Genomic DNA, 53398 nt, shown 5'->3' on the forward strand with positions numbered 1-53398 from the left:
ACTCCAAAGAACAGGGCAAAGAACTTGATGAAGCTTAATGTGCCAAGATGGGCGGCTTTTAAAATCGCTTACAATGGCGACAGATATGCTAGACTTGCACACAATGGCTGGGTACAGAAAGCTATAAGCACAAAGAGACTAACCTCATTTGGATTAGTCTCAATGTTAGATTACTACACCGATAGGTGCGTTACTTGTTAAGTTGATTGAACCGCCGTATACGGAACCGTACGTACGGTGGTGTGAGAGGTCGGGAGATTGATTAAATCTCCCTCCTACTCGATTTGTACTTCATTTGTAAGCAACCAACTAGAGGGCTTTATATTTACCGCTTACCGTTGAAATGCATTTATGGGACATTTTAGAGAATTCTGACAAAAACGAAAAAACGATCAATTTTCCATATGTCTAAATTAAATGAATTGAAATATAAAGCGATACAGGTATTTTTAAAACGGATTGATGTGCAAAAATATCAAACGAATAAACGATAGTTTCCACAAAAGGTATTGACGAAAAAGTATCAACAATATATCATATTTAAAGTATTTTAATAAGCAATTTATAGGCAAACGCTTTCCGGTGACGGGCGGACGCAAAGCTGTAAATCTTGGTAAGTAATCAGAGTTTTTTAGGATTTGGGATAGATCCACATTAGTAACGGGTATTACAAATATAATGCAAGATGGTTTAGCTGCAAAGATTATTCTTTGCAGCTTTTTTTGTGTCAAAAACACGTAGGGGTTACAACTTATAGGTGTAAGAACGGATGCTTATAGAAGAGGTTATTCAAGGAGGGACACAAGGTGTTTAGTAGTAAGAAAGGTAACTTGTTTATAAGAGTTACATCGCTTCTGACAGCATGCTTTTTGTTTATTGGCATGAGCGGTATTCAGACCTTGGCTGAAAGTGGAAACGGATCAGGTTCTGAACAGACAGAAGATCAGGCAACTGCAGGTAGTTCAGATAGCTCGGCAGGATATTCTGCGGACGATGACAGCGAAGGTGACGACGCTGCGATTGGAGGATCATCGGAAGCAAGTGATGAAGCGACAGATGCTGCATCTGCAGCTTCTATTGAAGAGGATGAAGATGATACATCAGATGATTCTGCGCAGGAAGGTTCATCAGATGCTTCAAGTGAGGGTTCATCAGATGCAGCTACAGAAGGAAGTTCTGACAGTGCAAGCGAAGCTTCTACATCTGATAAACCTATGGTACTTGGTGCCAGAAGAGGAAGAAGTGAAGAATTAAAAGCTGACGAAACAAAACCTGTCATCTCAGATGGAAAGATTATCTATAAAGATGGTGCGACAGAACAAGACGATTATATCTGGGAAGAAGGAAATATTCTAAGAACCAAGGATACAGTCACAATTTCTGTAAATGTAGTTGATCCCGATCCTAATGGCGATAGCAAATCCTCTGATTCGGCTGCAAATTCTACAAGTACTATCAAGGAACATGTTTCAGGGATCAAAGAAGTAAAAATCGAATATGAGATATTAAGCACCGGTAGCAGTGCCGGAACATCAGAAACAGTAACCAAGAAGATGAGCAATTCAGGAAATGATACATATACCTATACATTTCCTGACACTGTGGCTTCATACCATATTATCTCTATTACTGCTACTGACGGCAAAAATTCTATAAGTGGTGAAGAAGAAAATAAAGCTTCTTATAGCAGCACAACGAGCGAATCCGGTGATAATATTTTTGTATACATTTCTGTAGAAAAAGGATATTTCAATAACGGAAAAAGTGATGATGAAAAGATAGAAAAAGTCACTAATTTTGTAACTAACTATAATAGGGTTTTGACTGTAGGTGATTATTCATCATCCGCATACATAGATGATCCGTGGTTTTCACTTCAGGATGCAGAGAATACGGACATATCACTTAAGATGTCGTTCGGTGCATTTTTTACTTACAAAAAAGATATATCAGTATATCTTGTTCCTGTAGACAAGAATGGTAATGCGGTTGGGACGGACGCAGATAAGATAAAAGGTGATATCAGTGTAAGTTCAAGCACAAACTACATCTTTTTCGCGCTGCATTCATTGGTTGTTACATTCGATATCCCGAGCGACCAGAATACATACACAATATATAAACTTGAATCAAGCGGAAGTGGTTTTTTTGATAAAATCGTAAAGTGTATCAACAATGATAGCTTTATATATGTAAAAATTGATAGCACAAGCCCTGTAGCCCAGGACATAGCTGTTACCTATACAGAAGATGGTAATGGCGTATCAGGAACCTATAACCTTGGTCAGGGCGAAGAGAAAATTGTATATTCAAGGAATGATCTGACTCTTACAGTTGATACTTCCAAGAGCTATGATCCGCTTATATCCGGAAGTGATACTAAGGAGACAGAAGATGATGTTCCTGCATCCGGAATTGTTAAGCTTTCATATGTTCTTTACAATGATGATTATCCTACATCCGGCAAGGGTGAGTATCATGAGATAGAGATAGAGGATCTGGAAATCGACGAGTGCGGTGATATCAGGATCGAACTTCCCGATGTCAGCGAAGGCCAGGGTCCTGTATATATAGGTGATGTAAGACTTTATGATCTTGCAGGCAATGAGACTCTTATCTATGAAGGCAAAGTAGAGCCGGTAAGCTATGTTATTGATAGCGTAAGCCCTGTTATCGCATTTACAGATCTTAACGGAGAGGGACTTTCTGAAGGATATCCTACAGATCTTGCATCAACAACATATTTCTACAATCATGATGTTACAGGTAAGCTCTTAGTAACAGAGAGATATATCAAGGAAGTAAAGCTTTCAGAGAAGTCAGGTCTTATGAAAGCAGAACTATCTATTCCTGAAAGTACAAGTACTGAACTTGGAGCACAGACTGAATATACATTTAGTACAGTAGGTGACGGAGACTATTTCTTTGCAGCAGATGCTACAGATATGAGCGGCAATACAGCTGATACTGTAGATAGTCCGTATTTTGTAATAGATAGTATAGCTCCTGTTATCACAGTCACATATACATCAGGTGGAGAGACAGTAACTCCTGCAGGCAAGGATACAAGCTATTACAAAGACAGTGTAGTTGTAACTCTTGTGATCGAGGACAAGCACCTGCTTCAGGAAGGTATAGAAGCTGTTATTACAGGTACCAAGGCGGATGGCACTAGTGTCAATATTCCTGTATCAGAGTGGACTTACAACGAGGGATCATATACATGGACTGCCAAGGTAGAGCTTACAGATGATGGTGAGTATGCTCTAAGTGCCAAGGCAACAGATAGAGCACAGAATGTATCTGATACTTATACAGGCGCAGGATTCACTATAGACCGTACAGTTCCTGTTGTTACTATTACTTTTGATAATAATTCACCACAGAACGAGATCTATTACAACGCTTCAAGAACTGCTACTATTACTGTTAAGGATTATACTTTTGACAGCAGTAAGTCTGAGCTTGTTATAAATGCTCCTGACAATGCTCCTTCTCAGAGCGATTGGGCAGGTGTATCCGATCAGACATATAGTAAGACGGTTACATTCAATCTTGACGGAAGGTATGACTTCACCTTCAAGACAACTGACAAGGCTGGCAACGAGTCTGAGACTCAGACTATAAGTCTTTTTATCATAGATATGACAGCTCCTGTTGTTACAGTTAGTTATGATAACAACGATGTAAGGAACGGATTCTATTACAATGCTAAGAGGACAGCAACTGTTAAGGTTGATGAGAAGTCTTTTGACAATAGTCTTGTTGTTATAAACTCGCAGGCATCAGACGATGCAGAACCTATGGCTGCGCTTCCTAAGGCAGCAGCATTTAGCGGTAATGCTGATGTAGGTACATATACTACTACGATGTCTTTTAATGCAGATGGTAGATATGGATATACTATTAAGGTCACAGATCTTGCGGGTAACGAGTCTGAAGTTTATACAAGTGATATATTCGTTATAGATATGACAGCTCCTGATATTACATTCAGCGGAGTTGAGAACTACTCTGCCAACAATGGTCAGGTAGCTCCGGTCCTTATATACAAGGATCTTAACATTGATTTTGAGAACTCTAGTGTTACTATGACAGGAGCTAATCACGGCGAGGTAACTCCTGATTCTAAGACAACACAAGTTGTAGATACTGTGACTGTATCATATAGTGACTTCGCTCATACTAAGGAGACAGACGATCTGTATACTCTTAGAGTCAGCATTACAGATATGGCCGGCAATGTGACAGAGGATGAGCTGGTATTCTCTGTAAACAGATTCGGTTCTGTATATGTCGTTGGAGACAGCACCAAGGAGCTGACAGACAGATATTATACCAATGAGCCTGAAGATGTTACTATCACTGAGATCAATGTTGACAGTCTTACTTATAAAGAGGTATCTGTTGACAGAGACGGCGACAGTGAGGTTCTTAAAGAGGGCAGAGATTATACAGTATCTGTTCAGGGCGATGACAAGTCATGGAAGTCCATGACATATACTGTCAATGCTGACAATTTCAATAAGGACGGCAACTACTCTGTAATGGTATACTCCAGAGACAGAGCGACCAATACTCAGGACAACCGTTCAGAAGGCAAGGAGATCGAGTTCGCTGTTGATGGTACAGCTCCTTCTATTGTAACTTCTGAGATCAAGGAAAAAGGTGTTTATGAGGAAGATGGGCACGACTTCATCATAAATGTTACTGATAACATGGGATTTGAAAGTCTTGTGGTATATACAGGTCAGAATGAGCTTACAGAGCTGGTATCTTATACAGCAGAAGATATCGAAGCTGCCGGAGGTACACTAACTGTTACTATTCCTGAAATGGATGCTTATCAGAACGTTATGATACTGGCAACCGATGTTGCAGGCAATCAGTCTGAGCGTGATTACAACAATGTTCTTGTATCACGTAATGCCAAGAAGTTGATCGAAGATGATGAGATCGCGTTAAATGATGAGATCAAGCCTTTGGTCGATCCTGACAAGGATCCTTCTGCATTCTTCATCTGGGCAGCAGTTGCAGGTGGATTCGTAGTGGTATCAGGCGGCGCAGGCGCAGCTTATTATATCCTTCGTGTAAAGAAGCTTAAGGTTAATAAATAAAGCTTAAGGAATATAAAACTTATGATCTGGTGGGCTAACCATTAAATATGACTCAAGCGGTATGAAATAATAGATATAATAAAAGATCGCATGGATTTTCCGAAATGGATCCATGCGATCTTTTTTACTTACTGAATCTAAAGCTCTTCATGTCGAAGTTACTGCCGGGGAGGAATACGAAGGTTATAGTTCCGCTTCCTTCAATGTTACTGATATCAAAGGTGTGATCAGTGATATCATCTGTAGCTTCCACTTCCAGTATCTCTCTGACATTGCCCTTATCTGTATCGAAGAGTATGTGTATGGTGTTCTTCTCTCCTACTGCTCTTCCGCTTATAGTGACATGCGATGGCTTCTCATCTCCAAAATTCATGTCTTTATAAACAAGGGATACGTTATTGCCAATGCCTGATACCATGCCGTCTTTGATGGTATAGGTATCGCCATAGATCTCATCTGCGTCTACAGCAAGGCTTTCGGCATAGGCTCTTCTATTTCTCTTAAATACAAATCCCTTAAGGTGGAGCTTGTCCCAGGTTTCGAAGCTAAGGTTGCATACGCCTGTAAGAGGCTTATCAAGCTTCCAGGTAACTTCCTGATATACATTCCAGATAGGCGGCTTGTCATAGATCTTATCAAGGATCACTTCATCTCCCGACAGGATCCTGATCCTGTTAGCACCTCCGTCCAGTGAGAAAACAGGTATAGTGATCTCGTCAGAGGTATCTCTGCCAAAATCTAGTCTGTCGTAGGTTACAAGTGTCCTTTGGCCTCTTGCGGTTGCTACTCCCTTGTCATTGCCATTGCCAACTTCTCCTTCATATCCTGAGTAGAGGCTTCCTGCTACGAAGCTGTACGGATCGAAGAATGCTGCGCCCATACCCTGAACTTCAAAGTCCATATAGGAGATGATCCTTGGCTTATCTCCTCCGTTACAGGACAAGGCTCTAAGATAGAATCTTCCATCGCCCTTGGCAGTGATCATGGCAGTATTGCCTTCTGCACTAAGGTCAGCGATATTGGACTTAACACCAAACTCTGTGACAACCTGGAAGGTGATATCCTTGTAGGTTGCATTGGCCGGATAGACCTTGGCAGATACTCTTACTTCATTACAGCCTTTAGTTAATACGCTGTTTCCGCTTTCATTTACAAGCTCTATCTTCCTGATAGGGATCTCATCTTGTGATCCAAGCCTATTGGCATCATTATGACAGATATCTATAACTTCTAAAGGTTCGTAACAGTGGACTTCGTTATGAGCCGTATCTTTAGGATCTAATAACCTGATATCATCAGATGGCTCATGTGATTCACCTCTTACGATATAGTTGGCTGCGTCAGACTTATCTTTAATGCTCTTAAGAGTGTATGTGGCGCTTTCAAGTCCGTTACTTGTAGCAGTTACTACTATCTCGCCTTCTGCATCTGTTGTCTGAATGATCGCAAGGAGCTTACCGCCAAAAAGCCTTCTACTTGAAGCTTTATAGCTATCCAGATCTGAGCTGTCACCATTATCAAGACCTACAAGGCGGCCGGGGCCTGTGACAGTTACAGATACCCTGTTTTGTGCATTAGAAACTTCGGTTCCATCTGTATCAAGAGCAGATATCTCTATGAAGGCAAGGTCTCTGGTATTAGAACATAGTATGTCATTTGAATAGATACTATGATTATTGGTATCCATATCTACTGAATCATTATAATTACTATAAGTAGACTCAGATCCAAAGTTCTTACAATCCTTTGTATTGGTATACTCATCAAGAGCGTTACTAAGGACCAGTTTAACAGGATCTGTAAAGCTCCTTATAACATCAGTAGCTATTACTCTTCCATCTTCATCATAAGCTCTTGCTTCTACATATCCCTTAGAATATGGTACCTGAAGGTTCCATTCTATCTTGCTGCCGGATCCCGGCTTATTAGAGAAGTCGCAGCATCCCTTGTCCTTTCCATTTATAAACAGCTGCGCCCTTGGTGCATTGGTTACTATCTTAAGGTCTATGGTCTGACCTTCATTGAAGTCCCAGAATGAGGGGCATATATGAATCATTGGCGCTTTCTTATGATCAGTCCAGGCTGCCTTCCATTCATAATATGCATCCTTTGGGAAGCCTGCCGTATCTATCTGCCCGAAATAGGAGTTCTTGGTATGATAAGGCGTAGGCTCTCCGATATAGTCGAATCCTGTCCATAAGAACTGACCCATAGAGAATGGAGTATCTCTGTCAACTCGTATGCAGCTTTCTATGCTCTTTGCACCCCAGCTTGTCTGGCTGTTGCCAAGGCTTGAGCACTGTTCGTCATCATCTGACAATACGCTGGCTGATGCCGGGAAGTGGTAGATACCTCTACTTTGAACTATAGAGGATGTCTCGCTTCCATAGATGATCCAGTCAGGGTGCTCTTTGTGATGCTCTTCATAATACTTCTCTGCGTAGTTGTAGCCGGCAACTTTAAGTATATCGGCGCACTTTCTGGCATTCTCCCAGGGCATGTAGTTAGAGCCTATAGTAGGCCTTGCATTGCCGTTATAGTCGTATTTTCTCACAAGGTCTGACAGCTCTTTGGTGATCCGCTGTCCATCCTCATCTGCGTGGGTGTCGTAGATCTCATTCCCTATACTCCAGAAGGATACACACACATGGTTTCGATCCCGTCTAACCCAGCTTGCCACATCTCTTTCATGCCATGAGTCAAAAAATCTGGCGTAGTCATAGGTAGTCTTAGGCTTCCTCCACATATCGAAGGCTTCGGATATGAAGATAAAACCCATCTCATCCATAAGGTCAAGTACGCCCGGAGCTACCATGTTGTGGGTTCCTCTTATGGCATTGACGCCCATGGATTTAAGAGTGAGAAACTTCCTCTTCATGGCAGCTTTGTTAAAAGCACTTCCAAGAGCGCCAAGATCGTGATGTTCACAGACTCCGCTTAGCTTAATATTCTGACCATTAATGATAAATCCCTTGTCAGGGTCTAGTACTACATGCTTAAAACCAAGCCTTGTCCTATACTCATCTACTGCTCTTCCACCTGCAGTGAGAGTGACTGTAATATTGTAAAGGTTAGGATTAGAAGGATCCCACTTTAGAGGGGACTTCACAAGGTATTCCTGAATATATCTGTATCTGACCTGACCTGACTCAAGATCCTTGTAATCGCAGGCAGGTGCCGGAACCTTTGAAGGTCTGGGATGGTCTGTAACCGGTAGTTGTTCATAGGCAATATTCTCACAAGCGCTGATACCGGTACTAGTACGACTAATACTAGCACTAATACCTGCTTCACCTGCCATATCTCCGCAGACTTCTGCTTCTACCCTAAGGATATAGTCATCCCCTTGCTCTCTTGTAGACAGGTAGACACCGTCTATAGCAAGATATGTACTATCAGTTATCGTAAGCCACACATCTCTGTATATACCGGCTCCCGAGTACCATCTGGTATTAGGACTCTGATGTCTTATAAACACGGAGATATTGTTGATGCCCTGATGCAGATAATCTGTCATCTCGAAGGAAAAAGATGAATAGCCATATTTCCATTCAAAGGCGCGCTTGTCATTAACATAGATAGTGCAGTCCATATAGACACCTTCGAAAGTAATAAAGCATCTATGACCGGAAACCGGACTGTATTCGAAATCCTTGCTATACCATCCTGTAGCATCTTTATATAAGTTATCCGAGTCATGGATCAGGAAGTCATGGGGGATCTCAACCTTGTTAAAAGAGCCTTCGAATTCATCCTTTCTCCTTAGTAAGTCATCGTAGTGTACGTCAAGGCCTGTCTCTAAGAACCTCCAGCCTCCGTCAAATAAGTATCGCATGTGTGTGCCTTTCAAATAAGTGATTTTTTTAAAGTAAAAGTTTGAAAGTGTTCCATTTTCAAATCCAAATTGATGACACAAACTCCATCAATTTGAACCATAAGCCATTTGCTGTGCTCGCGACATCTGGGTTATATGATAATGATTTCTGATCATTTGACCGGTACGCAGTGTTTATCATTGATCTCTTTGACCTTCAGGACTCTGCGGCGGTATTTTTCCTCAGTAAGAGGATCTGTGTTAAGCCATGCCTTGACGATCTCCATGGCGATCATCTCACCGATTATCTTAGCTCCAAGACACAGTACGTTGGAATCAGTATGCCAGCGTGATAGCTGAGCGCAGAAGGTATCCTGACAGACAGCTGCATAGATGCCATTTATCTTATTGGCAATAAGCGCTGATCCGTAACCCACGCCATCTACAAATATCCCTTTGTCGCACTCGCCCTTGGCAACTGCAAGAGCAGCCGGATATACGAAATCCGAAAGATCGCAGGATTCCTCATCATAGGTTCCAAAATCCACTACTTCATATCCTTCTTTTTCCAGATAAGCTTTGATCTCATTCTTGAGCCTTGTTCCTGCATGATCATTGGCCATTGCAATCTTCATAATGCGCTCCTTTCAGAACAATCAAAAATATTTATGGGTTAAGTAAAACAAATACTATCTCAAATTTAGCAACAATTCGGGCATAAAGCAATGATTATATATATTTATTGTATTTTTTACTGGTTTGATATATAGAAAAAAGAATTATAAATGCATTTCGTCGGATGTAGTGTACGATATGACGTTATTGCATCACATTCCGAAAAAAGAACGAAAAATCATACACAGATAAAATAAGACACAGGAAATAAGCGGATTTGGGTGAAATAAGCAAAACAAGCGTTATTGCGTATCAGTAACGATATATCGTATTTTATGCATTTCGTCGGATGAAATGTGCATTCTGTCGGAAAATTGAGACAAGCTATTTTTTTCATTGTATAGTGAACGTGCAGTCGGCACTTAGAAGGATTGAAAACGTGCAGACTTACAACCTTAAATAATGTCAGATGAATTTATTTAAATCAGTAGGTATGGAAAAAGAGGGGATGAGCATTTGGGGAAATGCTCGAGTCAGAAGTTATGCTATAAAGATAGCAGCAGGGTCCCGGGTAGACATATCTTGGACTCTGTCCTTTTTAAGACAATTATCAATAGGAATAAGACATGTATATCACCTTATTATGAGGAATCCAAATGAAATCAGTACAGTATAGCGATCATGTCGCTTTTACTTTAAACAGTGATGAACACATAGTATATCTTGGCTTGAAAATATTAAAAGAGACCTATCATGCCAATCTGATCCCGATACTTGAGATCATCAAGAACGGGCAGACAAGACTTCTTTTTTCTACGGAAGGAATGACAAGCTTTACTGATGCAGCTGACAAACTGAGTATTACATATCGAGGGATGCTGCTAAGAGGCCTGGCGCAAAGCCTTAAGAAGATCAATGATCAGCCGTTTTGGAAAAAAGAATATCTGGATATCAGAGGACAGTACATCTTCATAGACATGGCCAATGGAACCCCGGGATTCATCCTGGCACCGGTTGATTCGCCGGCCACAGAAGACAAGGACGGCTGGGTCATAAAGTTTGAAAAACTTATTAAATTGCTCTCACGAATAGAAAGCGCAGAATCGTCTCCGGACTTTGAAGATCTGAATTCTAAACTGGAAAGATTATCCAAGGCTATAGAAACCAAGGAAACAGACATACAGCAGGAAGCTGAGATATTTATTTCATATCTTATAGATAAATGGGCATCAGATGATTCTGTTCCTGAGTGCCTTAGTAGAATCATAGACACAGACACCAGTGCGCAGCGCGTAGAGCTTAGATATAACGGCCCATACGGATCTTTTGGAATATATATAGGCAAGGACGAATTCATAATCGGCAAAGGCCTTGAATGCGATGGAGTGATATCAATTAATAGCGCAATAAGCAGAAAGCATGCCCGGATAACCATAAAGCGCGAGGGTTGTTTTGTAGAAGATCTGGGAAGCACCAATCATACATGGCTTAACGGACAGCTCCTTATTATGGGGAGTCCTGCAAGGCTCAAAGAGGATGACATGATAAGGTTTGCAAATATGGATTTTCAGGTACATATAGAGAAATATAACGTATTCGAAAAGAATGACAGCTGATCATCTAAATGAAAAGACTTTTATAAAAAGACAAAGGGTTGATTAAATAATGGATGATAAAGTAATCGTGATTTTTAAAAGAAGAGCTTCAGAACAGGGGATAGATATAGAGATTCCCAAAGATATTACAGCAGCAGAACTTATATATGGTCTTAATCAGGGACTTCACCTCGGGATTAACATAGATGATCCTATCCATGCATATATGCGGTCCGAGAACCCGATAGCTCTGATAAGAGGAGATGTAACGATAGAAAAATTAGGGATAAGAAACGGTTCAGTGATTATCATGGGGGAATGATGAAAAAAAGAAGGGTTATATCAGCATTACTACTATTTATCACTTGTATTCAGCTTTTTGCCATGAATACATATGCAACGGGAAGTACTACAGAAGATACCACTACAGGAACAGCACAAAGCAGCAGCCATATAAGTGATAGTGCTGCGGATAATGAAGCTTTAGATGCTGCTAGCACAGATACATCAGATGTTGTAGATGCTACAAGCAGTGCTCAGGAAGTTGAAGACATAATAAATCCCCCAAAACCTACTACTGAGTCGCCCAAAGATGCATGCGACTCAATTGTAGAAATAAATGTACTGTTTATAGATGACAATGAAGTCAGACACATGGTTACATGCGGAGTAGGATTTCTATTGGAAACAGATGGTGGAGATCAGTATGTTGTTTCTACCAAGGATATAGTCTCACCGACTAAGAGTACAAGAGAAGCTGTATACAAGCAACTTGGTATACCAAATGAAGACGACGCCTGGGACAAAATAGATCTGAAGATAGAGGTAGCATACGAAGGAGACGTAGCGACTACAGCATCTGTTGCATATTCATCCAAAGAGATGAATCTTGCGTTACTCAAACTTGATGATAAAGTTTATAACCGCACGCCACTGACAATTCTCATAGACGACGAGGAATCCAGTGACATAAGAGCCTTTAAGGAAGCGGATGATGTATATGCTCTGGGATTCCCAAATATGAGCAAGATACTGGATGATGCGATCAGCTATTTTACCACAGAAGATGTAGTTACTCTTTCGGGCAAGATAACCAATGTAACCCGCAAGAACAGTAGTGAAGTCATACTTCAAACAGTAGCCATGCAGAGTAGCATGTATGGAGGACCGCTTGTTAATGATCATGGTCTTCTGATAGGTATGAATACCCTTGATAAGGAAGGTAATTACTACATATCTATCAGTTCCAACAGCATCATGAAGGTTCTGAAGGCTGTAGGACTTGAAACCGTCGATTGCATGACGGCATCAGAATACGATGAATATCTTAATCCTCCGGAACAGGAAGAGACCAATACAGGTGATGAAAATACGGAAGAAGAAAAGGTAGTAGAGGTTATACCCAAGAAAGTATATCTCATAATATACGGACTTATCGGACTGATACTTATCACTTTGATAGTCCTGATAGTTATCGTAATAAGATCTTCTAAGCCTAGGAAAAAGAGTAAAAAGCAGCTTCAGAAAGAAAAAGAAGAAGCGATCATGTCAGGAAGCAGATTTGATGATGTACAAGGTGGTAGCGATATTGATAATCCGGCAGCATCAAGCGAATTTATATCAAAGACAAGATCACAGGATCTTAGATCATCTGCATCGATTTCTGGCGATATGTCTATGGCGCCTATGAAAGATAATAATCCATCTGCTAACATCGCTCCGGAAGTTGGAGAGACAACAGTTCTTAGTGCAGGAAGCGAGATAGCACCTAATTCTTATGCTATAGGAACTCTTATAAGTAAGCGTACAGGTGAGAACATAGTAATAGACAAACCAATATATAGAATTGGTAAAAATGAAAATTACAACGATTACTGCATACGTAATAATACAGCGGTAAGCCGCATGCATGCAGAGATACATGCAACTATGCAAGGGGCTGTGATCGTAGATGTCGGATCGACTAACGGAACATTTGTAAGTGGTAATCGTATACCTCAAGGTCAGCAGATACCACTGCATCCTGGTAATGTTATCAGTTTCGGAGATGAAGAATTCGAATTCCGTAATTAAAGAGTGATAGAAGCTTATGAACAAAAATACACTACTACTCATATCAACAGATGAAGAATACAACCTGAATATAGAAACAAGGCTTGCACTCCAATTATCTTCCAGTGTAGGACTGGAGATAATATCAGATCCTCTGTATCTGGAAGAATATCAAAAAAGGCCAAGAAAAGTGAGACTTCTGATCGTAGAAGAAAAAAGCAGCGGCCTGATAGGCCCAAATCTTCAGGCAGAAAAAGTACTGCTGCTCAGCGAAGAAACGATTCTTAAAAGCGATAATCGCATAAGTAAGTTTGGCGGTGCACAGGCAATCATCAGAAGTCTTCCTAATGACTTGATTAAAAGCGGAATGTTAAGTAGCCGCAAGACTCATATCATAGACGTCTGCTCGCTGTCAGGAGGAAGTGGCAAGACGGCAGCAGCGATATGCCTCGGGATCAGACTGGCTCAAGGTGGCAAAAAAGTCTTATATATAAACCTCGAGACATTCCAGAATTATTACAATCTGCTAGGTGATGATATAAAGCGAAGATACATGTCAGACAAACTCATGCATGCAATCGCGATCAATCCTCATATGGCAGCTGACCGTGCAATTGAAGAGATGATACATGGTCAGATTGATATGATCCCGCAGTTAAAAGGTCTGACAGGAACCTATCAGATAACATTTACATCTCTGCTAGCACTTATAGATGAGCTGGCAGGAAGACAGATATACGATTATATAATTGCTGAATTCCCGCAAGGACTTACAACAGATATACAGATGAGACTATTCTCCAGTGAAAGGATTCTGCTAACAGCCCTTCAGGATAAGGACAGCGCTGGAAGGATAGAAGCTTTTGGAGATATCATGAAACCCCTCTCAGGGCAGCTATATATAACATGTACAAGATATGACTGTTACAAGGAAAATTATATTAAAGATATATCAGGCAAACTAGGATATCCCATATGTGAGTATATACCGCATCTTGATATATATAATATTGATTCGCTTATAGGTAGAGGATGCTATAAATTTACAGCAGCAGCCCTTGGATAGTAGCAAAATGATTATGAATAACACCTAATATTGGTGGCTCCAGTACGATAACTTACCGGAAATTTTATGGCTTTTTATTCATCAGCTAAATATGCCATTAAAAAGAGAAGGTTAACATCGGACTGTTACCATAGAAACCAAAAACCAAAAAGTTAATGGAGGAAAAACAAATGTCAGAAACAAGAATTGGAATTGATCGAGACTTAGCAAGTCAGGGGTTAACTTCTCTTACCTCTGTAATGGAGATGCTTGAGAATGCAAAGCAGGCATACATCCCATACAGAGATAACTGCAACGAAGTATTCGGTGACGAGCTTGGTGCAGAGGTTCATGAAGCAGGAGAAAATCTTATCTTAGGACTTGACAAGATCAACGAAACAACAGATACCATCGTTAAATGGGGTAAGGATCTTTCAGATTCATATGTATCTGTTAAGGATGCATGTAAAGCAATGTTTGCAAAATTCAGGTAATTTAAAGTACTAACAATAAAAACGAAAGAAAATGGAGGAAAATCAAAATGGCATTATCATCAAGCGCAATATATATTGATACAGTAGGAGTAAATGAAACATCAACTGCAACTAACAAGATTATGGAGAGTCTCGAGCAGGGTTCTCAGGATACTTGGAAGGCTATTGAGTCTCTTGCAACAGATGCTATCTCAGGTGGGGCAGCTAACCAGCTGGGCATCACAGGAGAAGATTTCGTAAAGAATATTAAAACATTAGTGGAATATGCTTCCACATTAACATCTGCGATCAATAAGACAGGTTCTGAATACATAGCAGTTGATGAAGCTGGTACACATGCAGCTCAGGGTAACGCCTAAGCATAAATAGTTTTGAGCTTTTATACTGTCTGCGTCTAAATGGCGCAGACAGTTAATTTAATAATGACCTATAATCGGGGAGGAAAAGAGGCAATGGCAGTTTGTAGGTGTGCTGAAAAGGATATGTGCCAAAGAGACTTGACCCGCTTGTCAAAGGCAAGTGGATTTACAGGTGATGCAGCAAGTGATGATTCAGAAATGAATAATAATCTAAATGATGGAAAAGGAAACGTTCCTTCATCATTTACTTCAGATAAAGAGGGTGATCTGTTAAGCTCAGTGGATGATGTCCATAATGAAATGACAGACAAAATATCAGGATGCAGTTCAGAAATATCAGAAGCAGTAAGCAGAGTACAATCTGCATATAGAGCATATTGCTTTGAAGATGCTATATATCATGCAGAAGAGGCATTAAAAGGACATTAAAATTCCCAAATACTAACGAGGAGAAACGGTCATGAAAAATAGAATATTCATGCTTGTGCCACAAGTATTTAATATAGCTGATAAATTAGGTATTTATAGCGATGATCAGACCAATATGATAGAAGAATACTATCTTACATCTATGAAGATGGTAGCAGATATGGAAGGAGCGTCAAAAGATAGTCTTGAGGCAGCTGCCAACCAGATCAAAGAAGAATCATTTGATGCTATAGGAAGATTGGCTGGTTTTAATCTGGTATATCATCTTACAGGAAAAAACAGATTAAGTATAGATCAAGAAGGCGCAGAAACAGCACTTCCCGCAGCAGGAGTTGTTGCCGGAGCAGCGGCTGGAGCTGCAGCAGCTGCCGCTGCCAGTGGAGCGTCAGAAACAACAAGTGATAATAATGGTAATTCTGCATCTGGTGATTATAACGAAATGTATGATACTCTTTCTGATGATCAGAAGCAGTTTTTAGATAATATTGATAAGCTTGATTATTCCGAAGAAAAGAAAGAAGGAATGAGATATGCAGCAGCATGTTTAATGGCTCAAGGATATGAAAAGGAATTTGTTGCTGGTGTATTAGCTAATATAGCTTGTGAAGGTGAACCAGGTCGTTTTGAAAGTTCAGCTTATATATCACATCCAGAAAAAGAGCCGGCATATTTAAAGGCTTTAGATGAACATCATAATTATAGAGATACAATGTCAGGCAGATCTGTTTCTGAAGTTGGCATTGCTGAAACCAGAGCTTATCTTGATGAGATCAATGCTCATGATAATGAGTATGATACAACATACTATGTATATGATGAGGATTCAGGACAATATGTTGCAAAAAGTACAAAACCAGATCTTCGTTTTGGTATAGGAATGGCACAGTGGACTGATGATGGAAGAGCAGGTAGCTTAATAGATCTTTATGATCAGATGTGTGATACAAATCATCCGTCAACTTCAGAGTGTGCTAGAGTAGAAGGTACTTATATGGCATATGAACTTACAGGACACGATGGAGTACCTGATCATTCAAGTGTATATCAAGAATGGAAAGCAGCATATGATAAAGGACAGGCATCTGTATATGAGGCAGGATATAATGTATGTGCAAACTACGAAATCCCCAAAGATACAGCAACTGCTTCAACAAACAGAGGAAATATTGCTGTAGATATATATAACACTTTGACTAGCTAATGAAAGGACAATCATGAAAAAAAGAATCATATCAGTAATGTTAGGTGCAATGATATTATGTGCTGGATGTGGCGCGGCTATCAATATTGAAGAAGATGAAATAACGTCTGAAGATAAAGTAGAAGAATTTGAAGATGCCAAAAGTGAATCTTCAAATGAAGTTGCTACTATTTCTTCTGAAGAATCAAGTGTTGATACTTCAGAAGAAATAGATATCACTGATGAAGAAGATGATACAACCAAAGATACTGATACAAGTAAGGATGAAGATGATAGTACAAATGATGTATCTAGATATGAATCCTTTGTGTCAAATACTGAAGAAGTATTTTTTGATGAGTCAGGTAGTGATATCCTACCATATAGTTTGCAGAGAAATTTTGATCTTTCCAAGGGATACACAATTGATGAAATTGTAGAAGCATCATTGGATTCTTATACAAGCTATGATGATAGTAAGGACGATCCAAGTTTTGAAACAAAGTATATTGATTGTGGTAATGATGGTATTGACGAACTTCTTGTAGATATTCGTTTTCCTGGAATGGAAACTGCTGATTACACGGATTACGAAGAGAAATATGTTGATCGTTGGGTTATCAAAGAAATAGATGATAAGCTCATCGTTAAATATGTTGGAGCTTTAAGACATGAGAGCTACACCATTATAAACGATTATGGATATATCAAAAATGAGGTGATGGGAGCATATAACGGTGTCCTTTCAGAAAGCTATGGCTACTTGGATGCTGATGCAAATTGGGTTCTCTACTATAAGTATAATTATTATCTTGACATGGATGATTACGTAAGAGAAAAAGGTAATTACGGATATGATCTGGACTGCTCTTCAGATGGCTGGAGCAATATGCAGGTTGAAGAGTATATATTCGATGATGAAGCAAGAATTACTGATTCTAAGGATAGCGGCTTTATAACATATTATAAATATGATAGTGACGGAAGAATTGAAGATGACTCAATTTATGAAGACTCATCTATATACAAGAAGACGTTTGATGATGTAGATGTTAACATCTGTCCTTATAGCGAAGTAGAAAAGCGTCTTGAAGAGCGAAGAGAAGAAATTGGATTATCTGAAGATGTCATGGGATAAGTTAAAAGAGTAGGATTACTTAACTGCTTCTTCTTTATATATCGAAGAAGAAGTTAAGTAATATACAGAAAAAGATATAATTGGGAGATAATACATAAATTATGAACAGAACAAAATGGGATCTCAATCAACTTAAAGAAGTACAGAAACAACAGGAAGTGGCAATGACTTCCACAGAGCAGGTAATAAATAAGGCACGAAATGATCTGAATTCCATGACAGAGGAAGTCTGGGAAGGCGAAGACGGGGATATGGCAAGAGAACTTCTTGGAGATCTTGTCTATAAAGAAATGCCTCAGACCTGGAAAGAGATAGACGCAATAAATACAGCTATAAAGAAGGCTCAGAAGACAGCTAATGAATCCAAGAATTTCTGTAATGAATTTTCCCAGATATTTAAAGATGGATCACTACCTTCAGAAACAGATTCAGCAGAGTGTAGCGGAGAATTATTATGTGACACAGGAAGCTGCGATTTACTTAAAGCAGCTATGGGTGCAGCAGGAAAGAAAGCGGTTAACGTAAAAAGAAATATAGAAACCGTAGAAAATATCCTTTCAGAGCTTGAAACACCAGAAGCAAAATTTGATTATACATCATATACAGGACCTATCAAGGAGCAGGCACAGAATGTTACTGATCGAACAATGATGTTTAATAATGCAGTTAGTAGATATGAAAGCAAAGTAAAAGAGATGGATGAAACATTAGCCAGAGAACTGATGGAAGCAATTCCTGGGGCAGTACCGGTTAGATTTGATCCCTCAATACTTTTAAATAAAGATATAATTCACATGAAAGATGGTGATATTGTTAGCTGGCTAAAAGCGTATCAAAAGATCAATATAGCAGATAACATGGGTCTTGCGCATGCACAAAGCAATATAAAAACATCTTCAGAAAATCAGAAGCCTGATTTGTCCGATGTTACAAACAATCAGGCATCAAATGTTAAAGTAACAACAGTAAAAACAACAAACAATAACACGACTCCAACCACCCCAGATCAGAATATTGTAGATTTCTATAACAGCTTACCTAAGGAAATACAGGAAGTATTAGGTGATACTTATGAGGAATATTCTCAGTATATATCATATACAGATGATGGCTTTTATTTTATCAATAAGCCTTTGTCGGAGATTATGATGTCTTCTGAGGGAATAGACGCTACGGACGAATGTCCTTATTTAGACGCTAATGGAAATACACAGAATGATTTAGTTGGTAAGTATGATAATCAATATATTGTTGGATTAAAAAATAGTGATGGAACATATACATATTCGTTAGTAAAAATACGTCCTGAAAGAGATGTAGATGGTTCAAGTAATTTAAAGGGAAATGCAGGTACAGCTATACCTTTTGTTGAATTTGATATGGATAGTTTAGCTGAGTCTATGAGAGATGGAAATATTAGTAAAGAATTATCAATATCACTAATGGCATGTGTTCATGGTACAAGAGAGTATTATTCAGAAGAAGAAGGTAGAATGGTAACAATACCAGCAAAAGAGAATAAAAAGCTTTTGAAATATTTCATGAATAGTGACTGTCAGGCTAATTATTTAATTGCAAACATGGCAATAAAAAAAGATTTGGAAAATCCAAATTTATATAATGAAGAAACTGGAACATATACAACGGAGTGGACGTTTAATCAGTTTGATGAGTATTGTCAGAGGAGATTAGAAGAATTAGAAAGCGCAGGAATTGTAGTACGAGAAGAATTCATAAATGGAAAAGGTAAAACTGATTATAAAATTACATTAAATATAAATACAAAAGACGGATTATCTCAGGATGAAATCGATGCACTTATGTGTGTTACAACAGGAAATCCAACGCTTCTTAGTTTTGGCGCTGAGACACAAGCACATGCCTGTGTTTATTATTATGATGTACTAGGTTTTACAAGAAGTAGTACTATTAAAGCGGATGCTGGTGTAAATGAAAATGAAAGTAGTAGTAAAGCTCCAGAAGGACCATACAAGCAATATTATGTAGATTATTATTATGATGAATATGGCACTAAATATGAATATGGTCCGGGAGAATATATAGTTAATCAGCAAGAGGCTTTTGGAGATGATGCTTACGGATATATTGATGGATATTCTGCTCAATAATAATTCGCTATTAAATCATTTACATTTAAAGAGTATAGGATGGTAGAAATGAAAAATAAACTTATTACTATAGGTCGTTTTGTGGGAATAGTTTTATTTATTTCCCTAATTGCGTTTCTTAAGCTAGGAAGAAGAGAAGTAGATACCGTATATAATCCATTAGACGAAGATTATTATGTTACAACGACAAGAGAAATATCAAGAGAGTATCTTGATGCAATGTCCACAGATCAGCTTGTAAAGAGGCATATGGACAACAGGGTTTCTATTGAATGGAATGAAGATTACGTTTCTGTAAGTGTAAGAGATCCTAAATATGGAGGAATCAAAAGAAATTTTTATCTTGATGGAAGAATAACATCGGAAAATTGTGATTGGAAACCAGATTTTTAGTTTTGGGTGAGAAAATGTAACGGTTTTTAACTGAAATTGGTAATTAAGGGAGAACAGAAAATGTAAATCCTCCTATGCATACTTGTGCTAAATACTATAGATGCATAGGAGGAATGATTTTTTCAAAATATTCAGTTTTTAAGCGAGGAAATAATAAAGTTTTATCAGGAGAAGTTATGAAGAGAGTTAAATGGGATCTTGACCAGCTTAAGGGAGTACAAAAGCAACAGGAAATAGCAATGACATCCACAGAGCAGGTAATAAATAAGGCACGAAATGATCTGAATTCCATGACAGAGGAAGTCTGGGAGGGCGAAGACGGAGATATGGCAAGAGAACTTCTTGGAGAGCTTGTCTATAAAGAAATGCCCCAGACATGGAAAGAGATAGACGCAATAAATACAGCTATAAAGAAGGCTCAGAAGACAGCTAATGAATCCCAGAATTTCTGTAATGAGTTTTCTCAGATATTTAAAGATGGATCAATGCCATCGGAGACAGATTCAGCAGAATGTAGCGGAGAACTGCTATGCGACACGGGAAGCTGCGATTTACTTAAAGCAGCTATGGGTGCAGCAGGAAAGAATGCGGTTAACGTAAAAAGAAATATAGAAACCGTAGAAAATATTCTTTCAGAGCTTGAAACACCAGAAGCAAAATTTGATTATACATCATATACAGGACCGATCAAGGAGCAGGCACAGAATGTTGCTGATCGAACAATGATGTTTAATAATGCAGTTAGTAGATATGAAAGCAAAGTAAGAGAGATGGATGATACATTGGCCACAGAACTGATGGAAGCAATTCCATCAGCAGTACCTGTTCCATTTGATCCATTCTGTTTGCATAACGGAAAAACAATAAAAATGGGTGGCGGAGATATCGTAGAATTTATCGAAGCACTCAAAGCCATAGAACTTGGTGGAAAGTTCGGAATAAAAGAGATACAGGCTATTCTAAAGATCCTGTTTGGAAAAGAAAAGGTTGATATATCAGACTTAACAGAGACAGAACTTGTGATGGCCTTTATAAAATTGACCAAAGAACAGCAAAAGGCAATCCTTTTGGAAATGGGTCTTACAGCAGCACAGATAGCAGCAATATTGGCAGCAGGATTACCGTCAGGACTTGCAATACCCAAAGCAATCCTTGGAAAGAAACTGGCTAAAACAATCATAGAGGCAATAAAGAAGTACCTTAAAGAGCATGATCAGGGAGATGACCAGGCTGATAACAGCGGAACAGAAGAGGAAACCGCTGATGAAGATATTGAAAATATAGATAATAGCTATGAAGAAACATTAACTCCTGGTGACCCTATCTATAAGCGAGGAGATAGTGGAGAAGAAATACGACAAATACAACAGTGGCTTAAGGATAATGGATATTATACAGCTGGTAAAGTAGACGCGGATTATGGTGGAGGAATGGAACTTGCAATTGCCAGATACCAGCGTCAGCATGGACTACCTGTAACTGGATATATAGATCAAAACACATTAGACTCCTTGAATGAGACGATGGAAATCGGAGGAATAGACCAATATCAGCCATTTGTGGTGGATATGGATTATATTAGAGAGAACTACGATCTTACAGAAGATCAATATAAAACGTTAGAAAGAATATATAATGACACTTCTTTAGGATTAAGTACAGAGAAAAAGAATTCAATGTTGGTAATAGCTGCTGAATTGTATGCTAAAGGAATGAATGATTCATTTGTAGCTGGAGTATTAGCAAACGTTGAAGCAGAAGGATCAGCTGGTCAGTTCCAGAAGTGTAGTAAAGCATGCAGAAGGAAGATAGGCGAAAAGCAATATGAATATTATGATCCAGAAGGGATTAATTACTCAAGGGATTATAGCGGAGGAAATATTCAGGCAATAGGATTACAAAAGGCACTGGAGCTTGCCGAAAAAGTTGAAAGCAATGCTAATTATGGTATGGGATCTGCGCAGTGGACCTATCCATCAAGGAGAAATGCATTGTTGGAAGCCTATAAAGAAGCTCTTGGATATCCGGATGATGGAAATCCAACACAAGAACAGAATTATCCTACAGAAGAACAATGTATAAGAATAGAAGCGGCATTTGAAGCGGGCGAATTAGACTCCTGGACATGTACAATCAAAAATAAAACATACGATTTAACAGATTATTGGGAAGGTCAAATAGAAGATTTGGACTCCAAGGAGGCTGCTATATTAGCTGCGCAAGATGTTTGTAAGTATTATGAAATTCCAGAGGATACTGAAACGCAAGCATCAACCAGAGGCGATAGAGCTGGAGAAATATATGATGTACTAAAAGGAGAATAAACGTGAACATAAAAAAAATAGGAATATATTTCATGTGCACATTACTATTATCCGGTTGTAGTTCGTCATCTCTGATGCTGGATACAGAAGAAGAGGATAGTCGTACAGAAGATATCAAAAATGTTGATGAGTCTGGAGAAACAGATGATTCGAATTTGTTAAATAGTTCCGATGAAAAAACTAGCGAAGACGACTCTGAATCAAATAGTAGTGATCAAAGTGATAATGATGAGGCCGTATGGGATTCTCCAATGGCTGAATATGTTCCAGAGTCACCATATTCATACTATATAAAATTTGTAAATGAAGAAATCGCTACCAGATCTGATGATAAATACTTCTCGGATTATATAACAGGAGATTATAAATACGTATGCTGTGATCTTAGCGGTGATGGAATTGCAGAACTGGTTATTTTGTCTTTTGAAGATGATGAAGAGAGGCTGGTTGTATTTAGTTATGACAGCGATAAGGATGAAATCTATAATTCGATAAATCGCAAATATAATTCTGATTGTGATTACATTTCAAAGAATGGCTTTGCACTTATCAATTCATATGAAGATGAATCCGGCAACAGATATAGCGGTAAGACAGATGACGAATCCTATACCCAGAAGATCAGTATAATATTGTCAGACGACTCTTCAAAAATGGGTTATTCATTATTCCAGTGGAAGAGAGAGGCAGGAAGTAGCGAGTATGATGGACCTTCTGAAGATATTTATGATCAGATAATGGAAATGGCCTCAGATCAGGTAATATTCTCTGAAGGAAAGGATCCTGGAGATATGATCCCGTATCTAGAAGAATGTGAAGAGAGCTTTGAAGATTCAATTGAGGAATATAAGAAGTTTAAACAAAGCGGGAATGGTATTTTTAGAAATCTTAGTATTATAGATTTACCTGACAATGAATATAAAGAAGCAGATGCAGCATATGAAGCATTCTTGAATAATGAGACAACTGTAAGATGTGAATATGGAATTAAGGCATATAATACATCATTTTCATATATTTACGGGGAAAAGTATACCTTGTCCCAGTGGCTTGATCAGGATGATTCTGATACATTGGAAACCCGTTATATTGATTGTGGAAACGATGGTAGCAAAGAGCTTGTAGTAAGTGTTACGGAGGAATTAAATCAGGAGCCTTTCGAGTATATATATGTTATAAGCTTTTATGATGGTCACTTATATTTGCGCTTTCTTACGCAGAGTAGCTCAAGGTCAGATACTTCCATTGGAGATAACGGTTATATTTTAGATGGCGGTAGTTCAAGCGAATATGTTGAAATTATAAATGAAGCTTTTTTAGATTCAGATATTATATTTCATTACATTTATCAGTTAAAAAAGGTAAGTGGAGAAGGTTTAAGAGATTATTTTACAGATATAGACGAAGAAGCAGAAGAACTTTTAACAATATACATTTATAACATAGATGATGAAACATATTATGTTGCTTACTACGATTATGAAGAGGTAACAACTGAGGCAGATCATACTGATTTCATGAAATCTTGTGAAGAGCAGGGAATAGTTTTTTCTTCACAAGAAGATATAGATGAGCTTATAGAAGAGCAGAAATACAGTAATGGTTTCTGAAGATTATAGCGGATTAAGCGATCAGTAACGGGGAATGATCGGGCATAATCAAAATAATATAGGAAAAAGTTTTAATGGAGAATTAATATGAGTAGAGTAAAATGGAATCTAGACCAGCTCAAGGAAGTGCAGAAGCAGCAGGAAAATGCAATGACTGCCACAGAGCAGGTAATAAATGATGCAAGAAATGATCTGAATTCCATGACAGAAGAAGTCTGGGAAGGCGAAGACGGAGATATGGCAAGAGAACTCCTTGGAGAACTTGTATATAAGGAAATGCCACAGACATGGAAAGAGATAGATGCAATAAATACAGCCATAAAGAAAGCTCAGAATACAGCTTATGAATCCAAGAATTTCTGCAATGAATTTGCTCAGATATTCAAAGATGGATCACTGCCCTCAGAGACTGATTCAGCAGAGTGTAGCGGAGAGCTATTATGTGACAGAGGAAGCTGTGATGTACTTAAAGCAGCTATGGATGTGGCAGGAAAGAATGCGGCTAACGTAAAAAGAAATATAGAGACTGTAGAAAATATCCTTTCAGAGCTTGAAACACCTGAAGCAAAATTTGATTACACATCATATACAGAACCGATCAAGGAGCAGGCGCAGAATGTTGCTGATCGAACAAAGATGTTTAATAATGCAGTTAGTATATATGAAAGTAAAGTAAGAGAGATGGATGATACATTGGCCACAGAACTGATGGAAGCAATTCCATCAGCAGTACCTGTTCCATTTGATCCATTCTGTTTGCATAACGGAAAAACAATAAAAATGGGTGGCGGAGATATCGTAGAATTTATCGAAGCACTCAAAGCCATAGAACTTGGTGGAAAGTTCGGAATAAAAGAGATACAGGCTATTCTAAAGATCCTGTTTGGAAAAGAAAAGGTTGATATATCAGACTTAACAGAGGCAGAACTTGAGCTGGAATTTATAAAACTGACAAAAGAACAGCAAAAGGCAATCCTTTTGGAAATGGGTCTTACAGCAGCACAGATAGCAGCAATATTGGCAGCAGGATTACCGTCAGGACTTGCAATACCCAAAGCAATCCTTGGAAAGAAACTGGCTAAAACAATCATAGAGGCAATAAAGAAGTACCTTAAAGAGCATAATCAGGGAGATGACCAGACTGATAACAGCGGATCTCAGGGAACAGGAGATGGAACTGCTGCTGAAGATATAGAAGAAATTGAAGAAGTAGAAGAAACAGTTGAAGTCCCTGAAGGCGCTGTGGGATATGGTTCGGAAGATCATAATAAGGTAAAGCTTATTCAGAGACTACTTCAGCTTGCTGGAATGGACGTTGGCGGAGCTGATGGTTCATATGGCCCCAAAACAGCTCAGGCTGTAATGGATTTTATTAAGCAATATGGTGATGCTTATGGTCTTACCCTGTGTCCATTTGGCGAAAACGGAGAACAAACATACGTAGATGAAAAGACGATGGCGGCGCTTTTAGCTGTTGCTGCTAGTAAACTTCAAGAAAAATATGGAAATGAGGCGCACTTAGATTTAGATGGTTCAAGTGTAACAGAAAAAGACGACTGGGTTAGATGGGCTGTAGCACAGAATGGTTTTTACGAAGTAGAAGAAAACGGATTAACTAACGGAACACCATTTGGAATGTTCACTAATGTTGATAATGATGCTTGGTGTGCATCATTTGTGTCTTGGTGCTTAGCTATGGCTGGTGATACAACTTTACCATATACTGCTAGGACTAGTGAGATCAGGCAGAATGCTATTGACTTAGGAATCTATAATGATGTTAGAAATCCAGGATCAGAAAATTATAACCCAGATTATATTCCGAAAGCAGGCGATGTTTTCTATAGACCGAGATATGATAAGGATGGAAAACAGGTAGGAGGTCATGTTGGATTCATAGCAAGCATTGAAGATAATGGAGATGGTACATATACAATAAGAACTATCGAGGGAAACACGGGCGATAATACAGATCATGTTGGTGGCCGTACTTACAAACTTACAAAGGAAGAATTTGGAACCAAATTTGAAGGTTTTGTCGATATGGACAGAGATGAAAAGACTTCTTGTTCAGATAATGTTAATTATAAAACAGATGATGATTGAAAAGGGTAGAACAAAGTGAAAAAGAACTTATTAAAACACATAACTGGAGCTATGGTAATAGTCACATTTTTATCCGGATGTAATAGTGCACAGCTTATTCTTGATTCGGATGATGAAGTCGGTACGGAAGGTTCTGTGGAAAATACTTCAGAAGATGAGTATGGCAGAGCATTAGACAATTCCATAGAAGAAGTTTCAAAAGATGATGAAGATGTTATTACTGATGAGTCTACTACAGAATCTTCGGAAGATGAAAGCGAAGATGATTCAAACGAAACATCATCTAATAAATCTACTGAAGAGCTTTCAGATTATGATTCTGCAGAAATGATGGATGGAAATTCTCTTTCTCAAGATGAACTTGATGAGTTTGAACTGTTTCTAGATCAAAAAGATAATTATGGATTTACGCAGGCATCTTTCAAAGACGCAGAACACATTGACTGGGGATATGTACTTGCTTATGGTGCCGGTATAGCAAATTGTGAGTATTCACAGGATGCGGTAGATGCATATCTTGAAGCCGGTGATTATGATTCGGTTGAATATGATCTTATAGCTTTATCAGGAGATGATGTCAGAGCATTTGTAGAAAGCAAAACAGGCATAACAGATTTTGACGTTTCATCTGTATCTGGATTTATCTATGTCGAAGAATATGACATTTTGTTTTCACAAGTAAGTGATGCTTATGATAAAGATGTATTTTGCCAGGAAGGCGTAAGGAATGGAGATCTGATACAGGTAGTTATACATACTGGATGCCAGACCAATAACAGACGTATCACGCTTCAAGAAACAGGGGATTCTGATAATCCATATAGATTTGTTTCCAATCGTGAACTCTGGGAAGAGAATGCTGTAAAAATTATTGATGCCCCTATATATCAGAATTCAGGCACAGTTACCTGCGCAGTCATCAGTACAAGTAATGGTTTGTCTGTTGAGATAATAGATGATAATGAGGTTACCTGTGTTGCGTATCTTGGATTTAGAAAGTCTGAAGATGTTGATATAAAGCAGTATGGCGATGTTAAAGAGATAGAATTCTGGGATGTGGATAGCGATGGACTTGGAGATATGGTAGCTATCCTGTCAGATGGAGATAGTTCCATTGCCTTATTATGTATGGGCTATGTTAACGAATGGGATGAAGGCTATGCTGTATCTGAAGTCAAAGTAACCGATTGGCTTGGCGAGAACGTTGACGATATGACAGCAGACAACGTTATTGGTTATATCCTGGATCATCAGGACGAGTTTAAAGATTTATAAACACAACGGTAAGAGGTGATGTCAAAATTGGCATTACCTCTTTTTTACGTTTTGACTGACCAAATGCATTTCGTCGTATAAAAAATGCATTTGGTCGGATGTTAAACCAACAAAACGTAAAAAAATATATAATGATGTAAGCTTTAGCGTATTTTTAGAAAAAATCTGATTTATGTTCCATTACTAATAAACAATTCAGTCTACATATTATTGATGAGGATGAATATGAATATGAATTACAGCGTTATTATTTATAGCAATAAATTTTACAAAGAGATATCTCTCGAGAATAAGCCTTCGCTTTCAATAGGTAATACAAAAGAATGCCAGTTAAGATTTGGAAAGGGCAGATTCTTCGAAGACTTCCGTTTGGATATTTTGAAACAGGAAGATAAATATATTCTTACAGTATCTGGAAAGGTAGATCTTAGCACAGAAAAATCTGTTAAGGAGAAAGTTCATTTCCTTAACATTGGAGATCGTATATCAGTCAATTATGAAGACTCAGGCATTTCATTCCTTTATATTGAATTCGCATATGATTTTGGTATACATTCCAAAGATTACAATATGAAGATAAATATCCCGAAACAGGGGCAGTTCTTGATGGGATCAATGTCTGGATGTGAGATTACAATAAGTGATCCTATGATTGGCAAGAGTTATCTTTCAGTTTCAGCTGAAGAAACTGCGAAGGGATGCGCTTATAAGCTTGATATATCACATGCTCCTTTTGCTGTATCTGTGAATGGATTCCCGGTAAGAACGGATAATGCTATTTTTACTGAAAATAGTTTTCTATCAGTATATGGACATGATTTTTATTATAGGGATGGATCGTGGTATGTAAGTGATGATGGAAATGTTACCACTTCTTTTAACTGTGAGCATATTAAGCAGTCGAATAATGAGCTTAAATACCCGAGGTTTGTAAGAAACTTCAGACTTCAGTATAAAGTACCATCTGAAAAACTGGAAATTAAAGATCCCCAGGAGCAAACACCGGGAGATGAAAAAGAATTTTTTTGGACAATACTACCTATGCTGACCTCTCTTGTTATTATGGTCGGATTACGAAGCATGGTTTTCAAGGGCGGAGCCAAGTTCGCGTTATATATGGGAGCTATGATGGGCGTGAGCCTTATTATGACCATAATTAACTTCTTTAGAAGCAAGAAGAAGCAGCGTAAGAAAGAAGTTGAAAGATACGAAAAATACGAAGCTTACATGGACCGAAAGGAAAAGGAAGTTCAAGAGGCAAGAGATCAGGAAAAGGAAATTCTGACGATCATGAACCCTTCTGTAATCGAGGCTGTAGATCGTATTCGTGATTTTGATGCTCACCTTTTTGAAAAGGACCAGGATCAGGAAGATTATCTTAATATAAGAATTGGTGTTGGAAGAGTAGAATCTTTAAGACCGGTTGAATTCAAGGAACATGATTATATTGAAATTAATGATCCGCTTATGGATTATCCAGAGAAAGCACATGATAAATACAGATATATGGAAGATATTCCTGTTACGGTTAATTTTAAGGATATAAACGCACTTGGAATTGTTGGTCACAGAGAAGGGCTTCGTAATATTCTATACAATCTTATAATCAGTATTGCTGCACAGCACTTTTTCAATCAGGTCCATATGTTTTTGATCATTCAGGAAAAGGATGTTGCTGACTTTGGGTGGACCAGATGGATTCCGCATATGACAAATGATGAAAGTGGAATTCGTTTTATATCCTATGATGAGGATTCAAGGAAAAGGTTATTACAGTACCTTTATTCTGAACTTAATGCAAGGAAAAACGAAAAGAATAACAATGTACAGTTTTTACATTTTGTAGTTTTTGTTTATAGGTCAGAAGAAATAAATGGTCATCCTGTTACTGAATTCGCAGAAGAAGCAAAGAGTCTCGGATGCACATTCGTATTTCTTGATGAGTATTCCGAGCAGATACATTATGCAATAAATAAGGTAATATTTCTTAATTCCGAGAATAACAAAGGTACCCTGCAGGATGTAGAAGAAGCAGAAATAGTTCAGGAATTCTCATATCCTGTATTATCTTTAAGCCAGGTTTCAGAGGCTGCAATTAAACTGGCACCTGTATATGTTGAAGAGATCAATATTGACAGTTCTCTGCCCAAGAACATGTCACTATTTACGCTGCTCAATGTTATGAGTGCATATGATCTTAATCTGGATATGAGATGGAGTAGCTCGGATATAACACAAAGCATGGCTGCGCCTATTGGTGTTACAGCAGATGGAAGTGTACTTAGTCTTGATATACATGAAAAGGCACATGGTCCACATGGTCTCGTTGCGGGAACTACAGGTTCCGGTAAATCAGAGCTTTTGCAGACGTTTGTTCTTTCTTTGGCAACTCTTTTCCATCCATATGAGCTTAGTTTTGTAATCATCGACTTTAAAGGTGGTGGTATGGCCAACCAGTTCCGCGATCTTCCTCATCTGAACGGAGCTATTACTAATATTGATGGTAAGCAGATAGACAGATCGCTGAAGTCTATTAAGGCAGAGCTGATGAAGCGTCAGAGGCTTTTTGCCAAATATGATGTTAACCGAATCGATGATTATATCAAACTCTTTAAGGCAGGAACAGCTAAGATACCGCTCCCTCACCTTATTCTTATCGTCGATGAGTTTGCCGAACTTAAAACAGACCAGCCGGAATTCATGAAAGAGTTGATCAGTACAGCCAGAATTGGTCGATCACTGGGTGTTCATATGATTCTTGCGACACAGAAACCGGCAGGTGTCGTAAATGATCAGATTTGGAGTAACTCTAAATTTAAGCTCTGTCTTAAAGTTCAGGATGCATCAGACTCTAAAGAAGTACTTAAATCGCCGCTTGCAGCAGATATCAAGGAACCTGGACGTGCTTACCTTGAAGTAGGTAATAACGAATTATTCCTGCTATTTCAGTCAGCGTATAGCGGAGCGCCCGCAACTATGCTTGGCGTTGATGAACAAAAAGAGTTTGATTTAAAGGCGGTAGGTCTGGCAGGTCAGAGGCAGATAATCTACCATCAGGAAAAGAAGAAACAGGAAGAAGCTGAAACCCAGATGGATGCCATTGTCGCACACATTCACGAATACTGTGAAAGGAAGAAAATTGCGAAAATGCCACCAATCTGTCTTCCACCTATTGATAATAAAATACCATTTACTCTTGATGGATTTGTTAAGAGCGAAAGTGACATTCGTATTCCTTTGGGAATGTATGATGACCCGGATAATCAGGTACAAAAGCTAACTGAGCTTAATCTTACAATGAACAACGTTTTGGTTGCAGGATCATCAAGATCAGGAAAGACCAGCCTTCTTCAGCTGATAATAAGATCAGTATGTGAGCTGTATACTCCACAGGATGTAAACATTTATATCATTGATTTTGCATCCATGATTCTTAAGAAATTTGAGAAGCTCAAGTTTGTAGCTGGTGTCATTACTCCTCGAGACGATGACATGCTTAAGACCTTTATTAAGATGATCACAGAAGAAGTTGAGAAGCGTAAGAAGATTCTGGCTGAAAGTGGATATGGTTCATACAGTATATACAGACAAAGTGGATACAGAGATCTGCCGCAGATAATTCTGATGATCGATAACTTTGGTAATCTGAAAGAACTATATGAAAAATATGTAGATATTTTCCTGATGCTGTTCAGAGATGGAAATAGCGTTGGAATAACCGTAGTTACAACAATAACGCAGGCATCCAGAATGGGTTACAAGTATCTTGCCAACTTTGGTCAGATGTTGGCATACCACTGTGCTTCATCTCAGGAATATTCGACTCTATTTGAAAAGTGTAAGATGGAGCCTGATGATACACCGGGACGATTCCTTATATCAATTGATAGAACAATCTATGAAGGCCAGACATTTGAAGCATTTGATGCAGAAAATGACAGTCAGAGAATTGAGATCATTGATGAATACATAGAATCAGTGAATGAGAAATTCAAAGACTCTAAGATTAGTCGTATCCCTGTAATGCCGAATATAGTTGATGATGCATATTTCGAAGAAATTGGATACAGGAACAAGCTTCCATATGAGATTGCTGTTGGTATGGACTACCTTACAACGGATCTTAAGATATTAGATCTGATGACAAATGATTTCCTTGGAATGACTGGTTCAGAAGAGCACGGTCTTTACGACGTTGAGGACTATATTATTTCAACATTGCTTTCAAGAAGAAAAGAACATCCTGTTGAGATACGTATAGTAGACAGAATTGACAAGCACTTTGAATGGACCAAGAAATATGAAGACAATGTATTGTATACATTGAATCCAGGAAATGCTCCATACTTTGTCAAAGATATAGAAATGGTTATGGCAGAAAGATATAAGAACAAACTTGCAGGTAAGGATATTGAAGACGAGCATGGTCTTATGGTTCTGTTTATTAACAATCAGGATTCATACAATGCAATTGATAACAACCAAGAAGCATTGCAGATGTTTACAAGGCTTACAAGTAATTATAGACAGTTGGGAATGTGCATAATCATGGGCCAGATTCCAAATGTCAGTCTTGGATATGGTGCTGCACAATGTATTAAAACTGCAAGAGATGCTCTTCGTTTCATGATGTTCTGCAATTTGGACGAACAGAGGAATGTAGATGTATCAATGACGGTATCAAGAGAATTTTCAAAGCCGCTTACAACTAATGAAGGATACTTCGTTGAAGGAAGCCATATTACTAAGTTGCGTACAGTAAAAATGGATAATATCAAAGTGGAAGAAGAGAATGAAATAACGGCTTGAAAAAGCAAAAAAGAAATAGATAGTAGTAGGAGAAAATGCTCGAATATGTAAAAAAGAGTACAGCTATTTATGGATTCATTAACTTATATAGTGATCAGGAAATAGAAGATGCTTTTAATGCAATTGTTTATGGGTGCAACAATAGCGAGCATGATTCAGGTAAGTATAAATCTGTAGCAGACATCCCAGAAAGATTATTCAGAAACTGTTATTTACAGATGCTTTTTCCAAATCAAATGGGTAAAAGTATCAAGGAAGTTTACGAGATATATCTGAGTGACTTGAAAAAATTATAATCAATCGCGTATTCCATCAAAATGATGATATTAATTGCTGTTTTATTCATCATTTTGATGGATAAATCTATTTTTTAAATAGATATGAATATTTTCTCTTTTGCTCTATGATAATATCCTTAACTCTTTTCTTGATATCGTCAGAGTATATATCTGCTTTGATAAGGATATTATCAATATCTTTATCAGTAAAATTAAAATACAGATTATTGCCGTATAGAGTTTCGGACAATTCTAATTGCTCATCAAAACTATCAGAAAAAGTTTTGGGCTTAACATTTTTTATCTCATCATATATGTCTGTGTTAAGAGGATAATCCATTTTTATATCAGATAATAGCGATGCTCCATTGTCATATATAGGGCACAAACTATATCTCCCATCCCTTATCACAACTGAGATATTGTGCGTATGCCTGTCTTCATTCAGAAACAGGGCATCTATAGTCAGTAATTTATTCATGTATATACCAAAGTCTTTGATTCCGGTAACTCTTTCAACTTGGTCTACTATGAATTCAAGTCTATTTTTGTGATCAGCAATTGAATAAATTCCTTTATTCAGTCCATCGCCAAATTGGTTTTTGAAAAGCCTTTCTAATGTAGTGATCTGACATCCATTTGTAAAGTCCTTGCTTTTACATCCGGTATATGCTATCGATTTATATTTTATGTTTATAGGTTCATAGATAACGTATTCATCAGGCCTTAATGTTGATTTTATCAATAAGTTTGACACAACATATTCAGCTAGACCTTCATATCCAAGATAATCTGCTTTATACCAGATGCCATTATTTTTCCATTTTAATTGATTTCCTTTGGATGAATTTCTGCCATCATCTTGCAGATCATATTCAAATAATTCCACTGAGTTATTTACCTGTCTATCTTTATCCAAAACTCATCCTCCGCCATCCGGCCTTCTGTCTTTTCGATGATTAAAATAGGATCATAAAATGGGATATCCAAGCGCTTTAGTTCTAGTTTCATTTTGTCTCTGCTTCTTGGAAAACACCTGGATTCAATGAATTCCTCATATTCCTCAAAATTCGGCTCGGTATTTACTCCAAACGCTCGCATCTGCGGATTATCAATGTAATTTTTTATTTTTACTTTACGGTTAGTTTCATCAATGTCGATGATAGTGCAAACCGTTGATCTGTACATGTAATACAGGCGCAGTTTCAACCTGTCCTCTGGAATTTCCAGTTTCTTTGGAATTGTAAGATCTCTTTTAATAAGCTCCAGTAATGTTATCACCGGACCTGAGATTTTAGACTTTCCTTCCTCCCACCTTTCAATGGTAGGTCTGGAGCATCCCAAAAAAGAAGCAAACTCTGCCTGGGTCATAGATAGCTTGAGTCTGATATCTTTAAATTCTTCCGGGGCTAAATTGGTAGGAGTAATATATTCTCTCTTCATATCAATACCTCCTACTGGAATAATATCATCAAAATGATGGATAATCAATCATATTTATCAATCATTATGATGGATATTTCTGCTTTTTTTATCATATCACGAAGGCTGGCTCTTTTTTGATTTATTACTCCCCAAATGCATTTCGTCGGATGAAATGTGCATTCTGTCGGAAAATTGAGACAGGTTATTTTTTTCATTGTATAGTGAACGTGCAGTCGGCACTTGGATGGACCGAAAAGTAATGACATTATAGTTTTGTGCCTGCTGCAAGTAAGTGAAACGTAATAGTAAATCACCCAAGAAATTTATTATTAGCGGTTCATAGGAGTAGCCTTCATAAGAGGCTACTCCGAAAACTGACAGACTTACTACCTTAAGTAAAGTCAGATGAATTAGATTACATCCGTTGGTATGGAAAAAGAGGGGATGAGCATTTGGGGAAATGCTCGAGTCAGAAGTTTTGCTATAAAGATAGCAGCAGGGTCCCGGGTAAATATATTCTGGGACCCTGTCCTTTTTTAAGACATTTTTTACAGGAATAACACCGAATATTGGTGGCTCCAGTATACCGTAGTGCTCAGAAGGATATGATCAATAAGTATTATGCTACTGTAATGAGAATGGTAGATGATATGGAAAGTGAGTCCAAGTCAAGCCTTGAGACGGCAGCGACTTATATTAAGCTGGAAACAGAAGATGCTATAGGAAGCCTGACTGAAGATAGCATGGGATAAATGAAAATGCACTATCACAATTTTGAAAAAATATTAGGTTCTGGGAACCGAGAATGGAAGTATAAAGAAATGAAGAATAAGTTTTTTAAAACTATAGCAGGAGCTATGGTAGCAACTATTGTTTTATCTGGATGCGACAGCTCTCAGATAAGTCTTGAAGCGGATGAAGCAGCAACGGAAGTTTCAAAAGAGGATGTTTCCGTGGAGAAAGATGAAGCTGGCACAGAAGAATCAGTGGAAGATGCTTCTACCAAGGACGCTTCTGTAGAGGAAAATACAGACGATGCTACATTGGATGAAAGTAGTGACGATGAAGACAGTGATGAGAGTGCAAGTTTAGATAACAGTGAGCTGTATGAAGCTTTCATCGATGGTTCTGAAAAGGTATATTTCAATGAAGAAGATGATATATTACCTTATCATTATCAACAGAATTTGAATTATGGCGAAGGCTATACCGTTGATGAACTGATTGAAGGGTCATTAGCTTCTTGTTACAAGTATGATGATAGTAAAGGTGATCCAACTTTTGAATCTAAGTACATTGACTGTGGTAATGATGGTATAAAAGAACTTGTTGTGGAAGTTCGCTTTCCTGGACTTGAAAACGATGAATATGAGGAATCAGAAGAATACTTGGATGAATGGGTTATCAAGGATATAGATGGAAAACTGGTTGCAAAGTATTATGGATATACAGCACATTACTGGTACACAAGTATTAATGAGTATGGATATGTTAGTGTAAATACTGTAGGAGCGTATCTCGGAGTACTTACAGAACAATTTGGATTTTTGGATGAGAATGCGGATTGGGTTCTGTACTATAACTATTATTACTACCTGGATATGGATGATTACGTAAGAGAAAAAGGTAATAAGGGTTTGATACTTGACTGCTCATCTGATGACTGGAACGAAATGCAGGTTGAGGAATATGTATTCGATGAAAAAGCACCCTATACTGACTCCGAAAAAACAGGCTTTATGACATATTATAAGTATGATAATGACGGAATAATAGATGATGATTCAATATATGAAGATTCATCCATATACAAGCAGACTTTTGACGAAGCAGGGGTTAATACCTGCCCTCGTAGCGAAGTTGAAGAGCGCCTTGAAAAGCGCAGAGAAGAAATCGGATTATCCGAAGAAATAATGTGACATATAAAATCCAAATAAATCCAAAAAGTGGGAAGTATGCAAAAAGCCGTAAAATAAGCTGTTTGATAAAATCGCATAAGAAGTCGGATTATGAGAAAAAAAGGGGTAATACTGGTAGCCTTATCAACAATAGGCTGTCTTCTTGCAGGCTGCGGCATGCTTTTAGGAATTTTGTTCTATGCCTATATGTGAAAGACCAGATGGATACTTTTGGAGATGATGCTTACGGATATATTGATGGATATTCTGCTCAATAATAATTCGCTATTAAATCATTTACATTTAAAGAGTATAGGATGGTAGAAATGAAAAATAAACTTATTACTATAGGTTGTTTTGTGGGAATAGTTTTATTTATTTCCCTAATTGCGTTTCTTAAGCTAGGAAGAAGAGAAGTAAAAATCGTACACAATCCATTGGATAAAGATTATTATGTATCGTTTTATCAGATAGGATATTTAAAAGATTATGAATATCATTGCATATGTATTCTGTATGGACCCAATGGAGAAATATCAAGAGAGTATCTTGATGCAATGTCCACAGATCAGCTTGTAAAGAGGCATATGGACAACAGAGTCTCTATCGAATGGAATGAAGAATATGTTTCAGTAAGTGTAAGAGACCCTGAATATGGAGGAATCAAAAGGAATTTTTATCTTGATGGAAGAATAACATCAGAAAAGTGTCATTGGGGAGCAGATTTTTAGTTTTTTGGTGAGAAAGTGAAAATACTATAGAAGAAGCAGTTAAAGATCAGGAAGATGGCGCTATAGCAGATTCTGAAGAAGATATTACGGAAGATGAAAGTAATAATGATTCTAAAAAGGCTCAGGATAATGTGTCTGACTATGATTCTGCAGAGATGATGGATGGAGACGCGCTTTACCAAAGTGAGCTTGACGAGTTTAAAGATTTATAAACACAACGGTAAGAGGTGATGTCAAAATTGGCATTACCTCTTTTTGGCGTTTTGACTGACCAAATACATTGTTGATTTACACTTAAAATTGACCCCCAAATGCATTTCGTCGGGTGAAATGTGCATTCTGTCGGAAAATTGAGACAGGCTATTTTTTTCATTGTATAGTGAACGTGCAGTCGGCACTTAGATGGACCGAAAAGTAATGACATTATAGCTTTGTGCCTGCTGCAAGTAAGTGAAACGTAATAGTAAATCACCCAAGAAATTTATTATTAGCGGTTCATAGGAGTAGCCTTCATAAGAGGCTACTCCGAAAACTGACAGACTTACTACCTTAAGTAATGTCAGATGAATTAGGTTACATCCGTTGGTATGGAAAAAGAGGGGATGAGCATTTGGGGAAATGCTCGAGTCAGAAGTTTTGCTATAAAGATAGCAGCAGGGTCCCGGGTAGACATATCTGGGACTCTGTCCTTTTTTAAGACATTTTTTACAGGAATAACACCTAATATTGGTGGTTCCAGTATACAGTAGTACTCAGAAGGATAACGATATAGAAGAGATTGATACTTCTGATAACTCAGATGAAAAAGAGAAGAAAACAAATACGGAGACCCGATAGCTATGAATAAGAAAAAAATAATATTTATATGCCTTTTCTTGACGAGTATTGTCAGCGTAATCATCTATTATTCAGTAAAATCATACTTATATCAGAAGGAGCAAGAAACAATACAACAACAACTAATGTTAAACTGGTTTGGTTATGGTTCTCAAGAAGACAATACTGATAATACAATAAATCCTTTATATACTGATACTATTATAAGATGGGAGGAAGAAGGTCTGCTTATAATAATGAGAGAAACAGGAGTTTGGACTGATGCAACATGTAAACATGTTTCGGATTCATTTACAAACAAGGATTCACTAGAATATCAAATATTATATGGTGGAATATTATTTGACAACATAGATTATGTGGATTTTACTGATGCTATGTTGAGTATAGGGTGGGTTGTAAAAAGTGGAACATATGATCCAAGGGATATGCATGATTATTGGGAGGAAGCTGCACTTAAGGAAGCAACGAATGACTATGAGTAAAAGAAAAAAATATATTATTATAAGATAAAGCCTTCGAAGGCAGGTGTTGAAGAAGATATAGATGATATAGAAAAGGATGAAAGTGAGATAACAGCTTAGCATGTATATTCATATTGTTAACTTGAATTAATCGCACAGGAATGACATAATATCATATCTAAATCATTGTTTTTTAGGAATAAATCTTTTCTGGCAGTTAACAGTTTAGATATTAATAATTCAAACCTTCCACTTGGACGACGCAGTATCACCAAAGGATTTACGGTGACGGGCAGTATATAGATCATTGCCATGCTTTTTAATCGTTTTATTAAATTCATGAGCATGATAGATGGAGATTTCCATTCTGCCCGGGGTCCACCTGTCTGAGCGAAGCGAGTTTGGACCCCAGAATGGAAAGCGCCAGATATTATGCCATGAATTATAAAACGATTAACAGCATGGCAATGATCTATATACTGCCCGTCACCGTAAATCCTTTGGTGATACTGCGTCGTCCAAGTGGTGCTTGAATAAATAATCGTTAACTGCTTTAGAAAAGATAAGAGGTTTTTATGTTACAGATCGGATCACTTATTGATGGAAAATACAAGATACTGAGTATAATCGGACAGGGAGGTATGAGCACTGTCTATCTTGCGATCAATGAAAGAGCCAATAAACCCTGGGCTATCAAGGAAGTCAGGAAAAACGGAGTCAAAAATTATGAAGTAGTCAAACAGAGCCTTGTCATGGAGACTGATATGCTCAAACAGCTCTCACACCCGTATCTTCCCAGTATTGTCGATGTTATAGACACAGATGAATGCTTCCTTATAGTTATGGACTATATAGAAGGCAACACCCTTTACAGAACCCTTGCCGAGTACGGTGCTCAGCCACAGGACAAGGTAATAGAGTGGGCCAAGGAGCTGTGCAATGTTCTGTCTTATCTACATACAAGGACGCAGCCGATCATCTACAGAGATTTAAAACCCGCCAACATAATGTTAAAACCTGACGGAACCATCACCCTGATCGACTTTGGAACAGCCAGAACCTACAAACAGGACAGCATAGAAGATACTACATGCCTTGGTACAAGAGGCTACGCCGCACCGGAGCAGTTTGGCGGAAGAGGCCAGACTGACGAAAGGACGGATATCTATAACCTTGGAGCAACATTGTATCATCTGGTCACAGGTCATAATCCCTGTGAAGCGCCCTATGAGATGTATCCCATAAGACAGTGGAATCCGTCCCTTTCGGCAGGTCTTGAGAAGATCATACTTAAATGCACCCAGCTCAATCCCAAAGACAGATACCAGTCAAGTGCCGAGGTTATGTATGATCTCGAACACTATAGTGAGCTTGATAAGAATTATAGAAAAAGAGCCAGGCTAAGAGTTGCAATGTTTGGCATCACATCTTTTATTACAGTTTTCAGCGCTACTGCAGCGGCATATTTTATGACATCTGCAGGCAAGATCAGAAATGAAAGCTACGATTCATATCTTGAAGAAGCAAGAAGCAGGCCTGAAGTCTCCCAGCAGATCGAGAAATACGAAGAAGCTATCTCATTAGATCCTACCGATGGTACTGCATTTATAGAGCTTCTGAATCAGTCTTATCTTATGGATGATGTATTTACTCCTGAGGAAGAAGAGCAGCTAAGAAAGCTTCTTATTACCAAGTACGATGATAAGAGAACCTATGAGGAGATGCTCTCTACCAATTCGGAAGCATATGATGAGTTTGCATACAGGCTTGCGCTTGCGTATTTTTACTGCTATGACGGAGCCGGCAACAAGCCTATGTCAACCAAGTGGTTCAATATAGCCATGGCATCTGAGACACTTGACGAGGTCAAGGTAGGAAGGGCTCAAAGACTAGGCAAGATAGCTTCATACTATTCGGATATCGGAAGGACACGTCCAAGCGGCGATGAAGTTGTAAGTTATGCCCAGTACTGGGAAGATATGGTGGAGATAACTACGGGAGATATAGCAACGCAGGACAATACCACAACAGCGCTCATGGTCTATAAAGAGATGGTAGCCCAGATCAACAAGCATGCTACCAAATTCAAAAAGGCCGGTATCACATATGAAGAGATGATGGCTCAGCTTGATAATATAAGTGACAGACTCGAAACAGATATTATAGCTACAGCTGAGGATGAAGACAGGATCAATCCTCTCAAACAGAATCTGTACAAGAATCTTGATCTTGCATATAAAGCTGTTGAAGGAGCTTTTAGTAAAGAGTGAAAATAGATAAAGGATTAAGTTTGTTATGAATATCAATAATTTATATGTTCTGTTTGCCGGCGATGCGAGCGTTGAGACGATTAGTAAAACCTCCATGATGTATCACAGGACAGCCTATATTTTACTGGGCGTGGCAGCAGTGTTTTTCGTAATTTCGGTTTTCCTGTGGTTCAAAATGCACATAAGGCACGAAATAATAGTTCTTACAGGAATCGGTGTCAAAAAAGAAGTGGCCAGAATAGAGAAAATGGCCAAAAGAGAAACAGAAGAAGGCCTGTCTGATGGATCCAATGTCGCTCCCGGAGCGCGAGTATTGCAAAATGCCGGCTTTATGGATTCCAACATAACTCAGAATATAGGACAGATGCAGACAATGCCCATGAAGCAATCAGACTATAATGCAGATCCTTCTCAAAACGAAAGAAAACATGAAACAATGCCAATCGGTCTTATGGACAGCGAAGAAACTGTACTTCTTGAAGCGGAAGGTTCTAAGTCTTTTGATAATAATGGTTCATTCGTTGTTGAGAAGGACGAGGTGTATATTACTAACAATAAATAAAGAAAGAGCTAATAAATGTTTTTTACAACCGGACTAGTAACAGATAAAGGGACAGTAAAAGAAATAAATCAGGACGCGATGATGCTAAAAGTAGCCATGACCAAAGAACATGGACGTATCGCTTTTGGCCTTATATGCGATGGCTGCGGTGGTCTGTCTTTTGGAGAGATCGCCAGTGCTTCATATGTCAGGAGGATGGAAGACTGGTTCTATAATGAGCTTCCCGGTATCCTTACCAATGAAGATGATACCAGAAAACTGGATGAATCCAGTGATAACAGATATGATCCCATCGAGCTTATCAAAGGCAACTGGACCTATATCTCTACCCAGATGAATGAAAGGCTCATGGAATACGGAATCCAGAAGCGCGCCAGTGTAGGAACCACTGTATGTATGATCATCATCATCGGAAGAGAATACCTTGCCATGAACATAGGTGATTCCAGAATATATAAGTATACCAATAAAAAGGTTTCCTGTATCACTCATGACCATTCCTATGTCCAGAAACAGATGGACGAAGGGCGTATGACACTTAAAGAAGCACAGATAAGCCCTATGAAAAGTGTCCTCCTCCAGTGCATAGGAGCTGTAGGGGCGCTTGATCCATATTTTTCCAGAGGGATCATAGGAAGGGACGAGTCATTCCTTCTGTGCTGCGACGGATTCTGGCGCAAGACTTCTCCAAATGATATGGTCAGGATCATGAACGTATCAGGTTATGATAAGAATTCCGATTTAAGCTCTGGTAAAGATTTGGACAATAAAATAGAAAGCGTATTAAAGGACCATATTGAAAAGCTCAAATACGAAGGTGAAAAAGATAATATATCCGCAATTCTAATAAGAGCCCGGGATGCAATTTGACAGTAAATAAGATATACTGATGATTATAGAGAAAACTTCATGATTCGTAATGAATAATACTTAAGGAAGAGGATATATATGAGTAAAAAGACAGGTTTCGTACTTCTTAGTGTAATATCAGGTATTTTATTTGGGGGTGCTTTTGCAGGCAATAAACTCTATGACTATGCTATAAAGCCAAGGCAGCGTACAGATGAAGATCCCGATTCATCAGAACTTGTAACAAGAGGTCGTAGATGGGTCAGGAATCATGAATCCAAAAGAGACATATATATCAGTTCTATAGATTCTCTTCGTCTTCATGCAAGCTATATTCCGGGCAATGATGGCGAGCACCACTATGTAGTCCTTATCCACGGCATCTGGGACAGTTCAGAAGGAATGGGAATTTATGCCCAGGAATATGCAGGGAAAGGCTGGAACATACTCCTTCCTGACCTTAGAGGTTTCGGACAGAGCGAGGGCGATTATATAGGATATGGCCACGATGACCGTTATGACATAATAGAGTGGATATACTGGATCATCAAAAGAGACAAGGATGCTAGGATACTCCTTCATGGAACATCCATGGGCGCAGCTACAACACTCCTTGTAACAGGAGAGTCTCTTCCTGAGAATGTTGTATGTGCGATATCAGACAGTTCCTATACAAGTGTTAAGGACGAGTTCGAAGAAGTGTACGAAGGTCTTGATAAGAAGATAGCAGCTATTCCAAGATGGCTTGCCATCCCGCTTCTTCGCTTTGAAGTCAAGGTTCGTGCAGGATACGATATCTATAAGATAAGACCTATAGATGCTGTCAAAAATTCCAAGACTCCAACTCTTTTCCTTCATGGAGATGCTGATGAATTCGTTAAGCCTCACATGTGCCGTGAGCTCTTCGATGCAGCTGCATGCAAGAAGGAGTTCTGTATGACTCTGGGAGCAAAGCACATAGAAGGAGTCTGGATAGATTCCAAGAAATACTGGAAGAAGGTTGACGACTTCCTTTCACACAATAATTTCTGATAATTAAAAGCAAATAAATAATAACAAATACAGGATACATAAATTATAATGAAATAGGTGTCAGAAGATATATAAGGCTTTAACCAGTGTGATGACTCGTTCATGTTTGATCAAATATGAATGGGGCGGTACACCAGGACTTAGATATATCTTTTGACACCTATAATTGAAAACGGACAACTTAAATATATTATTATGAGGTTATATAATATGGGGACTTTTGATTATTCTAAACTAACAGATCCGGGATACTTCGCAGACGGGCGTCTCCCGGCTCACTCAGATCACATCATTTGCAAAAATGTTCAGGAAGCATGGGATGAGGTAAGCTCATACCGCATGTCTTTGAACGGAAGCTGGAAATTCAGATATTCCGCTAATCTAAATGACCTTCCCAAAGATTTTGAAGATCCAAAGGTAGACTGCCATGGATGGGCTGATATAAGAGTGCCTGCGCATATGCAGCTGGAAGGCTATGGCGTAGCGCAGTATGTCAATGTTCAGTATCCGTGGGATGGACATGAGGACATCGACCCTCCGATGATCCCAACCAAGGACCATCCTGTAGGCAATTATGTTAAGTACTTTACAATTCCAAAGGGCTTTATAAATCATGGCCTTTACATAAGATTTGACGGCGTAGAGAGCGCTTTTGCCCTGTGGCTTAACGGAGTATATGTTGGATATAGCTCCAGTTCTTTTGACGCCAAGGAATTCGATCTTACAGATTGCATGAAGGAAGATGGTGAGAACAAGCTCGCCGTGCAGGTATTTAAGTACAATGCAGGAAGCTGGATGGAGGATCAGGATATGTTCAGATTCTCCGGTATATTCAGGGATGTGACCCTTTTTACCAGAACGTCAAGTGCATCAGATAAGGGCTGCGGCGTAGCAGGATCAGAGGGAGCAATAACAGCTGCATCCGGTAGTAAGAACGGCGCTTGTGACATTAGCGGCATGGACGTATATGATATTAAGGTCGTAACTGAGCTTACAGATGATTATACAAAAGGTAAACTCCATGTAACCCTCAAGGGCTGCGGAAGTGGTCAGATGAGCCTTAGCCTTTTTAAGGAAAAATGGGACAGAGATCTTAATATTCAGACAGCAGACGGAGATGAGATATGCTCTATAGATACCGAATGGACAGAAGATATCAAAGATATCAAAGAAGATTCAAGAAATATATGCTCCAAAAAGACAGAGGTCACACTTACAGCCGATAATCCAAGCCTTTGGAGCGCAGAGGATCCAAGTCTCTATGCCCTTATCATAACCTTATATGATGAAAACGGTGCAGAATGCGGTACTATCCTTCAGGAAGTGGGCTTTAGAGAATTTGTGATGGGTGATGACCACATCATGTATCTTAATGGTAAGCGCATAGTCTTCAATGGAACTGACCGTCATGAGTTCTCTGCAAGGACAGGACGAGCTCTTAGCCATAAGGATATGGAGACAGATGTTATCAACATGAAGAGGAATAACATCAACGCCCTTCGTATGAGCCACTATCCTAATAACAGCTATATGTACAAGCTTTGTGACAGGTACGGACTTTATGTTATAGATGAGACCAATCTTGAGACACATGGAACCTGGGATGCGGCAGGTCAGGGCAAAAAGCCCCAAAGCTATATGGTTCCATATGACAACGAGGACTGGCTTGATATGCTCATAGACAGAGGAACATCGATGCTGGAGCGTGACAAGAATCACCCTTCAGTTATCATCTGGTCCTGCGGCAATGAAGCTTTTGGCGGCAAAGTCATATACGAGCTGTCCGAATATTTCAGGCATACAGATCCTACAAGACTTGTCCACTATGAAGGCATATGCCATGACAGAAGATACAATGATACTTCCGACATGGAATCCCGCATGTATCCTCCTGTCGCTGAGATAAAAGATTATCTCAAAGAGCACAGGGACAAGCCCTTCATATGCTGCGAGTACACCCATGCAATGGGCAATTCCTGCGGCGCTATGTACAAGTATACCGATCTTACGGAAGAGGAGCCTTTGTATCAGGGAGGTTTTATCTGGGATTATATAGACCAGTCCATTATAAGGAAGGACCGCTATGGAGTAGAGTTCCAGGGTTATGGCGGAGACTTTGGCGAAAGACCCAATGACAACGACTTCTGCGGCAATGGTATAGCCTTTGGCGGCGATGAAAGAAAGCCTTCTCCCAAGATGCAGAGCGTCAAGTACAACTACCAGCCCTTTGCAGTGATAGTAGATGAGGACGCAGATACAGTCACAGTCCGCAACAGGACTCTTTTTACCAACACAGACCAGTACATAATGAGGCTGTGCGTAGAAAGGTATGGTAAGACTGAATATCAGAAGGACTACATCGTATCTGTTGAGCCCGGGCAGCAGGAAGTATTCGGATTATCTCTTGAAGAGAAAATAGGTTACGGCGAGATCTGCAACAAAGAAGGCGAATATGTAATAAGAGTATCCTTCCTTCTAAAAGAAGACACAAGATACGCAGAGGCCGGCTATGAAGTAGCCTTCGGCGAAGATGTATTCATGGTTGAGAATGGCCCTGAATACATTGTAGGAAGCGAAGAAGAACTGGCTTTGGCTATGAATGATCAGCTTCCGGAATCAGAATCAGAAGCTGTGGATGCTGGATCTGATGATAGTGAAGCTGATGATGAAGCTCTGCTTAATAAGATCATCATCCCTGAAGATGAGTTTGGAAACAGCATAGATATAACCTTTGGAGAGAATAAGCCATATACAGTAACTTACGGTCTTTGCAATGTAGGCATCAAGGGTGAGAACTTCGAAGCTCTGTTTACAGAAGGTTCAGCACTTACAAGTTATAAATATATGGGCAAAGAGTTGCTTGAGTCCAAGGTACTTCCTAACTTCTGGAGAGCACCTACTCAGAACGATTATGGTAACGGAGCACCTGCCCGCTATGCCCAGTGGAAGATTGCCAGCATGTATCTCATGCCAAAATATGATATCTATACCCAGTATGAGCACTTCCTTGGAGGAACTCCATTCGAAGTCAAGGAACACGAAGATCACGTCAGCATCAGCTACAATTATAAGCTCCAGACAAGTCCTGAAGCTGAGTGCTTCGTAACCTATGATGTATACGGAGATGGAAGTATCAGGATCACTCTTTCCTACGATCCTGTCGAGGGTCTTATAGAGATGCCGGAGTTTGGTATGATCTTTAAGATGAATGCCGACTACGACAATCTTAAATGGTATGGATATGGACCTGAAGAGACATATTCTGACAAGATGGCAGGAGCTAAGCTCTCTATGTATGAAGGAAAGGCCAGCTCGCAGCTTGAACCATACCTTCTGCCTCTGGAATCAGGCAACCACGCTGGCGTAAGATTTGCATCTGTAACCGACGAAAGGGGACGAGGACTGCTCCTTGCTACTGAGCTTCCTGAAGGAATGAGCTTTTCTGCGCTCCCATGGACGCCTCATGAGATAGAGAATGCAGCCCACCACTTCGAGCTTCCTCCTATCCACCATACAGTTGTAAGAGCATCTATAGGACAGCTTGGAATAGCAGGTGACAATACCTGGGGATCACTTACACATCCCGAATTCAGACTCCCTGTAGAAAAGGGCAAGACCTTTAAGTTCTCATTCATGTTAAGAGGAATCTGATGCAGTAATATATGAATAATCTAATACTGCATGTACAGAAAAATATTTAATCTTATAAGAAAAACTGAATAGATTAATCCAAAAAACCGGCCGCCAACAAGCGACCGGTTTTAATATAGTCAAATTAAAAGGATTATTCGTCAGCCTTACCAACAGAACCGAACATTTCCATCTTCTCTTTAACTGTAGCCTTGATAGCTTCGAAGCCAGGAGCAAGAAGCTTTCTAGGATCGAATCCCTTACCTTCAAGATCCTTACCTGCCTCAATATACTTTCTTGTAGCTTCAGCAAAAGCAAGCTGGCACTCTGTGTTAACGTTAACCTTAGAAACACCAAGTGTGATAGCCTTCTTAACCATCTCTGCAGGGATACCTGTACCACCGTGAAGAACAAGTGGAAGCTCACCTGTGAGCTGCTGGATAGAATCAAGAGTCTCGAATGAAAGACCTTCCCAGTTATCAGGATACTTGCCGTGGATGTTACCGATACCAGCTGCAAGGAAGTCAACGCCAAGATCAGCAATCTGCTTGCACTCGTTAGGATCAGCGCACTCACCCTTACCGATTACGCCATCTTCTTCTCCGCCGATAGCACCAACTTCAGCCTCGATAGAAAGTCCTCTGTCGTGAGCTGCCTTAACAAGTTCCTTGGTCTTCTCGATGTTCTCAGCGATCGGATAGTGTGATCCGTCGAACATGATTGAAGAGAAACCAGCCTCGATGCACTTGTAGCATCCTTCGTATGAACCGTGGTCAAGGTGAAGAGCTACAGGAACGTCGATGTCGAGATCCTTTAAGAGTCCGTTAACCATGTTTACAACAACATGATAACCACCCATGTACTTGCCTGCGCCTTCAGATACACCAAGGATAACAGGGCTTCTGAGTTCTTTTGCTGTAAGCAGAATAGCCTTAGTCCACTCAAGGTTGTTGATGTTGAAGTGACCTACTGCATAATGTCCGGCTTTAGCTTTTTTAAGCATGTCAGCTGCATTTACTAACATAATGAAATCCTCCTTTTAAAAAACGGTTTCAAAAAAGTGTTTGTGAAAATAATATCACAGTGAAAATTATAGCATACAGTAAGGCAAATGGAAACCATAACATTTATCCACATTTCTTATGAAATAAAGGGATTTTTTATCTGATAAGGGATATGGCATCGGCTGCGTACATGTCATTCGTCACGACAAAATGCATTTCGTCGGGTGAAAATGACGTTCTATCTAAAAAGGGTTTACAAACAGTTTTTTTAACTTATAATGAGATCACGGTTTGCGAAATACCGCAATCCAAAAACGCAAAGTCAAAATAGTTTTGACTTAAAAAATAAGAGGGGCGACAGACGCCGGAGGGAATATTTATGTTAAAGAACAAGCTTTTAAAGACATTCACAGCACTTAGTGCAGCAGCAATGATCGTAACAGGAGCAGGAGCAGCTACAACTATCACAACATTTGCAGCAGAATTCGATCCTACTTACTATGCTACAACATATCCTGATGTAGCAGCAGCATGCGGAACAGATGCTCAGGCACTTCTCAACCACTACCTTACATATGGTCAAAAGGAAGGTCGTAAGCCTTCAGCTACAGCAGCAGCTGGTGAAGCAGTTACATCTGTAAAGACAACATCTACAACACCTGCACCTGCAGCAACAACAACATATCATGACTATGCAGCAGGTCAGCTCAGCACACTTCGTGCAGCATCAGGCCTTGGCGCAGTAACACATGACAAGAACCTTGATTCTATGGCTACTAACATCATGAACACATACATGGCTGGTGGAGACGTTAATGCTGTCACAAACACAATGAACGCTCTCTTCGCACAGTATGGTCTTAACTATACAATTGGCGGATTCACATGCTTAAAGCTTCCTGCAGCATATGCTAAGGGACTTACATATGAAGAACTTGCACCTGTTATGATTCAGGTTGCATATCCAAGATCAACAGATGTACTTGGCCACAATAGAGTTACAGCTCTTGGATGCCACATTGCTTCTGATGCAGCTGGTAACGTATACTTCGTATTCGTAGTAGCTGGTAACTAATTTTGGCTTCTTATAGGTGTTAATCGCTTGCGATACCAATAATAAATGATGTAATGAAAACCCTTGCCATCTCCCCGTTTGGCAGGGGTTTTTATTTGGATGATCCATCGGTGATGCAGCACTACTCAAGTGGAAAGTCAGAGTCTGTAAGTACTATTTACGTGATCAACTTACTAATCTTGTTTGTAAATTATGATGGTCGCATCTTAACAGCTAATGTGATACAATTAAAAATTGCAAAATGTAGGATAATTCAAGAACCGGTAATATAAAGTTCTAAATGGCATAGGAGATAATATACTATGGAAACAGTTTATAAGACCAAGGGCACATGCTCAACACAGATCAAGCTTGATATGGACGGCGATATCATAAAGTCTGTATCATTTACAGGCGGATGTAATGGTAACCTTCAGGGCATATCCAAGCTCGTAGAAGGAATGAAGGCAAGCGATGCCATCGCAAGACTTGAAGGCATTAAGTGCGGCTTCAAGCCAACATCATGTCCTGATCAGCTGGCACAGGCTTTAAAAGCAGCAGTTAACGCATAAATATATCTTTGATATTTAAGAATATTTTTTCGGGAATACATATTTATCTGAGTGTCAAAAGAGTCTTTTGACCTGTACATCATAAGAAAACAAAGTTCCTGCAAGGCGGATGAAAAAAGGTGCGATAGCTTATTCATATCTGATCAAATATGGATGAGACAATACACCGGATCATGTTTATAGCGCCACTATAAATGCGGGATTTTAGAGGTGTTGATTTGGCAAAAAAAATAGTACTCACAGGCGGCGGAACAGCAGGACATGTTACGCCCAACATAGCTCTTATACCATATCTCAAAGATAAGGGATATGAGATCATCTACATAGGATCTTATGACGGTATTGAGAAAAAACTCATCGCCGATTTCGACATTAAATATTATGGAATATCTACAGGTAAGTTCCGTAGATATTTTGATGCCAAGAATTTTACGGATCCTTTTAGAGTTATTAAGGGATTTGCCCAGGCAAGGAAGATCCTCAAAAAAGAAAAGCCTGATGTTCTTTTTTCCAAAGGAGGATTTGTAAGCGTGCCGGTTGTTAATGCGGCAGCAGGACTTAAGATCCCGTGCATCCTTCATGAATCAGATCTTACTCCCGGACTTGCCAACAAGCTCTGCGTCCGCTCTGCAAGGAAGATATGCTGTAACTTCCCGGAGACCATGAAGTACCTTCCTGCTGACAAGGCAGTTCTTACAGGTACACCTATCCGCGATGAACTTATGACAGGTAAAGCCATGGCCGGCAAGATGCTCTGCGGATTCACAGATTCCAAGCCTGTTCTTATGGTAATAGGAGGAAGCCTTGGTGCGCAGTCTGTCAATGAAGTTGTACGTGAAGCTCTTCCCAGGATCCTTCCTTATTTCAACGTGATACACATCTGCGGCAAGGACAAAATGGACAATATGCGTCTGGATGTACCTGGCTACAAGCAGTTTGAATATGTTAAGACTGAGCTCAAAGACCTCTTCGCTCTTGCAGATATTGTAGTGTCAAGAGCAGGCGCTAACTCAATCTGCGAGCTATTGGCACTTCATAAGCCCAACCTTCTCATACCTCTTTCCAGCAAGAACTCAAGAGGCGATCAGGAACTTAATGCCAAGTCATTTGAGCAGCAGGGATTTTCTGAAGTTATATTAAGTGAAGACCTTGATGAAGACATACTTATAGAGAAGATACACGAGATCTATGAAGATAGAGACCAGTACATGGCCCGTATGACAGGATCCGGTCAGCGCAATGCCACCAAGACCATCATACGTATGATAGAGGAAGAGGCTAACTAAAACTGATACGCGCTTATAACATCGGCGGTGCAATATCCTCGAAGGCTTTGCAAGGGACGTTGTCTTGCGAAACCATCGAGGATATTATGTTTTCTATTAACTCAAATATATGGTTTATGCCTTAAATCTGTAACCTACTCCCCAGATGGTCTCAATGTACTGAGGGTTGGAGGTATCAAGCTCGACTTTTTCACGGATCTTCTTGATATGAACGGTTACAGTTGCGATATCACCTACGGAGTCCATATTCCAGATTTTTCTAAAGAGTTCTTCCTTGGTATATACGTGGTTAGGGTTTTCTGCAAGGAAAGTCAGAAGATCGAATTCCTTGGTAGTAAAGTTCTTTTCTTCTCCGTCTATGTATACTCTTCTTGCTGTCTTGTCGATCTTAAGACCTCTTATCTCAATGACATCATTCTTGGCAGTGCCGGAGCCTACAAGGCGGTCATATCTTGAAAGGTGAGCCTTAACACGGGCTACAAGTTCTGATGGAGAGAAAGGCTTTGTAATATAGTCATCAGCTCCAAGTCCAAGACCTCTTATTTTGTCTATATCATCCTTCTTGGCAGAGACCATGAGGACCGGCATATCCTTTTTTTCACGGATGTGTTTGCACACTTCAAAACCATCCATTCCCGGAAGCATCAGATCCAGGATCACAAGATCGAAGTCCTCTGACAGGGCTCTCTGAAGACCTGTGTCTCCTCTGTTCTCAATCTCAACTTCAAAGTCTGAAAGTTCAAGGTAATCTTTTTCAAGGTCAGCAATAGCTTCTTCATCTTCAACTATTAGTATTCTGCTCATCGTATCCTCCTGTAACTGGTTCTGTGTATTTGCGCAGTACGAAATGCATCGTCGTACCTTCACCTTCATGGCTGGTTGCCCATATATAACCGCCATGATCTTCTATTATCTTCTTGACTATAGATAGACCGATACCGCTTCCCTGATGCTTGGAATTGCGGGATGAATCGGTTCTGTAGAAACGCTCGAATATATTGGCAAGGTCCTTCTGGGCTATGCCGCGGCCATTGTCCTCTATCTCGATCCTTATAGAATCCACCTCATCCAGGATCCTTATATCAATCTGTCCATGGTCGTCATTCCTGTCCATGTATTTGACGGAATTAGAAACTATATTATTGATAACACGCTTGAGCTGCTCGGGATCAGCTATAACTATTGTATCAGGTGCAGTGAGATTAGAATAGTTGAGCTTGATGCCCCGGCCTTCCATATCCATTCCAACCTCTTCAACGCAGTCACCAAAATAGTCCGCAACATTGAGCTTCCTGAAGTTATAAGGGATCCTGTTATTATCAATTGACGAATACAAAGTCAGCTCATTGATAAGATTGTTCATATCATTGGCTTTGTTATATATCGTCTTGAGGTATTTCTGCTGTTTCTCAGGAGTTGTTGCAACTCCCTCCATAAGACCCTCTGCATAGCCTCTTATAGTAGTAATAGGAGTCTTAAGGTCATGTGAGATATTACGGATCAGCTCCTTGTTCTGCTGCTCGTGTTCGAGTTTTTCCTGGGCGGATTCCTTAAGGCGCAGTCTCATGTCTTCGTAGTTACGATACATCTCGCCGATCTCGCCCTTTTCCATAGAATCGTTGAGCCTGTAATCGAAGTTGCCGTCCTTGATCTTCTGCATAGCTACATTGAGCTCACCCAAAGGCTTGAAGATACCGCTTCTGGTCCATGCAGTCAGTATTAGTGACGTAAGGAGCAATATAGCGCACATAGCCACGAACATATATCCGAAGAACTCAGGAGCTATCAGAGTTTGCAATGAGAACACAATAAAAAGGGATCCGTTAGTTCCGTCAGACAAAGTGAAATCGAACTGCCGTATGAGTTTTTTCTCATCATTATAGAAAAAACCACTCAGATGATCCGGGCCGCTCCCGTATTCAGGTAAAATTAAGGTTAGATCGTTATCATCATTACTAGAACCATTGTAACTGATGATATCACCTGACTGCCTTACGATCACATAGCCACCTTCCATAAGAACTTCTTCATTGATCTTATCAAGGTATGCGCTATCAGTCAGAATATCCGGGTTAGAAGCTATATCCTGACCTATCTTCTCGAAGATATCATCAGCAATCCTCATATACCTGGTGTTGTCATATATGAGATTTTTGGTATTGCCTTCATTCATGATACCGCCGATCAGTATGAATGCCATAGTGATAAGAAAAAGAGGCAGGAGTACCATAGTCACTGCGGTTATTGTAAGTTTTGTTTTTAGACGCATAATAAGCCATCCTTTCGCTTCTTACATTAATATAAGTATACCATTTTAATGCAGCTGTTGGTAACATGCGACTCTGAACAATCTGTGAAGGCTTCATAAAATAGCTATAAATTTACAGATTCTATTACCATTATCAGGATGTAAAACCAAATTGGAGTTAGATGTTAAGTAATAGTAAACCGGTAGTTGCTCATTTTATATACGATATAAGATCAAAATGATCATTTATAATCAATAAGATACTCATAAAATCATTTTGATATATTAAGAAAAAGATCCTTATTTGATTGTTTTTATATTTTTGATAAAAAAGGCTTAAAACAAGCTGATTTTCGAAAATCATAAAGTGCAGTAATACAGCACGTTTGAGCGACGTGGAAAAATAAATGTAACAATTTTGAAAGCTAGGGTAAAGTTTTTGTAGGATTAATAGATAATGGTAAAATAATTGTACGCAATAAAAAGGACAACCTTCTGTGTTAACATATTTGTTGGCAAAAACAAAAAATGCAGGAGGTGTCCTTATGGACAGTATAAAACAAATTTGGGAAGAAGTGGAAGAAAAACTTGTAAAAATTAAGGAATCTTTTGCAAAGAATCCTTTCGAGATGGCTGAGTTTGAAAGAGGAGTACATGCTCAGTTCAACAGACTCGAAAGAGATTTCATAAAGCAAACGCTTGAAGAAAAAGACAACCAGATAAGAGGCAGTCTCAAACGCTTAGACAACTGGGTTATTGTAAGGCAAGACACTA

At 39.1% G+C, this 53398-nt stretch carries 37 protein-coding genes and 2 pseudogenes; 32 read left to right on the top strand and 7 right to left on the bottom strand.

Annotation, left to right across the window (positions count from 1 at the left end):
- Both BMX21_RS19570 and BMX21_RS16305 read left to right on the top strand, forming a co-directional pair.
- Positions 1 to 201: pseudogene (locus BMX21_RS19570) on the top strand (group II intron reverse transcriptase/maturase); the annotation flags it as partial.
- A 605-nt stretch (positions 202 to 806) separates the two neighbouring features.
- Positions 807 to 5117, top strand: coding sequence for an Ig-like domain repeat protein (locus BMX21_RS16305; protein ID WP_092045959.1), 4311 nt, complete (start codon positions 807 to 809; stop codon positions 5115 to 5117).
- 124 nt (positions 5118 to 5241) lie between these two features.
- On the opposite strand, the gene BMX21_RS16310 is transcribed toward BMX21_RS16305, so the two are convergent.
- Both BMX21_RS16310 and BMX21_RS16315 read right to left on the bottom strand, forming a co-directional pair.
- Entirely contained in the window at positions 5242 to 8952 is a 3711-nt protein-coding gene (locus BMX21_RS16310) for a glycoside hydrolase family 2 TIM barrel-domain containing protein (protein ID WP_177174080.1), read from the bottom strand.
- Between the two features lie 152 nt (positions 8953 to 9104).
- A complete protein-coding gene (locus BMX21_RS16315) occupies positions 9105 to 9566 on the bottom strand; it encodes an RpiB/LacA/LacB family sugar-phosphate isomerase (protein WP_022756020.1) in 462 nt (153 codons plus the stop codon).
- A gap of 636 nt (positions 9567 to 10202) precedes the next feature.
- Here BMX21_RS16315 and BMX21_RS16320 point away from each other — a divergent pair.
- The 17 genes from BMX21_RS16320 (at position 10203) to BMX21_RS16400 (ending at position 32780) form a co-directional block, all read left to right on the top strand.
- A complete protein-coding gene (locus BMX21_RS16320) occupies positions 10203 to 11162 on the top strand; it encodes an FHA domain-containing protein (RefSeq protein WP_092045962.1) in 960 nt (319 codons plus the stop codon).
- A 49-nt stretch (positions 11163 to 11211) separates the two neighbouring features.
- Positions 11212 to 11463: an EsaB/YukD family protein gene (locus BMX21_RS16325; protein ID WP_092045965.1), complete on the top strand. Its 252-nt coding sequence runs from the start codon at positions 11212 to 11214 to the stop codon at positions 11461 to 11463.
- The gene (locus BMX21_RS16330) at positions 11463 to 13214 is read left to right on the top strand and encodes an FHA domain-containing protein (protein WP_177174081.1); all 1752 of its coding nucleotides are present in this window, start codon (positions 11463 to 11465) and stop codon (positions 13212 to 13214) included. The genes BMX21_RS16325 and BMX21_RS16330 overlap by 1 nt, the downstream gene beginning before the upstream one ends.
- A 16-nt stretch (positions 13215 to 13230) precedes the next feature.
- Positions 13231 to 14259, top strand: a complete 1029-nt coding sequence (locus BMX21_RS16335) for an AAA family ATPase (protein WP_092045969.1) — start codon at positions 13231 to 13233, stop codon at positions 14257 to 14259.
- Positions 14260 to 14429: 170 nt separating this feature from the next.
- On the top strand, positions 14430 to 14732 hold the full coding sequence (locus BMX21_RS16340) for a hypothetical protein (RefSeq protein WP_092045972.1): 303 nt from the start codon (positions 14430 to 14432) through the stop codon (positions 14730 to 14732).
- Between the two features lie 47 nt (positions 14733 to 14779).
- A complete protein-coding gene (locus BMX21_RS16345; protein WP_092045974.1) occupies positions 14780 to 15091 on the top strand; it encodes a hypothetical protein in 312 nt (103 codons plus the stop codon).
- Between the two features lie 93 nt (positions 15092 to 15184).
- Positions 15185 to 15520, top strand: coding sequence for a hypothetical protein (locus tag BMX21_RS16350; RefSeq protein WP_092045976.1), 336 nt, complete (start codon positions 15185 to 15187; stop codon positions 15518 to 15520).
- A gap of 31 nt (positions 15521 to 15551) precedes the next feature.
- Positions 15552 to 16721: a phage tail tip lysozyme gene (locus tag BMX21_RS16355; RefSeq protein ID WP_092045980.1), complete on the top strand. Its 1170-nt coding sequence runs from the start codon at positions 15552 to 15554 to the stop codon at positions 16719 to 16721.
- A 13-nt stretch (positions 16722 to 16734) separates the two neighbouring features.
- The gene (locus tag BMX21_RS16360; RefSeq protein WP_092045982.1) at positions 16735 to 17838 is read left to right on the top strand and encodes a hypothetical protein; all 1104 of its coding nucleotides are present in this window, start codon (positions 16735 to 16737) and stop codon (positions 17836 to 17838) included.
- A gap of 101 nt (positions 17839 to 17939) precedes the next feature.
- Positions 17940 to 19967 carry a hypothetical protein gene (locus BMX21_RS16365; RefSeq protein ID WP_092045984.1) on the top strand — a complete coding sequence of 676 codons (2028 nt, stop codon included), beginning with the start codon at positions 17940 to 17942 and terminating at the stop codon, positions 19965 to 19967.
- A gap of 48 nt (positions 19968 to 20015) precedes the next feature.
- Entirely contained in the window at positions 20016 to 20360 is a 345-nt protein-coding gene (locus BMX21_RS16370) for a hypothetical protein (protein ID WP_143057275.1), read from the top strand.
- Between the two features lie 176 nt (positions 20361 to 20536).
- Positions 20537 to 22684, top strand: coding sequence for a phage tail tip lysozyme (locus BMX21_RS16375; RefSeq protein WP_177174082.1), 2148 nt, complete (start codon positions 20537 to 20539; stop codon positions 22682 to 22684).
- Between the two features lie 2 nt (positions 22685 to 22686).
- Positions 22687 to 24294, top strand: a complete 1608-nt coding sequence (locus tag BMX21_RS16380) for a hypothetical protein (RefSeq protein ID WP_092045992.1) — start codon at positions 22687 to 22689, stop codon at positions 24292 to 24294.
- A gap of 87 nt (positions 24295 to 24381) precedes the next feature.
- Positions 24382 to 26400, top strand: coding sequence for a CHAP domain-containing protein (locus BMX21_RS16385; protein WP_092045994.1), 2019 nt, complete (start codon positions 24382 to 24384; stop codon positions 26398 to 26400).
- 15 nt (positions 26401 to 26415) lie between these two features.
- On the top strand, positions 26416 to 27675 hold the full coding sequence (locus tag BMX21_RS16390) for a hypothetical protein (protein WP_092045996.1): 1260 nt from the start codon (positions 26416 to 26418) through the stop codon (positions 27673 to 27675).
- Positions 27676 to 27900: 225 nt separating this feature from the next.
- Positions 27901 to 32484 (top strand): type VII secretion protein EssC, encoded by a 4584-nt coding sequence (gene essC / locus BMX21_RS16395; RefSeq protein WP_177174083.1) that lies wholly within the window; start codon positions 27901 to 27903, stop codon positions 32482 to 32484.
- Positions 32485 to 32519: 35 nt separating this feature from the next.
- Complete coding sequence (locus tag BMX21_RS16400) at positions 32520 to 32780, top strand: hypothetical protein (RefSeq protein WP_092046000.1); 261 nt, start codon at positions 32520 to 32522, stop codon at positions 32778 to 32780.
- 67 nt (positions 32781 to 32847) lie between these two features.
- Here the strand turns inward: BMX21_RS16400 and BMX21_RS16405 are convergent, their stop codons facing one another.
- Positions 32848 to 33681: a hypothetical protein gene (locus BMX21_RS16405; protein ID WP_022755990.1), complete on the bottom strand. Its 834-nt coding sequence runs from the start codon at positions 33679 to 33681 to the stop codon at positions 32848 to 32850.
- Positions 33660 to 34205, bottom strand: coding sequence for a helix-turn-helix domain-containing protein (locus BMX21_RS16410; protein WP_022755991.1), 546 nt, complete (start codon positions 34203 to 34205; stop codon positions 33660 to 33662). The genes BMX21_RS16405 and BMX21_RS16410 overlap by 22 nt, the downstream gene beginning before the upstream one ends.
- A 587-nt stretch (positions 34206 to 34792) precedes the next feature.
- Here BMX21_RS16410 and BMX21_RS19460 point away from each other — a divergent pair.
- From BMX21_RS19460 to BMX21_RS16455, 9 genes are all read left to right on the top strand, one after another.
- On the top strand, positions 34793 to 34939 hold the full coding sequence (locus tag BMX21_RS19460) for a hypothetical protein (protein ID WP_177174084.1): 147 nt from the start codon (positions 34793 to 34795) through the stop codon (positions 34937 to 34939).
- A gap of 69 nt (positions 34940 to 35008) precedes the next feature.
- On the top strand, positions 35009 to 36106 hold the full coding sequence (locus BMX21_RS16415) for a hypothetical protein (RefSeq protein ID WP_143057276.1): 1098 nt from the start codon (positions 35009 to 35011) through the stop codon (positions 36104 to 36106).
- Between the two features lie 305 nt (positions 36107 to 36411).
- Positions 36412 to 36816, top strand: a complete 405-nt coding sequence (locus BMX21_RS16425; protein ID WP_143057277.1) for a hypothetical protein — start codon at positions 36412 to 36414, stop codon at positions 36814 to 36816.
- Between the two features lie 839 nt (positions 36817 to 37655).
- Positions 37656 to 38138 (top strand): hypothetical protein, encoded by a 483-nt coding sequence (locus tag BMX21_RS16430; RefSeq protein WP_092046006.1) that lies wholly within the window; start codon positions 37656 to 37658, stop codon positions 38136 to 38138.
- A 554-nt stretch (positions 38139 to 38692) separates the two neighbouring features.
- A complete protein-coding gene (locus BMX21_RS16435; protein WP_092046008.1) occupies positions 38693 to 40387 on the top strand; it encodes a serine/threonine protein kinase in 1695 nt (564 codons plus the stop codon).
- A 25-nt stretch (positions 40388 to 40412) separates the two neighbouring features.
- On the top strand, positions 40413 to 40949 hold the full coding sequence (locus BMX21_RS16440; protein ID WP_092046010.1) for a hypothetical protein: 537 nt from the start codon (positions 40413 to 40415) through the stop codon (positions 40947 to 40949).
- A gap of 15 nt (positions 40950 to 40964) precedes the next feature.
- Positions 40965 to 41819, top strand: coding sequence for a PP2C family protein-serine/threonine phosphatase (locus tag BMX21_RS16445; protein WP_092046012.1), 855 nt, complete (start codon positions 40965 to 40967; stop codon positions 41817 to 41819).
- Between the two features lie 78 nt (positions 41820 to 41897).
- On the top strand, positions 41898 to 42830 hold the full coding sequence (locus tag BMX21_RS16450) for an alpha/beta hydrolase (protein WP_092046014.1): 933 nt from the start codon (positions 41898 to 41900) through the stop codon (positions 42828 to 42830).
- A gap of 210 nt (positions 42831 to 43040) precedes the next feature.
- Positions 43041 to 46481 carry a glycoside hydrolase family 2 TIM barrel-domain containing protein gene (locus BMX21_RS16455; protein ID WP_177174085.1) on the top strand — a complete coding sequence of 1147 codons (3441 nt, stop codon included), beginning with the start codon at positions 43041 to 43043 and terminating at the stop codon, positions 46479 to 46481.
- A 133-nt stretch (positions 46482 to 46614) separates the two neighbouring features.
- Here BMX21_RS16455 and fba read toward each other — a convergent pair whose 3' ends face one another.
- Positions 46615 to 47484 (bottom strand): class II fructose-1,6-bisphosphate aldolase, encoded by an 870-nt coding sequence (gene fba / locus BMX21_RS16460; protein WP_027218983.1) that lies wholly within the window; start codon positions 47482 to 47484, stop codon positions 46615 to 46617.
- A 359-nt stretch (positions 47485 to 47843) separates the two neighbouring features.
- Between fba and BMX21_RS16465 the strand changes: the two genes are divergently transcribed.
- The 3 genes from BMX21_RS16465 to BMX21_RS16475 all read left to right on the top strand — a co-directional run bounded on the left by BMX21_RS16465 (position 47844) and on the right by BMX21_RS16475 (position 50376).
- Positions 47844 to 48539 (top strand): hypothetical protein, encoded by a 696-nt coding sequence (locus tag BMX21_RS16465; RefSeq protein WP_022754676.1) that lies wholly within the window; start codon positions 47844 to 47846, stop codon positions 48537 to 48539.
- Between the two features lie 302 nt (positions 48540 to 48841).
- Positions 48842 to 49090 (top strand): TIGR03905 family TSCPD domain-containing protein, encoded by a 249-nt coding sequence (locus tag BMX21_RS16470; protein WP_022754675.1) that lies wholly within the window; start codon positions 48842 to 48844, stop codon positions 49088 to 49090.
- Positions 49091 to 49308: 218 nt separating this feature from the next.
- The gene (locus BMX21_RS16475) at positions 49309 to 50376 is read left to right on the top strand and encodes an undecaprenyldiphospho-muramoylpentapeptide beta-N-acetylglucosaminyltransferase (protein ID WP_242952946.1); all 1068 of its coding nucleotides are present in this window, start codon (positions 49309 to 49311) and stop codon (positions 50374 to 50376) included.
- Between the two features lie 114 nt (positions 50377 to 50490).
- On the opposite strand, the gene BMX21_RS16480 is transcribed toward BMX21_RS16475, so the two are convergent.
- Together BMX21_RS16480 and BMX21_RS16485 are read right to left on the bottom strand one after the other, a co-directional pair.
- Positions 50491 to 51180: a response regulator transcription factor gene (locus tag BMX21_RS16480; protein ID WP_022754673.1), complete on the bottom strand. Its 690-nt coding sequence runs from the start codon at positions 51178 to 51180 to the stop codon at positions 50491 to 50493.
- The gene (locus BMX21_RS16485; protein ID WP_022754672.1) at positions 51158 to 52645 is read right to left on the bottom strand and encodes a sensor histidine kinase; all 1488 of its coding nucleotides are present in this window, start codon (positions 52643 to 52645) and stop codon (positions 51158 to 51160) included. The genes BMX21_RS16480 and BMX21_RS16485 overlap by 23 nt, the downstream gene beginning before the upstream one ends.
- Before the next feature lie 524 nt (positions 52646 to 53169).
- Here BMX21_RS16485 and BMX21_RS16490 point away from each other — a divergent pair.
- Positions 53170 to 53398 (top strand): annotated as a pseudogene (locus BMX21_RS16490) (hypothetical protein); the annotation flags it as partial.

The sequence above is a fragment of the Butyrivibrio sp. TB genome (assembly GCF_900110805.1).
Taxonomy (GTDB): domain Bacteria; phylum Bacillota; class Clostridia; order Lachnospirales; family Lachnospiraceae; genus Butyrivibrio; species Butyrivibrio fibrisolvens_C.

Bases quoted from the DNA above. Each gene is read 5' to 3' on its own strand.
- BMX21_RS16310 (WP_177174080.1), bottom strand. From the start codon at position 8,952: ATGCGATACTTATTTGACGGAGGCTGGAGGTTCTTAGAGACAGGCCTT.
- BMX21_RS16315 (WP_022756020.1), bottom strand. From the start codon at position 9,566: ATGAAGATTGCAATGGCCAATGATCATGCAGGAACAAGGCTCAAGAAT.
- BMX21_RS16320 (WP_092045962.1), top strand. From the start codon at position 10,203: ATGAAATCAGTACAGTATAGCGATCATGTCGCTTTTACTTTAAACAGT.
- BMX21_RS16325 (WP_092045965.1), top strand. From the start codon at position 11,212: ATGGATGATAAAGTAATCGTGATTTTTAAAAGAAGAGCTTCAGAACAG.
- BMX21_RS16330 (WP_177174081.1), top strand. From the start codon at position 11,463: ATGAAAAAAAGAAGGGTTATATCAGCATTACTACTATTTATCACTTGT.
- BMX21_RS16335 (WP_092045969.1), top strand. From the start codon at position 13,231: ATGAACAAAAATACACTACTACTCATATCAACAGATGAAGAATACAAC.
- BMX21_RS16340 (WP_092045972.1), top strand. From the start codon at position 14,430: ATGTCAGAAACAAGAATTGGAATTGATCGAGACTTAGCAAGTCAGGGG.
- BMX21_RS16345 (WP_092045974.1), top strand. From the start codon at position 14,780: ATGGCATTATCATCAAGCGCAATATATATTGATACAGTAGGAGTAAAT.
- BMX21_RS16350 (WP_092045976.1), top strand. From the start codon at position 15,185: ATGGCAGTTTGTAGGTGTGCTGAAAAGGATATGTGCCAAAGAGACTTG.
- BMX21_RS16355 (WP_092045980.1), top strand. From the start codon at position 15,552: ATGAAAAATAGAATATTCATGCTTGTGCCACAAGTATTTAATATAGCT.
- BMX21_RS16360 (WP_092045982.1), top strand. From the start codon at position 16,735: ATGAAAAAAAGAATCATATCAGTAATGTTAGGTGCAATGATATTATGT.
- BMX21_RS16365 (WP_092045984.1), top strand. From the start codon at position 17,940: ATGAACAGAACAAAATGGGATCTCAATCAACTTAAAGAAGTACAGAAA.
- BMX21_RS16370 (WP_143057275.1), top strand. From the start codon at position 20,016: ATGAAAAATAAACTTATTACTATAGGTCGTTTTGTGGGAATAGTTTTA.
- BMX21_RS16375 (WP_177174082.1), top strand. From the start codon at position 20,537: ATGAAGAGAGTTAAATGGGATCTTGACCAGCTTAAGGGAGTACAAAAG.
- BMX21_RS16385 (WP_092045994.1), top strand. From the start codon at position 24,382: ATGAGTAGAGTAAAATGGAATCTAGACCAGCTCAAGGAAGTGCAGAAG.
- essC (WP_177174083.1), top strand. From the start codon at position 27,901: ATGAATATGAATTACAGCGTTATTATTTATAGCAATAAATTTTACAAA.
- BMX21_RS16400 (WP_092046000.1), top strand. From the start codon at position 32,520: ATGCTCGAATATGTAAAAAAGAGTACAGCTATTTATGGATTCATTAAC.
- BMX21_RS16410 (WP_022755991.1), bottom strand. From the start codon at position 34,205: ATGAAGAGAGAATATATTACTCCTACCAATTTAGCCCCGGAAGAATTT.
- BMX21_RS19460 (WP_177174084.1), top strand. From the start codon at position 34,793: ATGATCAATAAGTATTATGCTACTGTAATGAGAATGGTAGATGATATG.
- BMX21_RS16415 (WP_143057276.1), top strand. From the start codon at position 35,009: ATGAAGAATAAGTTTTTTAAAACTATAGCAGGAGCTATGGTAGCAACT.
- BMX21_RS16425 (WP_143057277.1), top strand. From the start codon at position 36,412: ATGAAAAATAAACTTATTACTATAGGTTGTTTTGTGGGAATAGTTTTA.
- BMX21_RS16430 (WP_092046006.1), top strand. From the start codon at position 37,656: ATGAATAAGAAAAAAATAATATTTATATGCCTTTTCTTGACGAGTATT.
- BMX21_RS16435 (WP_092046008.1), top strand. From the start codon at position 38,693: ATGTTACAGATCGGATCACTTATTGATGGAAAATACAAGATACTGAGT.
- BMX21_RS16440 (WP_092046010.1), top strand. From the start codon at position 40,413: ATGAATATCAATAATTTATATGTTCTGTTTGCCGGCGATGCGAGCGTT.
- BMX21_RS16445 (WP_092046012.1), top strand. From the start codon at position 40,965: ATGTTTTTTACAACCGGACTAGTAACAGATAAAGGGACAGTAAAAGAA.
- BMX21_RS16450 (WP_092046014.1), top strand. From the start codon at position 41,898: ATGAGTAAAAAGACAGGTTTCGTACTTCTTAGTGTAATATCAGGTATT.
- BMX21_RS16455 (WP_177174085.1), top strand. From the start codon at position 43,041: ATGGGGACTTTTGATTATTCTAAACTAACAGATCCGGGATACTTCGCA.
- fba (WP_027218983.1), bottom strand. From the start codon at position 47,484: ATGTTAGTAAATGCAGCTGACATGCTTAAAAAAGCTAAAGCCGGACAT.
- BMX21_RS16465 (WP_022754676.1), top strand. From the start codon at position 47,844: ATGTTAAAGAACAAGCTTTTAAAGACATTCACAGCACTTAGTGCAGCA.
- BMX21_RS16470 (WP_022754675.1), top strand. From the start codon at position 48,842: ATGGAAACAGTTTATAAGACCAAGGGCACATGCTCAACACAGATCAAG.
- BMX21_RS16480 (WP_022754673.1), bottom strand. From the start codon at position 51,180: ATGAGCAGAATACTAATAGTTGAAGATGAAGAAGCTATTGCTGACCTT.
- BMX21_RS16485 (WP_022754672.1), bottom strand. From the start codon at position 52,645: ATGCGTCTAAAAACAAAACTTACAATAACCGCAGTGACTATGGTACTC.